We start from the raw sequence: 57,671 nt of genomic DNA on the forward strand, positions 1-57,671 counted from the left end.
GGTGGCCCGGGCGCTGCTGCGCTACGAGCAGCAGCGGGCCGACCGGCCCGGCGGGCCCTGGGCTGAAGCCGAAACTGATCTGGTGGCCGAGCTGTCCCGACTGGCGAGTGAGCTCGGGCTGCCACCGGGCAGATGGCAGGTGCCGGTGGCGGAGTGGCTCGGCCGGCACCATAAGTGCGCACCTGCCGCAGGGGACAGTGAAGGCAGCGGCCGGCGTCGTGACAGGCGGCCGGTCACGGCATTGATCCATCACGGCGACAAGAATCCGGCGTCACTCGACCACAGCTGCCTGCCCTGGGACTGGAGCGATCCGTTCACCGCCGTATGAAGTCCCGCACGGGCGACACCTCCCTTGATTCGCACACACATCCGCGCGTTTCCCCGATCGGAGGGCGGAGACGCAAGCCGCTGCGGACATCTCCTCGTTGCCCGGATGCTGGAGCAGGGACACGCACGGCTGCGGCCCGCAGCACCGGCGGACGTAAGGGGCGGACATGCTGGGGATCCCGGTCAGCGCGGGCGATATCGCCGTCCTTTATGTAGACCGGTTCGGGCGTCGGCGTGAGGTTGCGGTGACCTGGGCCGCCGAGGTGCCGTTCGAACAGCTGGCCCCGTTGGATCGGCCGATCCCCTACCCGGGACGACAGTCGTTCGTCACCAACGCATGGGCATCGGCCACCGACCAGTTGCTGGCGTGCGGCTCGCTGCGTCAGCAGCACTGCGCCATCCTCCTGGACCGCGATCCCGCGGTGGGACTGCGCAGCGCGGGGCCGATGGAGTTGCGCTGGAGCGGCCAGGGGCGCCGTCACAGCGTGCGGCCGGCATTCGTCGCCTCTCGGGCAGGACAGCGCGAAGTGATCTGCGTACAGCCGGAGGAAGTCACCGACCAGTGGCGGTACGAGCAGGAGGTGCTGACCGTGGCGGCGGCAGCCGCCGGCTGGCAGATCCGCGTGCTGGTGCCACCCGCTGGTGTGGAGCTGGACAATCTCCAACTCCTCTATGCCGCCCGCAGTCCACGGTGGCTCACGGCGGGGCAGGACCAGGTGCTGGCCGAGCAGTTCACCTCGCCGCGCACGATCCGCTCCGGGGTGCGTGCCGCCGCTCTGCCCCTGCTGTTGGGGCTGGATCTCGCCTATCACCTGATCTGGATGCGGCGTCTGCACACCGACACGAGCATCCCGCTCACACCGTCGTCGACGGCATGGGCTTGCGCTGGAGAGGTCGCGTGACCGCAGTTCCCCGGCACGCCGCCGACGCGGCAGCGCCGGCTGCTGCTGACACCATCGCGCTGGGGGATACCATCCACTTCCGTGGTGCCGACTGGGTGGTCACCGCCTTCCACGGGTCTCGTCTGTTCCTTGACGTCGCGGAGCCGGTGGAACCCGGGGAACCGGCAGAGCCACTGATCATCCTACAGACGGCGGTGACCTCAGCTCCCGACTTCGCCGTGCTGAACCGGGCGGCCCCGCGCAGTACGCTGCCCGGCCGCATCGGCGAGTTCCATGCCCTGCCCCGCGACGTACGCAAGGCCGCTGAGAAGTGGGAGCGGCACGTCAAGGAGGTACTGCACCAGCAGGCCCCGAACGTTCCCGCCACCACCCCACCCAAACCGGCCTTCGACCCGAAGAGCCGTACCCTCCGCCAGCGGTACCAGGCCAAGGCCGACCAGCTCACCCAGGCCGGAGCGCCGGTGTCCGCGGCCACCGTGGAACGCAAGTGCGCGGCCTGGCGCAAGGAAGGCCTGATGGGCCTGGTCGACAAACGGCACCTGCGCACCGCGACCTCGCACGGACGCGTCGACGGGCGAGTGGTCGACATCGTGTGGGAGATCCTGGACGACGAACGTTCCAGGGGCCTGTCACCGGGAACGCTGTCCCGGTTGATCGACCGGGTGGAGCAGACGATTCAGGCCCGCTACTCACACCTGCTCGCCGACCCGAAAACCGCCCGGGGGCTGGTGAACAGTCCGGCGACGTTCTACCGGCTGCTGGAACGGCTGGGGATCACCGCGGAGAACGCACATACCGCCGCGGCCCGGCATGCGGCGGGCTCCGCGATCTCGTCGGCGCGGCCCGGGGCCCGGCGGGCGATCTGGGCCCGCTGGCCCGGGGAACTGGTGCAGATCGACACCACTGGGCTGGACGTCCTCGTCCTCGGGGACGACGGACGGGTTATCTCCGTGGAGCTCACGATCGCGATTTGTGTCGCGACCCGTAGCATCGTCGGCTCGCTGATCGTGCCCAAACGGATCGGCCGCACAGGCGGGACCGGACGGTGGCTCGGCGGGCGAGCCACCCGTTCCTTCGACACCATGCAGGTCGTTGCCCAGACCACAGCCCCGCTGCCAGCGCGGCCGGGCTGGGCGCCGGAGACGTTCGTGGAAGGCTCCGATCTGCCCTTCGAGGACCTCCTCGCCGCCGACCCCCGCTTCGCCGGCGCCGCCGCACGGCCCGTCATCAAGCCGGAAACAGTCGTCGTCGACCACGGCTCACCGTTCATCTCGGCGGATTTCACCCGCGCCTGCCACTCCCTGGGCATCGAGGTACGCGAGGCGCGCCTGCGCACCGCCGTCGACAAGGCGATCGTGGAGCGCGCCATGCGAGCGGTGAAGACCGGCTTCAGCCAGTATCTGGCCTCCTACACCCACCACCGCCTGGACCTGCGCGGCAAACGCGTCCGCAAGCAGCCGCTGTGGACGATCCCCCAGCTCCAGGAACTGTTCGAACAGTGGGTGGTCCTCCACTGGCAGCAAACCCCCCACGGAGCGCTCCGCTCCCCCTTCACCCCCGGGCTGCGTCTGACTCCGAACCAGATGTACGCGGCGCTGGTGTCCCTGCGCGGCTACCGGTCCACCGCTCTGGCCGAGCAGGAGAACCGCAAGCTGCTGCCGGCGGTGTGGGTGCGAGTCAGCCGCAAGGGTTTCCAGATCAACAACCGCACCTACAACCTCGGCCGGGGCAAGCTGGACCCCTGCCGCGGGTCCTCTGGGATCACAGCCCAGCAGGGCCGGTGGGAAGTCCACTACTCCCCCGACCACCCTGAGGTTGCCTGGCTGTTTAACCACCGGGCCGAACCGGGCACCGACCCGTGGATCGAGGTGCCCTTCATCCACCGTCGACTGCTCAATGACCGGTGGACCGAGGAGACCTGGGCCGAGGCCCTGAACATCCACCTCGCCGGCGGCGGCAGCCGCCGCGATGAGGCGGCCATCGCCCGGGCCACCGCGAAGCTGCTGCGCACCGCCGCTGCCGGCCCGCAGGCCGCCCCCGCGAGCAGCCCGACACCCCGCGCGGCTGTGCCGTCCCGTCCGGCGCTGCCGGCGCCGGCCGAGCCCTACGACGACGACATGCCGCCTCTGGACCCGGACTCCGTCCGTCCGTTCCGGTCCCTCGACCGCCCGGCCGGGGATCTCTTCGACACCTCCGAGCCTGGCCGGGGCGCGGGCCAGAGCCTTGAGGAATTCTTGGCCTCCCTGCCCGGCCTGCACCCACCCGGCCCCGGCGATCCCGGGACCCTGGGCAACGACAGCGCGAGGCCCGCCCCAGGCGACATCCCCAAAGCCGACACCCCCACCTCTCCCCCGCCCGGCAGTCTGCCCGGCGATGAACCGGACAGCTCACGGCAAGGAGACACCCAGTGAGAGCCCCCGTACGCGACGCCCAAAGCGCCCCGCCCCCCGCGCCGTCACCGGTCCTATCCCCCGGACCGCCGACCACCCTGCACGGCTGGCGGACACGCGTGCGCCACCAGCCCTCCCCTCCCCCGATCCCGTCGGCCGACGACTCCACACCCGACGAGGACGACCCCCGGGTGCGCTACCACGCCCAGCTCGGACTCGTCGAAACCACTGACATCGCCACAGGACTGAAGACCGCACGGCGACTGCTGCGGCTCAACGGCGAACGCCGCCACCCTTGCCAGCACGTCGCCATCGACAGCGACTGCCGCGGCACCGGCAAACGCACCCTGCTGCACCACATCGGGCTGGCCCACCAAGGACGCCGAGAGAAGCTTTACGGCATCGACGACAGCCGCATCCCGGTGGTCTGTGTCAACGCCCCTCCGGAGCAGGGCTCGCCCGCCGACTGGTCCGCGGCCCTGGCGGTGTTCATCGGCTGGGACCTGTACCGCTCCGACACCGAGCAGCGGCCCGTGCAGCGTATGAAGGACTTCACCGGCCCCGCCGTCCACGTCATGCGCCATGCCCGCACGGAAGTCTGCCTGGTCGACGGGATCGACCGGCTACGGCCCGAGGATCTACAGCCGACGTTCGACTTCTTCGACTACCTCGCCGACGAGCTGGAGCTGACCATCTTCTGGAGCGGCATCGGCTCCAGCGACATCCTGCGTGAAGCACGCGCTGCCCGCTTCCCCGCGCTGCGTCCGCCCACCGAGACCAGCGCCCCGATCCGGCAGCGCTCTGTCCCTACCCTCTGGGTCAACCGGCTGCCGCCCCGCTGCAAGGAACACCCCGACGAATGGGTCAGCACCCTGGCCACCCTCGACGGCCGTCTGAGGCTGCGGCAGCACAAGCCCGGCAGCCTCCTGGAACACGAAAAGGACATCTACCGCATCACCGACGGCCTCATGGAACACATCACCCCGCTGACCGGCATGGCCGCCCAACTCTCCATCCTCGATGGCACAGAGGCCATCACACGTGACGTCCTACACGACGCCGCCCGCTACCTCGACCTGCCCACAACAGACGAAAACGGCAAGGCGTGGTAACAGAGCCACACGCTTTGTTCCACAGGCGTGGCGAGGTTCATCGGTATGACATCGGCAGGGGCCTCAGCAAGGAGTCACAGAAACCCGAGCGCCCGACCGACTCCATCCAGTACGCCGCCCGGTGCGCCCGGCGCACCGGCGGCATCTCGCCCTACGAAGTCGGCGAACCCAAGGAGCTGTTCGCCATCCCCGAGCGGGCCGGCCTACTGCGCCCGCGCTTCCACACGATCATTCGCCCAGCCCGGCCTTCAAGCCGGCGCCACCATCAACGGCCAGCTCCTCATCGTGGAAGGGGACGTCCGCGACGCTAGCGCCAGCGACTTCACCGTTATTGCAGCTGGCAAGCACGGGGCGCGCTCCCGCGCCGTGTGGGCACCTCATTGCCGCCCCAGAGCGGCCGTCCCGTCCCAAGCGGGACCCGGCCCTGATCACGGGCTGGGTGCGGTAGGCCGACGGCAGCCTGCCGCACGGCGCCGACCAGTCGACGATGACGCGCATGACGGAGCATCCTGAGCCCACCGTGCGAGCCAGGGCGTGTCATCTGCGCTTGGCGTCCGGATTCGGATGTACTTCCCCGGGCTTTCTACGTGTTGGGAACGCTCACAGCCAGGGCGTTCCCAACCGTCACATCCCCACTGTCAGTCGTGGGTGAGGGTGAGAGTTCGTTGGTCGAGGTCGAGGTGGACGGTGCCCCCGGTCTGCTCACGGAGCTGTCGCCAGGCGGCATAGCCGGTGAGGATGGCGCGCTCCCAGTCGGCGGCGCGGCAGATGCTGACCTCGAGGTGGGCTGTCATGTGGCCGATGGTGGCGAGGAGTTCGTGGTCGATGTGTGTGATGTCGGCGAGGTAGCGATGGCGGGCGGCGTAGGAGAAGACGAGTGCTGAGATGCCTTCTTCGATGGCGATGGCGCGGCCGCCGTCTTCGGCCTCGTCGGTGCGGGGGTCGCTTTTGCGTTTGCGGCCCAGCAGGAAGCGGGTGACGGGGGACCAGCCGAGGACCGTGGCGTGTGCGAGGTGGAAGATGTCGTGGAAGCGGTAGTCGTCTTCGACGTGGGAGGCGCTGGTGAGAGGGTCGCCGCCGGGGGTTCCGTCTTCCCGGGTGAGGATGACGACGGTGCGGCCGTCGTCGGTCTTGGTGGGCGTGAAGGTGAGCGTGGTCTGCCGGGGTAGCTGTTCGTGGGTGGGATAGCCGGCGTCGAAGGGGGCGCGCTCCTCGTGGGGGGTGGGGCGCCAGCGGTCCTTGGTCTTCTCCAGGTTGGCGGCGGCCACGTCGTCGAGGTCGAGTCCGAGGCGGTGCGTGAGAGCGGCGATGTACCACAGGACGTCGCCGAGTTCTTCGCGTAACTGGTGCTTGCCCTGCTCGAAGGCGGGTCCGTCGCGCAGGAATTTCTTGTAGGCGGTGGTCAGGGATCCAACCTCGCCGGCGAGGCCGAGGAGGGGGACGATGACGGGGTCGGTGCCCTCGGCGGGGAGTTGGAGGGTTTTGACGGCCGCTTCCTGGTAGCGCTTGAAGTCCACACGCATGCCTGTCTGATCTTGGGACAGCCCCGTTGGCTTTCCCGACAGTATGTCGTATGCTACGACAGCGTCGTTGGAAATACAGACGATTGGGGAGAGTTGTCGAACACAGGCACACCGAGCATGGACGACATCACCTCGGTCGTCATCGACTTCCTCGCCGAGAACGAGGGCGTCTCGCCCGATGAGCTCCGCTCTGAACTGGAGCAGGGCGGTCGGGAGTTGCCCGTGGACTCTCTGCTGGTGGTCGAGATCCTCACGCGCATTGAGGAGCGTTACCAAGTAGCCATTCCCGCAGACCGGGAAGCGGCCCAGGCCACCCGGTCGGTGCGGGCATTCGCCGCAGCGGTACTGGACGCCATCGTTGAAAGGCAGCAGTCATGACCCCTCCCCCGGACAGCCGTGACCGTGATCCTGAGCTGGTGCGGCTCGGTGAACGGCTGAAGAAGACCCGTGACTACCTGAACATGTCCCAGCAGTTCGTCTCGGACTCGACCGGCATCCCCCGCTCGGCCATCAGCGACATCGAGCGCGGCGAGCGGCGGGTCGACAGCCTGGAGTTGAAGAAGCTGGCGCGCCTGTACCGGCAGCCAGTCGCCTATTTCTTGGCCGAGGAGAAGGACGCTGATGCCAGCGAGTACTCGCTCGCAGGTCTGCCGCGGGCTCTGGCCCAGCTCACCGACGGGGACGCCAAGACCGTCCTGGAGTTCGCCGAGTACCTCACACTCAGGCGTGCGGCAGAACGCGAGGAGCAGGGCGCCGGCGGCGGAAGTCCGACGGCGTGAACTGGGCATTAGCACACCGGATCGCGTCGATCGCCGCCGTCCAGGCGCACCGCGACCTCGGTGTCGACCGCACGCAGTACGTCCACGTGCACCGAGCACTGGGCGCCGCTGACGTGATCGGGATGGCTCAGCCGATGCCCCGGCTGTTCGGCGTGTACCTCTCCCCCGCCGACAAGGGGCCGGCCGTGCTGCTGAACGCCTCGCTGAACGCCATCACTCAGCGACACACGGCCGCGCACGAGCTCGGGCATCACCGGCTGGGCCATCGCACCGCGGCCGATGAGGAGCTCGATCCCGCGCTGCGCTGGGGCAACGGCAGCTGGCCCGAGGAGGAGAAGACGGCGGAGGCGTTCGCCGCGTGGTTCCTGATGCCCCTGCCGGCGGTGCGGGCGACCCTGGAGCGGATCTGCGGTGGCCGGCCGTCGCGACCCGAGCATGCCTACCGGGTGGCGCGCGAGCTGGGCACGTCGTACGCCGGGACCGTACGCCACCTGGTGAACCTCCGGCTGCTGGATGCCGGCCGGGCCGACCAGTGGTCCAAGATCTCTCCTGCCGGCCTGCGCAGCTCTCTGGCGGGCGGGGCCTCGCTGCCCGCGCAGGCCCAGGTGCACGTGATCACGGCAGCCTCCGCGGGGCAGACGGTGTACGCCGACGCGGGTGATGTGCTGGTGCTGCACCTGGACAACGCGGTCTTCGACGTCCTGCCCAAGGGGCTTGAGTCGTGGACCAGTGACGGCGCGACGCCACTGGCGAGCGCCGTGGTGACCGACGAACTCCCGCCGGGTGAGCAGGGCCCGGTCGAGGTCACTGCGCCCCTGTACGGCCATCCGCTGCGGCTGACAGTGGTGCGCGAAGCCCCGCGCGCCGGGGTCGACGAGATCTGGCCCGCCTGAGCGCAGGCCCCCGGTTCCACACACCGTATGTGTCAGGAGGACTGATGCACACCTTCACCGTGGCCGAACGCGACGTCACCCAGGCCTGGGTGGCCGCCTGCAACAAGCTGGACCGCAAGGACAATCCGGACCGGACCGGCCTGCACACGGTAGTGCGCATCGCCGATCCGACGAGCGACGACCAGGTATTCCGTGCCGAGTTGGACCGGCTGCGCACCGCCCACGGGCTCGAGCCGCTGGAGACCGTCGCCAGCACTCTCTTCCCGGCGGCTTTGGCCGCGCGGTGCGCCGGCCCGGGTGAACTTGCCGAGCGCTACCGGCGGATGTATCCGGTCCTGAAGCGCTATCCAGGTAATCGCCGCGGCACCTACTTCGGCCGTCTGGTGTCCTACCCGGCGGCATCGAAAGTCAGCGTCGACCAGCTCGGCACCGTCATCGACCGGCTGCGGTCCCAGGCCGCGGGCACCAAGATGGCTGCGGCCTACGAGATCGACATAGCCGACGCCGCGGATGAGACGGAGGAGACCGGCTCCGAACTCCTCGTGCACGCTGCGGGCAAGGACAACAGCTACCGCGGCTTCCCCTGCCTGAGCCACATCTCCTTCCAGCTGGACCGCGGCGGGCGGGTGCACGCTGCGGCCCTGTATCGCAGCCACTACATGTTCGAGCGCGCCTACGGCAACTACCTCGGTCTGGGCCGCCTGCTGGCCTACATCGCCGAGCAGGCCGAGCTGGCCTGCGGGACGCTGACCGTGGTGGCCGGCCACGCCCGTCTGGACGGCCCCCTCACACAGCTGCGCCCCCTGCTGACCGGCACCAGCCGTCTCGCGGCATGACGCCGTCCGCCGTATGGCGGGCGGCGTACGCGGCAACCTCAGTGTGTGTGCGAGCCGTTGAGCTGCCACTTGGGGGGGAACCAGGCTGGCATCGGATCGGCGTGCTGCCGGTAGGTCTGCTTGATGCGGCTGCGGCCGCTGATCCCGGCGATGTCCGGGTGGGCGACCCGCGCATACTTGTCGACCTCGCAGAACAGGTTCTGGCAATCGATCAGCTGTAGCGGGCGCCCGCGCAGTCCTGGGAAGACAAGGCCCAGGCGGGCGAAGTGCTCGTCCTGGGTGTCGGCCATGTAGCGGATGACGTCCGCCTCGATGCCGTCGGCCGCCGGCCCGAAGCACTTGCGGATCCCGTCGCGCGCGCCGGGCCCGGCGACGACGAAGTCCATTTCCGAAAACGGCATCTCGGCCGCGTAGTTGAGGTCGATTACGAACTGGTAGGCCAGGAACGGCCCGATCGCCGGGAAGCCCAGCAGAATCTGGTAGGCGGCCTGCAGCGTCGGCGCGGACAGCACACGCTGCGGCGCGTCTGCCTTCATCATCATTTCCAGCAGCCGCAGATGGTTCTGGTGCTTGCGCTGCTGGCCGAGCTGCGGCGGGGGCACGATGTAGGCGGCCGAGTACAACCGCTGTCCCGCGGTGAAGGCCTGTGAGAGTACCCGGTCGAAGGTCCGGTAGTCGTAGTCCCCCCACCGCACCTCTCCCAGCACACTGTTCAGCAGCCGCCACGTCGACGTCTTGTTGAAGATCTTGAACAGCAGGGTCCGGAAGAAGACTTCCTCCCACGCCTGGTCGCCCCGGTAGATCACACCGCCGATCAGGTCCTGGCTGACCCGGTCGGCGGCCCGAAAGCAGTTGGTGAAGCGGTATCGCTGCAGGATCGGATCGTCCGTGAACGGTCCCGCTCCCCCCGCAAGGCGTGCCTCGTAGACCTTCTGGCGCGCCGCCGCGAAGCGCCAGTAGGTGTCGAACACCGGCGTCAAGGTCAGCGTGCGGCCTGCCACACGGATCTTCCTCGCAGGGTCGCGGTCTAAGGCCCTCTGTCCTGTACGCTCTTGCAGCACCGTCACCATGGGCTCAATATATATTCAATGTAGATAGGCGTCAGCGAGGGGGACGTGTGGATTTGCTGTGGCAGCGTCCACGACGCAAGACGCTGGTCGACTGGCCGGAGGACGTGGACTCAAGACTGGACGTCCTGGTCCGTGCCGCGGCCGCGGCCGGGGAGCAGACGTCGCGTTCCCAGGTGTTGGCCGCACTCGTGACGGCGGTCGAGGTCCGTCCCGCCGTCATAGCCGAACTCCTCCATACCTACCGCCAGATGCCCGCCGACGCTCTCGAAGCGGACAAGACGCGCGAGGACCTGCCTTCCGTACGCTCTCCCGGACGCACCCGTGGCAGAAGGTGACACAGTAGGCAGTCACGGTTCATGCACGGGCGCTTCGGTGATCCGGTCAACGCCACGGATGACATAAGGTCACGGCTGCGCGTGCCGTTCCCTCGGCAGTCCGCCGATCCGACGTTCCACAGACCTGGACTGATTGCTCAACGTCCCAGCCACCGTCACTGGCCTGGCGTCTGGCCCCTATCACCGTCGATGAGAAACTGCACATGGTCATCCTCGGCTTCCACACCTTCGGCATGATCGGTTCCCCGGAGCGTACGACCGCCCCTGACACTGACATCGCGGGCAGCGTGCCCGTGGAGAGGTGACCGGACGGGTCGCTGGCAGACGGCCGCAAGGCGGGGATCACAACAGGCCCACTGCGGACAGAGCCGATGCGGTGTCCGGGGGTTGAGGCAGAACATGCCCGTGCTCGAGGCTCTTGAGTTGGACGCTGCCCTTGGGGACAAGATCGGCGTGGAAGGTCGACCAAGCTCGGCATACTCGGCAGACCTGGCCTGTCAGGAACGGTCGCAGCAAGTGTATTTCGTGCGAAGCATCCCGTAGGTAGAGGCTTCCGGGCTCCAGGTCGTTCCGCGAGGAGAGGACTGTCTTCGTCGGTACGACAGGGTGGTCCCCGGTCAGTTCGCGGTAGTGCACCTGGGCTGTCTGGGTGAGGCTGTCCCAGCGGGTCTCGGTGACGTGCCAGAGGGGGGAGTCGGCGAGGAATCGGGCCCGCTCTGCGAGCAGGGTTAGGTCCGTGAAGGCCTCGGCGATCGCGGGCGGCAGGTCGATGGGATCGAGGCGTCGAAGGTGGGCATCGTCGTTGCGGCGTTTGGACAGCCGCCAGCGAGCATCGGCAGCGTCTTGGCTGGCCAGCAGGGAGCGGATGCCGTGGATGGGGTGCTCGTGCGGCAGTCCGCGCAGTTGGCGGTTTCCGGCTGCTTCCTGCAGCACGGCGGCCCAGTCACCGAGCCCTGGGCCGCTGCGTCCGCCGGTGAGCTTCTCCTTGATTGCGGCTGTGGAGCCGAGGGGGATGCGGGCCTCCCAAGCGAGCGCCAGCGCGAGCAGTGCGGTGTAGCAGAGCAGAATCTCGGCGGTCTCCAGGATTGCGCTGTAGGCCGCCTGTTGGTCGCCGGCGCTCATGCGGGCTTCTGTCTCACGCCACCGGTAGGCGACGGGGAGGGGAAAGCGTGTGCGCACGGTGTGCCCAAGGTCGTCGAGCAGTGTTGCGGCCTCCACACGCTGACGCAGCCCGCGGCCCTGGTCGATGATCCGGTCGCGGGCTTGTGACGCGGTTTTCTGCGTGAAGGCGGACCCCAGGAGTGTCTCCGCCTCCTTGGCCCAGGTCTCAAGCCGTTGGCGGGCGGCGGCGAGGTCGTCAAGCGCCGTGGCCAGGGCGTCGTCCGGCTGGGGCACGGGAAGCTCCAGCAGCCGCTTGACCGTGATGTGGGCGCCGGATCTTCCGACGAGTCTGTCGGCCAGCGGCGTGCGCAAGAACTGGGCGACCAGGCGGATCTGTTGTGATGTGGTGCCAGCACGGGGACGGAGGGCGATGGTCATGTGAGAGGCCGCGGCCGGAAGGTTCTGCTCGGCGACCCCAGCAACGATGAGGCCAGGAGGGTCATGCGGCCCATGGATTTCGCGAAGGATGAGGTCGCCTGGTCGCAGGAGGTAGCGGGGCGGGGCCTTGACCCAATAGCTCTCGTCCGTGGCCAGCGAGATGGATCCGTCGCGCAGCACGTCCCGGCCTCCCAGGAGACGGACGGCGCCCGGCTGCTCCTCAGTGGTGATCCATTGGGCGTCTGCCGTCATGTTGATACGTGGGACGGCATCGTAGAGCGTGCCCAGGGTGGTGAGGCTGCCGAAGCCCGCCAGATCGGCTTGCTGTGACACGACATCCGGGTGGTGGCGGTCGAAGTCGAGGCTCTCCCCAGGTGGCGGGAGTTCGCGCACTACGTAGCCGTACCGGGTGCTTCCTCCCCCGCGCTGCAGAAGGACCTCGAAGTCCTTCTCGACGGACGCAACGTCGTCCGTGTGCGGCATCCGCATGACCTTCATCGGCGGCCTGTGTGCCTGCTTGGCCTTCAGAAAGACGGCCGCCACCATGTAGGACCGGTGAATCTGCGGGATCAGGCCCGTGCCGTAGAGCACGGCCAGGGTGTCCCAGTGCTCGGCCAGCGTCCTGCGCAGCTCCGCTGCGCGCGGTGAGTCCGAGACCCAAAGTTCGACGGGAGTCAGGACCGCCATGGCACTTCCAGCACCAGCGGGTCGGCACGCGCTCAGGACGTCGTCGTAGACGAAGCGGGCCCCAGCTCGGCCTCGCACCGACCGGGAGACAGCGTGACGCAGCCACGGCGGCACGAGGAGCAGCGGGCCCTGCCCGAGCAGCCGCGTTGCGCTGGCGGCAAGGCCCTCCCAGGACGGCTCCTCAACAGCATGCCATGACACCGGCGGCTCAAAGAGGGACTGGCCTTCTTCCGAGCGGGCGGTCAGCACCGTTACGGCGCCCGGAGCCAGATGCGCGAACCCCACGGCGAGCAGGCGCTCGAACACCGGACTCAATGCCCTGCTCTCTTCAGACATCCCGCGCCCCTCAGCCCCTCCGCTGCGGCCAGCAGACTATTGCGAACTCCCCCGCCCCGCGGCGGTGTACGAGGAGTGATCTTATGCCCGGCATGGACGCTGGCTCGGGTGCAAGCCCAGGTTCTGCCATGCCGGCGCGGTGGCCTCGTTCGCGGACCGCGTGCGGGTCGGCGTCCTTGCCCTGGCAGGTGTCGGAAGCACGCCACGATGACAGAGGCCAAGGAGCCCACCCGCCGGTGGTGACGCCTAGCACGGAAGGCCAGGCCGAACCATGGCACGGCGAGCGCCAACCATCGCAGGCAGCGTCGCCGAGCCGAGCCGCCCAGCGTTCGTGGACCGAGCCTCTGCGAGGACACCAGGGCCTCGACATACGAACAACCCAGAGACACCACACACGCATGGAAGTCCGCCCCGTTGCGCACCGCTTCGGTGAAGCCACACATGGACACGAGAACGGGGACGGACACCAGCGGCCAACCCTCCAGCGTCTCCTGATCTTGGACCGCGCGTCGGCATCGACCGGAACCTGCTGCTACTTGCTCACAAGGATGTTGGGAGGTGCAGCCGAGCATGAACGACACACCGGCTCATCCCGACCATCCACCCCCGCGCTGGTCGCTCACCACGTCCCGCAGGCCGCCCCAGCGCAGCACCTCAGTCAGGAACGCGTTCAATCTCCGTCAGGGCGCCGCCTCCTGGCCCCGGCGCGCACCGGTACAACCTGACAGGCGGCCATGAGCGGTGTTAGTCGGGCGGACACCGAGGAGCCGGATACGGCGTGTGCTGCCACCCCGCCGCGGCAGCCGGTCAGGCACCTCCCCAGCTGCTACCAGAACTCTCAATACAACTGCGGGATTCTCAGCAGACTTGCAGTACTCGAGGTCAAAGTCCTGATCGGCATGCAGGAACAGTCCGATACATCTCTCAGCCTTCTGCTGCTTCGCAGGTCAGAGCGATTTCTCTACCGCAACTTAGGTGAGAACTCACACGAGGCCCACCGTGTTTCGGGCCGGATCGGGAAGCCGTGGGCAGTCGTCCATGACAACCAGAAGATCCCGTCCCTGCGTCGCCTCTACATGACGGCCACGCCTCGGCTGTGGCAGCTCGGGGACGAGGACGAGGCCGGCGCACCCGGCGAGCTGGTCGCGAGCATGGAAGACGACCCCGAGGGCCCCTTCGGCAGCCGCTGCTTCACCCTGACCCTCTCGGACGCCATTGACAGGGGAATCTGTGCCCCCTACCAGGTCGTATGCGTGGATGTCACCGACACCGCTCTCCAGGCCGCGCAGCTCCTGGGCGCCGAAGGCCGCTCGGCAGAGGTGCGCGGGGCGCGGCTCGCGGCTCTGCAGACCGCTCTGGTGAAGGCGTCTGCGGAGGAGGGATTCCGTCGCACGCTGGTCTTCCACCACCAGGTCCGCGAGGCCGAAGCCTTTGCGGCCGGCCTTCCCAACGTCGCCGCGCAGCTGCACGCATCCGACCCCGAGCTGTACCCCAAGACGATCTGGGCGGACTGGCTCTGTGGCGACCACAAGCCGCTCCACCGGCGGCGCCTGCTGGGCGAGTTCGCCGAAGGGATCGCCACGGACGGCACCGTCGTGGAGAAGTGCTTCTTGTGCTCGGTGAAGGTCTTGGGTGAGGGGGTCGATACCAAAAAATGTGACTCCGTGTACTGGGCGGACGTACGCGGGTCGATGCCGGACCTGGTCCAGGCAGTGGGCCGGGCGCTGCGGATGCAGCCGGGCGAGGGCAAGGTAGCAAGCCTGGTGGTGCCGGTGCTGCTCGGGCCGGGCGAGACGGCGGACAACATGCTCACCTCCCGGGCCTTCGGCGGCCTGGCCAAGCTACTGGAGGCGCTGCGGGCGCACGACGCCCGGATCGTGGAGAGCCTCGCGGAGCAACAGGCCCCAAGCCGCTACAAGCCCCTCAGCAAAGACGACAGCGGCAAGAGCACCGGCGGGAGCGGGGAGGGCTCCGGAGGCGTCAGCGCCCCCGCCAAGGCCCTGCTGAAGTTCTCCACGCCCCGCGACCCGGCCGCCCTCGCCGCGTTCATCAACCTGCGCGTCCTCAACCCGGAACACGAGCACTGGCGGCGCGGCGTGGAGGCCGCCGTCATCTACGCCCGCGAGCACGGCGACCTCCGCGTGCCGTTCACGTTCCGCGTGCCCGCCGTCGACGGCCAGGAGGCGGAAGCCACCGGGTGGCCGGCCTCGCTCGCCGGGTTCCCCCTTGGGCAGTGGATCGCCGACGCCAGGCGGTTCTACGCCCGCGGAGACATGGACGCCGACCGCGTCGCACAGCTGGAGAAGCTCGGCATGATCTGGTCCCACTTCGACGTCGCGTGGGAGGAAGGCCTGTCCGCCACGCGCGGGTGGGCCGCCGAACACGGGCACCTCCTGGCCCCGCTGGACGCCACGTTCCAGGGCGCGAAGGTGGGCATCTTCCTGAAGAACGCGCGGGCCGCCGCCCGGAAGGCGCAAGAGATCGAACAGCGGCGTGCCGAGGGGCTGCCGGTTCAGTCGTCGGCCGGGGCGCTGCCGGAGGAACGGCGCGAGCAGCTCGAGGACATCGACCCCGCCTGGTGCCCCACCTGGCCAGTGGAGTGGCAGCGGTGCTTCCACCTCGTCCGGCTCCACCTGCAGGCCGGCCACCCGCTGCCGACCGAGCCCGGCGACGTCGTGCGCCAGGGTGAGGATCTGGGGCGGTGGGTGCGCTCGGTCCGGCTCGGCTGGCACAACCTGGCGACCGTGCAGCAGTGGATGTGCGAGCAAGTCCTCGGAATCGAGCCCGCCACCGAGGACGAGAAGCCGCCCCCGCGCCGCACGCAGGCCGACAAGTGGGCGATGAACTACGAAGCCGCCAAGCAGTTCTACGAGCGTGAGGGACATCTTCAGGTCCCGAGGAAGCACGTCGAGCGGATCGTCGGCCAGGACCAGGAAGAGCGGGAACACAAGCTGGGGGCCTGGATCGGCAACCAGCGGAGCAGGGCCGCGACGCTGACGCCAGAGCGGATGGAACAGCTGTCCGCGATCGGGATGCGGTGGTCGTAGCTGCGCGCATCTGGCGAGATGCAGAGGCGGGATAGTTGTCGGTTCCTGCCCTTACCGTTGCGGCATGGTCGAAGTGCCTTGGGAAGAGTTGGCGAAGAAGCCGAAGGTCTGCGAGTCCCTGGTGACGATGCTGCTCCTTCGTCTGTATCCACGTGCGCAGGCGGTTGACGGAACAGGTGGTGACGGTGGACGTGACCTGTTCGAGTACACCGCGGTCAACGAACTGATCAATTACGAGGTGAAGTCCTTCACCGGCCGCATGGCCAAGAGTCGTCGAGACCAGGTCCAGCAATCTTTGGTGTCGACGGCTCGGTCTCAGCCAGATCATTGGGATCTTGTGGTGCCCATCGATCCGAATCCCACGGAGCAGCTCTGGTTCGATGGCCTGCGTTCCGAGTTCCCCTTCGTACGCCAGTGGTGCGGGCGCAGTTGGCTCGATGCTCACTTCGCTGCACACGATGATCTTGTGCGGTATGCCTTGCACAACAGCGACGCCCGCATCCTGGACAGGATCGCGGAAGCCCGTGCCGAGCGGGACTGCTTGCTGCGGGGGATCCCTGACCTGATTGAGCGGTACGAGATGCTGTCCCGTCGTGCCCAGGAGCTTTCACCGCACTACCGAGTACGCGTCTCCGATGGCCCCGAGGGGGCGACACTTGTTGAACTGGTGCCCAAGCCCGTGCCTGACAGTGCCGAAGCAGCGATCCAGTTCACCGGGCAAGTGGCATTCCAGCTGAACGATCCCGAGGACCAGGCGCGGCAGCAACAGTTCGTGGAAGCGATGCAATTCGGCGGCGAGATCACACTGTCCGCGGCCAACCTGGGACCGATGACGGTCAGTGCTCCAGCCGAGCTAAGGGCTGTCTCGTAACTCGATGAGTTGGTTGGCGTTGAGCTGGTCGTGCAGGTGCTCTCCGCTCAACGGACTGTGTTCATCGAGGTGTTTACCGGGCTACGTCCGGCCCAGTTCCGCCGCCTGGTGCAGGCGGTACGGATCAAGGGCGGACGCGCCCTGGCACCCTCCCGGCCGGGGCGGCCGTGGGCACTGGACCTGGAGGACCGGGTCCTGCTGGTGGCGATGTACTACCGCACCAACCTCACGATGCGGCAGCTGGCGCCCCTGTTCGGGATCTCTCCGGCAGCGGTCGGCCGGATCATCGACCGGCACAGCCCGCTGCTCGCCCTGGCCCGGGCCCGCCGCAAACCGAAGGCGGACGAGGTCGTCATCGTCGACGGCACCCTCGTACCTACCCGCGACCGCACCGTGGCCGCCTCCTCCAAGAACTATCGGTACTCGGCGAACCTGCAGGTCCTCGTGCACGCCGACACCCGCCTGGTGCTGGCCGTCGGCCGTCCGCTGCCGGGCAACCGCAACGACTGCACCGCCTTCCGCGAGTCCGGCATCGACGCTGCCTGCGGCAAAGCGACCGTCCTTGCCGACGGCGGCTACCAGGGCACCGGTGTCCTCATCCCGCATCGCCGCAAGGCCGGCCAGGACCGGCTCGAGGACTGGAAAGACGACCACAACGCCTCCCATCGCCGAGTACGTGCCCGCGTCGAGCACGCCTTCGCCCGCATGAAGAACTGGAAGATCCTCCGAGACTGCCGCCGCCGTGGTGACGGCGTCTACTGGGCGGCCAGCGGCATCGCCCGCATGCACAACCTGGCCCTCGGCCAGTAATGAGCACCAAGCCCGCGGCGAAGCAACAACCTCACTCAACCGCCCCAGACGCAATTACGAGACAGCCTTTAGGCATCAACGGGACGATCAGGCCGAGTGCGATACGCATCGCTTCGCACCAGGAGGACATCGAACCACCGGTTCCGGGACAGCTAGTCGTTATGCATTCCGGCTCCGGATTGCCGCTGATGTCTCTCCCCGTACGCTTCGACAAGCGTGTCTACGGGACCGACGGCGGCACGCTGTTCGGTCAAGACCTCCTCGGTTGCATCCGGGTGCAGGTGCGGTACGACATGCGTCAACAGCTTGGACGCATGCAGCTGACGGTCAGACCACCGGAGAACTTCCTGCCGCAGACGGTTGTCCCAGCGCTGCGGCTAATCGCAGCGGCTACACCAGGGCGCACGCTGGAGCTTGTGCTGTCCGGTGCAGAAGAGCACCGCATGGGCACTGTCATCACTAACCAACTCGTGCCGGACGACTGGAACGAGGGTGAGGCCGCAGCATGGGCAGACGCCTTTACCGACCTGGCCACGCTTCAGGAGCGTACCGGCCAGTTCTTCCCGGTTCCTGAGGACTTCACCCTGCGTGACGCCCGGGACGTCAAAGAGATCCTGGCGCTGATGCGCGGTGAAGAAGTCGTTCTACGTGGCACCGTGGAAGCCGTCGTAGGCGGTGCCCTGCCAGTGCCGCTGGGTCAGTTCGGCCAGCTGCGCGATGACGGTGTTGGGGTTGCGCGGGCCGACGCGGTTGAAGACGAGCAGCAGCGGCGGGTGCGGCTCATCGGCGTGCCGTCCGTCGGGCACCCACCAGAGGGTGCGCCACATCGGCCGCTCCTTGCCGTCGACGTCCTTCACCTTCCGCTGGCCAAACCGCATGTACTTGTCGATCTTCGCGGCGAGGACCTGCGCGGACTCAAAGCAGTTGTCGATCTCCACGAACAGCAGCGGCACCCCGTCCTCGGGCGCGGTGATGACGATGTCCGCCTGGGCGCCGCCCCTGCCCGGGTTGGCACAGGTGCCCGTCGCGGGCAGCGCCACCTCAGTCGCGTAGGAGGCGATGATGCCCAACCCGTCCGGCGCGTCGACCGCGGCCTGCGCGGCGGCGAGGACGTCAGCCGGCTCCTTGGCGAGCTGGGTGAGGTCTGGCTTCGGACGCAGCAGGGCGAGCACGGCCTCGTTGACCGTCATCGGGTGCAAGGCGCCCGTGCGGCCCGCGCCGCGGGCCGGGTCGCCCATCTCCCCCACCGGCCGCCCCAGTTGGAGAGCCGGTGCACGATCGGCGCGCTACTCACGCCTCCCAGCGTGCCCCGAGCCGGGCTGGTGGGCGAGTCGGCCCGGGACGGTCAGGGAGTGTCGCCGGTCCAGTCCCAGCGGTCCGGGCCCCCGGGGGCGCGGGTCGTACAGGGCACGGCAGGAGAAGGGGGCTTCTGTGGCCGTACCCATACGCAATCCGGCCTGACTCGAAAGCTGTGCGCGGTCAGCAGCACACAGGGCCCGTTATCCGCGGGGAGCCCGCGGCAGGTCGCAGAGGGTTCGGGCGGTTCACCGCTTCTCAGCGCAGGCCCCGCAGTTCGCGCAGCCCATAGTCGGGCGGCAGCCATCCCCGCTTTCTGCGGTCGATGGTCTTCTGGGTGTGCGGTGGGGGGTAGGGGCAGCCTTGCATCAGGTCCGGCATCGCACTGGCCCAGGAGAGCCGGTAGTGCGCGGCGCACACGGGCCAGAGGGCGTTTGCGGGTTCCTTCGGGCGCGGGGCCGGGCCACGTTTGGTTCGGCGTCGCTTGGGGCGGGGCGGTTGGGGTGGGCGCAGTTTGCGGCTCTCGGCGAAGTCTGTCAGGGATGGCAGTCCTGTACTGCCCAACGGATCGCTGAACAGAGGCCCGTCGGTGCCGGTCTCGATGCTCCAGGCGAGTGCGGCAGCCCTCAGCAGGGGGCGGGCCCAGTCGGGGACCGGGTGGGTCATGCAGCCCTGGCGGAGGCCGTGGTCGTGGAGCGTGATGGTCGAGGTGTCCGGGCCCAGGTCGCGGGCACGCGCGGTGTTGAGTTGGGTGGTGGAAGCCGCGGTGAACGTCGCTGTGGCGAGCTGGGCTGCCAGATGGGGGTGGGCTGAGCCGCGGTGGAGGCGCCAGGCGACTTCCGCTTCGGTGACCGGCGGCATCACTGGTGGGAAGAAGTCCCGGTCCGTTGCCGTCGGTGCTGCGCAGCGGCACGGGCCGGTGGCCTCGTCGAAGGCTTTGAGCGTGGTCAGGGCGGGCAGGCTGATCCATCGGTTCGCCAGCGGCCGCGCTGCGGGGAGCGGGGACAGGGGGGCCGGTTCGGTCTCGGGGAGCAGGGCGGATGCCTCGGCGATGCGGTGTTCCACCTGCCGCAGTTCGCATTCCAGGAAAGGCCTCATCTTCCGGCGGTGGCAGACAAGGGTCAGGCGGATGCCGGTGCGCCGACGCAGGGTGAGGAGGTCTTCGAAGCGGTGCGGAGTGAGGAGGTGGGCGCGCAGCAGGGTCAGGTGAGTGATGGGGGCGGCGAGGATCCAGGCGGCGGCGAGCGACCAGGCCGGGGCCGGATCGCCAGGTCGGTAACCCGTCAGGGGGACGGGCTTGCCAAGGGCAGCGAGGATGTCGTAGGCGAGTGCGAGGGCGGCGTCCACGCCGGGAGTGGGGTGGACGGTGAGGCGCCCGTGATGTGGGGCGTGGGAGGCAAGGGCCGCCCGGGTGTGGACCACGTCGTCGTGGGGGTCGATGATCACCGTGACCGGTGGCGGGTTCGGGCAGTCCAGCATCAGGCCGCCCGGCGGTGGCTCAGCTTGCTGTAGGCCCAGCGCAGCAGTTCCTCATCCACGCAGGCCCGTCCGGTCTCTTTCATCCCCACGGTGAGGTGGTGGGTGATCTTCGCCCAGGCCCGGAAGTTCCCGTGGGCCGCTTCCCGGTCGCACAAGGCGACCAATTCAGGGTCCGCGTCCATCCAAGCAGGGTGGAAGGCCGGGACGACGGCCAAGACCTCGTCCAGCGGCATGCGGTCGATCTCCTGCCACGTGTAGACGCGGGACTCCAGCATCGGCTCGCTCTGCAGCATCTCGAAGCAGCCGTTCCCGCCGGTGAAGATGATGGTGAGGTCGGAGTCGGAGTCGTCCCACAGGTAGCGCAGGTACTCGAAGCAGAGTTTCGACAGCCACTGAGCTTCGTCGCAGACCAGGACATGCGGTTCTTGAAGGGCGCCGCGCAGCGTACGGTCGAACTCGATCGGCTGCGCCGGCGGTCGGCCCTGCAGGCCGAGGGCATGGAACAGTTCGTGCCTCAGGTCGCGGGTGGAGGGCCGGGCCCGGAACTGGATCCGGCGTGTGAGCTTCGGTGCGAGCTCGCGCAGGCAGGCGTTGACCGCGAAGGACTTGCCGTTGCCTGCCTGGCCGTAGATGCAGATCATCGCCTTGGCCTCGATCGCGGCCCGGATGTTCTCCCGGGCGGCGAGCAGGGCGCGGGTGGAGACGACCTGCGCGCCTGGCAGGCGCATGTAGTGGTCTTCCCGTTCCGCGGGCAGGCGACCTCTGCGGGGCGAGGTGGGCATGCTGGTCACTCCTTGCTGCCTGGTGCGGGCCTGGCGCCGGGGGGTTCTTCCGGCGGGGCGATGTCGGCTGGGTCTGTCACCGCCGGCGCGGTGGTGTCAGGGCGGGGACGGGGCCGGGCCCAGCCCGGCGGAGGATCGCGGGGTGGGATCAGGTCCGGCAGTGCGCGGGCCGCGAGGTCCACCGCCCGGGCGCGGCTGATCTCCTCCTAGGCCTGCTGCTCGGTGACCGACCGCCGCGGATGGGGCGCGGCAGGGGTGGTCGTTGCGGTGTAACGGGTCCGGCTCAGCTTCTCCGCTGCTTTGAGATCCGCTTTGAGAGCGCGGGCCTTGCTCTCACGGACCTTGGACAGCGCGCGGCGCTGCGCCGGTGTCGCGGCCTCGGCAAGGTAGGCGCTGCCCAGGTGCCGGACAGGCCCGTCGGCGGTGAAGACCTCGATCGTTGCGTCGAAATGCGGCAGATAGCGCAGCCGTACCCTGGTGCCGACATGACCGGCCATCCAGTCCGCGATGTAGGCGCGGCGCCGCCACGCGACCCCGTTCGTGGTGATCCTCCGGATACGGCCGTCGTCCTCCATCGCGAAGAACGCCAACTGCTCCTCAGGTACGTCCTCGATCGGTGTTGGATCCGCCTCCCACGCCTCGCTCGGGGTCATCCCGTCCGGGACACCGGACGGGCGGTGCTCGGTGTTCCACCAGGCCACCCAGTCCAGCAGGACCCTGACGAAGTCCGGGTAGGACAGCAGTTCCTCCACTGGATCCGGCCGCTGTGCCTGCGCAAGACGGGCGCGCCGCGTGTAGCCCGGCAGGGAGACCAGCAGCATCTGTTCCACCGCGCTGTTCAGGGCCTCCACAGTGCCCTTCCGGTAGGGCTTGTAGGCCGGCAGGTCGTGAACGGGGACCGCGAAGCCGCCCAGCGCCCTCGCAACCGCCCCCGAAAGGAAGTCCTTGCCCCGGTCCACCCGAACCCGGCCTGGTAGGCCACCGAACGGCCCGTACGGGGCGGCCCGGCTGATCCCCGAACGCAGCGCGGCCAGGACGGCGTCCCGGGCCGGCTGGTGCGGTGTAACCGCTACCCCCACGATCACCTTGGACGCCACATCGATGAACCACGTCACCCACGGACACACCGCGGCCCCGTCCAGGGCGACACGGACCGGGATACGTTTGTGATCACCCTCCCAGCAGGCGTTGCGGTGCGTGGGCGGCCGTTTGCCGTAGACGTCGTAACGACGACGTGCTGCTTCGCCGCCCTTCAGCCCGGCCCGCTCCCCCGCCGACAAGTCCCGGCGTACCGCGCGTTGCAGGGTCCGAAGAGAAGGCACCGCGCCCGGGTCACCAGCCGCGGCCGCTTCCGCGAGCAGCTCGCGGTGGACCGCTGAAACGTTCCCACCCCACATCGCCAGACGGACACGCACATCTGGCGTCACACCGGCCCGTGACGGAGTCCGTGCGGACAGCCGCCCCTCGCGCCGGGCCGCCGCCACCCAGTTCCAGACTGTGCGTAGTGACACACCAAGAGACCCAGCGACTGCCCGCGCGTGCTCGGTGGCCAACTCGCCCCGGGAATCAAGGGCCATCAAGCGCGCCACCGCGCCCTCACGCCCGCCAGCGGGCCAGCGCTGCGGCATGTCCTCGCCACCAGGAACCCGATCGGACACTCCTCACCCCCGGCTGCACCTTGTGCAGGTGGTGACTGTCCGCCGTGGCCTCATCCATCCCGACACGCCGATCAGGCACACGAACGGATGAAGCAGGCCCCGAGCCCTCATGGGGCACCGGGGCGCGGTTATGGGCGATTCCGATTACGTGCGAGGCGTCGGCTCGATGAGCAGTGCGTCCATGGGCTTGGTCCGATGGGGACGCAGCACTTCCAGCCAGGTCACTCCGCTGTCCAGGAGACGCCCCATAGATCCGAAGCCGTTCCATCCCAGATCGACGAAGCAGCGTTCAGCCGGCTGGTCCCGGCCGAACAGCCGCTGGCCGTGCAACGTCACCTCGCTGAGGTCAACGCCTCGCTGCTCTAATGCGGCCAGGGCGCACGTCGCCGCGCGGCGCAACGGGCTCGTCTCCACCCAGCGCCTCCGTACATGCCAGGCGGCTTCAGAGTCCTCGATGTCTCCGTCCAACAGCCTCAGCGGCGTGATGCTGATCCTGCCCTTCGCGTGCCGGCCGAACAGCTCGATCCGCGCTGGCCGCGGCACCATGCTCTCCAGCCCCTCGAACTCTGTGAGCATGTGGTCCCTGGGCGCCGGCCCGGCTGCCGGGTCCGCTGTCAAGGAGGCAAGGCGCTCGCGAGCCAGGGAGAACGGCTCACCCTTCCGCCAGAGCAAGAACAGTTCGAAGCCCTCGTCCAGCAGACTGCTGCGACCACGGAACTGGAAGGAGATCCCCCGGGTCCGACCCCGCAGGGCCTGCCTCATCCCCACATACGAGTCACGCCCGTTGATCGATGCATCCAGCGACTCGCCCAGCCAGCGCTTGTCCGTGCCGTGCTCGATGACGACGTCGACATCGTTGGGCTCCAACGCCCCACGCGCGTACGACCCGAAGACGTACACCTCGTCAACCAGGCCCAGCGGCCAACCACCAACCTCAAGCCGCGTGATCATGTCCGCCAGCAGCCGCGTCGCCCGCTCGCGCTTCACCCGGTCACGCCCTCGGCATACGCGGCACGGAACTCCTGTGCCACCACGAAAACAGAACCCGGGACCGCACGCGGCTTCCCGTCCTCAAACGTCCGTCCGATCAACTCCGCCGCGGCCCTCCCCCGCTGCAGCTCATACTCCTCAACCGCGGCGGCGAACTCTGCAGGCACCTCCCGCCGGTCCACCACACCCGCCACAGCAACCTGCGGGAAGGAACCACCAAACGTCTGCAGCTTCACCCACCCCAGGGACCGGCCAGCCTTACGCATCGCCGAGCGAATCAGAGCAACCCCGCCAAGCTCCTCCGCCTCATCAACACCGAGCCGGAGCTCATACGACCCTCCGAACCCGCCACCGCCCCGCGGACACGACCGACGCAACAACGGCACCAGGACACCGACAAGACGCTCATGACGCGGATCACCCGCAAACGACGGCATCCACCGAGCGTAGCCAGACACGACACGGCCCCACCCAGCGTTTCGCCACACCCACCCACAGGAGCGACAAGCCCCCCACCCACCGAACGACACCAGCCTTCACCGGCAAAACGACACCCTGGCACCGGCATCACCCCAGCCCAACACCAGTGAAAACCTATGACGCACACCCAATGCACACCACACGACGCCCATCAGCGGGGTGGGCGTCGCCGTCCTGGACGACGTGGACGCGGCCCAGGAGCGGGCTGCTCTGGGGGGTGGGGTCGACTATCGGGGCGAGCTGCTGCCACATGCCGGCGCTGACCCGGGCGAGGATGATGGTAAAGAACTGCTCGCGGGCGCCGGCGATGAGGCGACCGCTGACGGTGGCGGGTCCGTCGTAGATGACGTGGATGCGGGCCTCGCGCCCCGCGTACAGGACGGCCTCGAGGGCGGCGGGGGCCGGCGAGCGCTGCGGGTCGTCCTTCTGCCGGAAGGTGTCCCAGTAGCGGGTGAGGTGCCGCAGGGTGGCGTCGGCTCGGTCGATCACGACCATCAGCCGCGGCACACCGTCGAGGTCGCCATCGAGGGCGATGCGGCGCTCGAGCTCGGAGCCGAGGCCGACCAGGGCGTCGTGGATGCCGGCGACGTTGCCGCGGTGCGTGACCGTGGGCAGGTCCTTCGCCCACAGGTGGGCGATGCGGGTGTGGTCGAGGACCAGGGCGTGGACGCCCTGGTGGAGGAACTGGGCGGTGAGGGTGCGCAGGATGGTCGTGCTGCCGCCGCCGGTGCCGCTGCAGACCAGGACGTGCGCGGCGGCGTCGATGTCGACGGCGATGGCCCGTCCAGTCGGTGCTGAGGCCGATCAGCGCCGCCGAGTCGGGCAGCGCCTCCAGCTGCTCGCGCAGGCCGGGGTCGGTGAGGCGCAGCAGCTTGGGGAGCGCGGTCGTGGTCGTCATGGTGCGGTGTTCCTTCTCTGTGCTGTTCCTGGTGAACCGGGTGTTCACCAGTGCTGGGGGGACCGTGTCGGCCGGACCGGACAGGTCGCGGTTCACGGGCTGCTGGGCGGCCCGGGGCGGTTACGAGTTGGTGCGTGATAGCGGGTGAGGTGTCGTACCGGGTGGATGGCATGATCCCGCTGTGGCGATCATGGTCAATCGGGTGGTGCTGGCGCATCGACTGTTCACGGGGCTCTCTCAGCATCACCTTGCGTGCCTGGTCGACGAGTTGGCGGAGCCGTGGCAGGCCGGGGTCGAGGGTCGTCGCCATGTTGCGCGAGGCGGGGTCCGCAAGCGGGCCGAAGGTGCCGGCGCCCGCCATCAGCTGGTGTTCGTCGATCGGCTGGTGGCCACCCTGATCCATCTGCGGCACGACCTGCCGCACTCGGTGCTGGGGTTGCTGTTCGGTGTCGACCGTTCCACCATCACCCGGGCGATCGGGGAGGTGCGCACGCTCCTGGCGGAACGGGGGTGCGCGGTTCCCGGCCGTCCCGGACTGCGGCTTCGGACGCTGAGGGATGTCTTTGCCTATGCCCAGGCCGAAGGCGTCGAGCTGCGTTTGGACGCCACCGAGATCCAGGTTCGTCGTCCGCCGGCTGGACGTGGTGGCCGGCGAGCGTTCGTCTCGGGCAAGAAGAAACAGAACACCATGAAGGCCACCGTCATCGCTGACGATCAAGGCCGCACGTTATGGACCGATGCCCTGCGACCTGGGCGTATGCACGACGCCACGGCTGCCCGCAACGAAGGCATCACCGTCTGCTTCCAGCACTTCCCCGACGTCGAGGTCCTCCTGGACGACGGCTATCTCGGCCTGAGCCGCGACCACCACGGGCAAGCCATCACACCGCCGAGAAAGCCCCGGCCGGGAGCACTGCCCGGCAGAGTCGAACAATGGGAACGCGACCGCCACGGCCACTCGTCCGACCGCATCACGGTCGAACACGCCCTCGCTGATCACAAACGCTGGAAGCAACTGACCCGCTGGACCCACCGTCGCGACCGCCTGCCCGACACCTACCGCGCCATCGCCGGCCTCGTCTCCGACCGCACGGCCAACATCTGAATACGGCCGTGAGCAGAGCAAACACACCTCACCCGCTATCACGCACCAACTCGTAAGGAGCCGCCAAGCAGCCCCACCTCGGCCGTCACCCCTTCCGGGCGCGGCCCACTCGGCAGGGCGAGGGCGAGCAGCACAAGGGGCGCGGCGGCGAGAGCAAGTACCCAGGGCGCCCGGTGACCAGTGCGGCGGCCAGTGCGACGACGGCCAACATGCCCAGCCGCAGGGCGCGTTCACCGGCGCGACGCTGGAGCGGGCCGTCGCCGGCGGCCTGCCCCCGGGGGCAGCCACCGCGCTCACCGCTCTGTTCCGCGAGGCCCGCTACTCCACGCACCCGATGGACGGAAACCACCGCGACCGGGCCGCGGCCGCGCTCGCCGAGATCGCCGACGGCCTGCGCCGTCTCAGCAGACGTGCCAACACCTTCCGCCATTACGACGAAGACGACGTCCGCCGAGGCCAAGGCTGCCTGCGATGCCCGTATGAAGGCGGCGCGCAACGCCGGGGGCGCCCGCCCACGGCCTTAAGACAGCTGTCGGCGAACCGTGCTCCTCAAGCCGGGAAAGACGGTTTGGAGTCCTCGACCACCTGTCACCTGCAGTTCAACGCCCCTTCGCCCGCTTCCTGACTCTGTCGATCAACTTGGAGTCGAAGTACGCGAACCGATCGCGGTCGGTGTCCACCGCGTCAAGGATCATCCGAGCCATCGACGCACGGCCGGTCGCATACTCCTGATAGAGCGTCCAGATCCCTTCGCGCGCCGCGATCTGGCAGTCGGTCTCGAGTTCCGGAGCACCCGCCTCGACCTCGCTCCAGTGAGACTCTCCTCCGACGCAGGAAATGAGCTCATCGAGTAGACGGATGTGCACCGCCTCCGATGTCTCCTCGCCAAGCGCCGCCACGATCATCGATGTCACCGGCACCGCCACTTCAAAAAGGAGCGACTGAATGTAGACGTGACCTTCCAGGGATGCGTCTGCCAACTCCTGCGGGGTACTGGCCATGAGCAGACTCGCGAAGGTCTCAGGGATATGCGCGCCCGTATTGCCGCATCCACAGCGCAACGAAGCCCAGTCCACACGCTGAGCCTGGATCAACGACGGCCTGACGGTCATGCCTGCACCTCTCGTGCTTTCTGCTCGCTGCTCAGGAACACCGTACAGACGCGTCATCTGTTGTCCCACTCACCAGGGTGCATGTACCAAGCGCCCGGCTCGACGTCCTCTGGAGTCAGGTAGGTCTGACAGATCCGGCAGATAGGCATCTCATCCCAGATCTCCTCTCCTCGGTCCCAGAAGAGGGCCCGCGTGAGCATCACGGGATTCGCATCACCGCCAAGGGCGTTGATGACGTTACCCTCTGCGCAGTATCCGCAGCCGGACGAAGCGACGGCTATCTCGCCGGTTTCGGCGTTGTAGCCCGCGGTCCAGGTCTTTTTGGCGAGTGCGGCGCTGGCCACTACGCCGTCTCCGTCCGGGAAGAGTGTGCGTTGTGCAACCCGGTCGCGCATGTTCCGGGCTCCTGCGAGTCCGTGCTCGATGTGTGTTCCACGCGGTAGGCGGCTCTTGTGGACGACCGCCGCGGACGAGGCCTTCGACCCGGGTTCGCCCTTGCGGACGGGCGCGCGAGAGTCCCGTGCCGTCAGCTTCGTCCCCGAGGCCCCCGTCTGCGGAGCACTCGGCTTGGCCGCCCCGGCCTCCGCCTCTTCCGCTCGCGCCTGTGCGTTTGCCCGCTTCAGTGCGGTCAGATCCGCGGCGTCCGAGGCCGCCTCGTCGACAGCCTTGGCGCCCGCGCCTGCTACCGCGGCCGCATCGCCTTCGGCCATGCCCTCGGCCGCGCCCGCGACGTCCCTCACCGCACCGCGTTCCGCCACCCCGGCGGCTCCGCCTTCGAGGCCGCCACCCGAAACGACTGCGCCGGCGCTCTCGCAGGATGCGTCATGTTCCGGGCCGCTTCCGCTGAGCCAGAACTCGCAGTTGGCCAGGTCGAAGACCGTCCGGACGATGCTGAAGGCGATGTCGTTGACGAGATTGTGTGGCCCGGGCGGGTAAGGCCCGGGAGTCGGGGGCGCTCCCGGCGAGGGGGAAGGAGTGGGTGAACCTCCGGTATTGCCGCTGGACGTGTTGGTGCTGGTGTTGCCGGAGCCTCCAGAGTCTCCGGAGCTCACGTCCCCAGGACCGCACTTGGACCAGCCACCACTGCACTGTGTGCCGTCAGGGTTGACCCTGATGGTGCCCGTCGGGTCGCTGCCCGTCGCCGGATTGTCCCCGGCGTATGTATACCCGCCCATCTGGTTCGGGTCGCCCGCCTCGAACAGCGGGTCCGCTGTCAGGAACCTCCCCAGCACCGGGTCGTAGTTCCGCGCCCCCAGCAGGTCGAGGCCGGTCACCGAGTCCGTCGGCTTACCCAGGAATCCATGGTTCTCGTCCGCCGACACCCAGGTCGACGGCTTCGCACCCCGCGGGTTCCCGTACGGGTCGTAGTACCGGCGCGTGACGGCGAGATCGTCCGCGGCGACCGAAGTCGTCGCCGTTCCCTGAGAGGTGGAGACCTGGTACGTCACCTCCCCTGAGCTCGACCGCGTCACTCGCGTCCCGTCCGGGCCCGAGTAGTACCGCAGCGCCGTGCACGTCTTCGCCGCGACATCCAGCGTCACCTGCTCGGCCCCGCCGAAGAGATACAGGATCCGCGTCTTATCCGTGCCGCCGACCGCTGCCGTCTGCTCGAGCAGGTTGCCGTCCGCGTCGTACAGGTACTTGCTCGTACGACTCGTCGTGCCGGACGGCGTCGAAACCGTCGCCGTCCGGCCTTCCGCGTCGTACGTGAATGTCTGCGTCTGGCCGGCCGGCAGCGCGCCCGCCGTGATCGTCGACCACGTCTGGCCCTTGGCGCCGCAGGTGGCCAGTGTCAGTTGGGTGCCCTTGGTGACGCTGGCGCTAGGGTCGGTGAGGCACAGGGTGCTCTTGTCCGCGTTGACCAGCGTTCCGGTCGACGTGACGCGCCACTTCTGGGTGGCGTCGGAGGAGCAGGTGTCGGCCACCAGACCCGTGCCGGACGCGGTCGCGTTGCCCGCGGTGTCCAGGCAGAAGCCGCCCGCCTTCACCGTGCCGTCGGTACCGATCGCCCATTTCTGGGCCGTGGCGGACGAACTGCATGCGTTGACCTCGACCTTGGCGCCGGAGCCCGTCTCCTCGACACACAGTTTGCCGCCGCCGGAGAGGGTGAAGCCGGTGGCCAAAGGCCCCGTCGTCTTCGTGGCGCGGCTGACCGTGTTGCCCGCGTTCTTGCCAGCGGTGTCCGTGTAGGACGGGGTCTGCGTCGCCGTACCTGTGCCGGGGTTGCTGGTCGTAGTCGCACCGGCCTGATCGGGGTGAGCGACAGCAGTGGTCGCGTCCGCACCCGGGTACGAGGTTGCCTGGGTCGTGTCGGCTGCCGCGTTGCCGGTCGGGTCGTGGTCGACCATGCCCGTGCGGTCGCCGAGCAGGTCGTAGGTGTACGTCTGCCAGTACGGCGCCGGGCCGCCGACCGTCTTCGTCTTCACAGGTGCCGCGCTGGTCTGCACGGACGCCGTGGTGCAGCCACCGACCGCGCCCACCGGCGCGGTGCCGGTGTCGGTGATGCCGGCGGTGTCCGTCCAGGCGGCGGTCAGCCGCTGGAAGGAGTCGTAGGCGAAGCACTGGGTGTCGTGGGTGGTGTTGTTCTGGAGGTCGTCGGTCGCGGTGAGCTCGCCCGCTGGGTTGTAGCGGTAGTTGGCGACATCCATGGCCGTGGTCGACGTCTGCGCCATGCTGCTGGTCTGCGTGGTGCGGCCGGTCGTCGCGTCGTACTGCGCGAAGGTCGCCAACTCCTTGCCGACGGGCCCGTAGTTGGCCTGCAGCACCCGGCCGAAGGGGTCGTGGACCGTGCCGTCGAGGTACGAGGGTGTGTTGGCGGCGTTGATGTAGCCGCCGAAGCCGTCCAGCGCACCTTGCAGCGTGTAGCCGAAGCCGATGCGCTCCGAGGGAAGGCCGCCGTCTGCCTGGTATTGGGTCGTCGCCAGCAGGCCGGTGTTCGGCGTGTAGGTCGACGACAGCGTGTACGTGACGGTGCCGCTGTCCTTGCCTGCCGTGCCTGGGAAACCGTCGGCGGCGGGGATCGTCAGCGTCGAGCCCAGCGGCTGGTACGCCGTGTTGTAGCCGGTGACTGCCTCGGTGTACGCGCTGCCGGTGGCCCCGCCCACATAGCGCGTCGAGGAGGTCGGGTAGCCCTTGGCCAGGGTGTCGTACACCCGCGAGACCTGCTGTTTGGCTGGGTCGGGAGTGGCGGACCAGGGGGCCGCGTACTCCGCGGTGATGCGGTTGTTCCAGTCATAGGTGTACGACAGGGCCTGACCGCGCGGGTCGGTGGTCTGCAGGAGGTTGCCGAGGACGTCGTACTTGTCGAAGGTGGTGGTGCCCGTGTTGGGATCGGTCTGAGAGGTCTTTTCGCCGAGCAGGTCGTACTTGTACGACCAGGAGTTGCCGGCACTGTCGCTCACCGAGTCGAGCTGTCCGGCGGGTGTGTATGTGTAGCGGGTGGTGGCGTCGGCGGCCGGGACCGCGCCCGCCGTGCCTTGCTTCCAGGGCGTGGTGCTGCCGTCGCTCGCGACGACGGCGAGCGTGGAGTCGTTGCGGATCTGCAGGGTGGCGCCCGTGGTCGCCGTCAGGCCGGTGCTCCACTTGGACGTGCCGGTGGAGGTGTACACGGTGAGGTTGCCGTCGGTGCCGAACTGGGCGTAGGCGCCCGTGTTCCCGCTCGTGCCGCTGGACCACAGGGTCTTGCCGCTGGCGATCGCGGTGAGCACCAGGTTTCCGTCGGCCTGCATGGTCAGGCGCACGCTGGCTGAGGTCAGCGAGGTGCCGGACGGGATGATGCTGCCGCTCTTGAGGGTGATGGTGGCGCCGGTGTTCTTCACCAGCGACTTCACGGTCTGGCCGAGGGCGTTCGTGAAGCTCGCGGTGGACGAGCCGCCGGCCGGCGGGGTCGTGTCGGTCTCGTCGGCGCCCGGGTAGGCGGTGCTGGTGCTCCACTGCTTGACGGCCTGGTGCCACAGGGTGCTCGTGGTGGCGCGGCCCTGGCCGTCGTACGTGGTCGTTGTCTCGGCGGGGATCTCGTTCTCGTTGGCGGCGTAGAGGGTGGTCGATGGAGCGTGGTCCGGCTCCGAGTACGCGGCGTACGAGGCGCTCGGCCAGCCGTGGGAGTCGTAGAACGTGTCGGAGATGAGCCGGCCGGAGTCGGAGTCGCCCTCGGCGGTGGTCTGGGCCTGGCGGGGCTGGAGCATCCCGTCGTAGATGCTGACCGTCGTCGAGTATGTGCCGTCCTCGCGCAACGTGCGCGTGGTGACGGAGGACGGGTTGCCGGGATGGGTGATCGTGCCGCCCGGGGCCGGGACCGCACCAGGATTCACGGAGTACGCGAACGTCATGTTTGCGCTCTGCGTCCCCTTGTCGCGGCCGGGCAGCCAGACGGCGGTGCGGCGGCCGAGTGCGTCGTAGGTGATGTCAGTGACGCGGCCGTTGACGTCGACGTTCTCCAGCGGCAGGCCGCGCAGCGGGTCGAGGGTGGAGGTGACCTTCCACGTCTGATGCTCGATGGAGGTGATCTTCGTGGGGTTGGTGTTGTTGCCCGAACCGGTCCACGCGGGCGTGTAGTCGGTGTGCGTGGCGTTGCCCGCGGCGTCGAGGGCGTCGGTGACGCGGCCTGCGGTGTCGTAGGAAATACCGCTGGTGGTGCGCCAGTTCTCGGTGCCGTCGGCGGCGAAGCCGGTGGCGATCTGGGTGCCGGTGATGCGCGGGCGGGTGACGCTGCCGTATGTGCCGAGGTCGGTGACGGAGCCGTCACCGTCGTAGTAGATCTTCTTGTCGGAGAGCAGGGTGTCGGTGCCGGGCTTGGTGCCGCAGGGGCCGGAGACCGTGGTGATGCGGTCTGGGTAGGCGAGCAGCATGGTGTTGCCGGCCGAGGAGGGTGCGGTGGCGTAGTCGGTCGTGGCGCACTTCTCCTGCGCTGCCACGGAAACGTCTCCGTGTGCGTCCACCGACTGCACGCGGCCCTGGTCGTCGTAGGCGGTGTCGTTGCGGGTGTGCCGCCAACTGCCGTCTGTCAGCAGGGAGTAGCCGTGCGTCTGGGTCGACTTGATCCGGCGGGCGGTGAGGTCGGGCAGGGTTGCCTTGTCCGGCTTCGTCTCGCCGGGGTGGTCGTCCTGGGTCCAGGCCGTCCACGAGGTGCGGTCCGTGTGCGTGGTGGTGGTGAAGTCGAACGGGCCGTTGACCGTGGAGGCGTTCACCGTGCCACCGGAGGCGGTGTACGTGTCCGACTGTAGTGCCGTGCCCGCGAGCTGGTCTGCGTCGGTGACCGTCTCGACGGTCTTGCCGCCGACGGTGGCGTCCAGGCTGACCGAGCGGCGGCTGCCGTCGGCTTTGTAGTCGCCGTCCATGCCCTGGAGGTAGGTGGTCGTCTGCTGGGTGACCGGCTCGGGCGCCTTGCCGGTGCGCACGGTGACGTGGCGGAAACCGCGGAACTGGTCCCAGGTGCGGTACTGGTCGTCGGTCAGGTCGGAGTCGTCGCGATGCCAGGCCGCGCCCGTGTAGGCGTAGCTGAAGACATGTGCTTCGGAGCCGGCCGGGATCTTGGAGGCGTCGGGGTTGTACTGCGCAGCGACCGTGAGGTCGGCGACGGTGACGCTGTGAACCGTCGTCTTGTTGAACCAGTCGGCGATCGGCTTGGTGGCGCCGGGTACCGTCCAGTACACGGGATAGCAGGAGTTGGTGTTGGCGTCGGCCGACTTGATGTTGAGCGACTTGCCCGCGCACGGAGCCTGGTTGTATTCGACGGTGATCGACTCACCGGTCTCCGTCTGTACGTTGGAGATGCGCGGCCGGTACAGCGGCGGCGCGGAAGGTGAGTCCTCGTCCACCCGGTTGTCGATCTCGGTGCCGGTGAAGGAGACCTGGTTGAGGGCTATGTCGTCGCTGCCACCCGCGTAGGTGTCCTTGCCGGTGTGGCGGATGGACTGGAGCCACATCACGGCCTGGAGCGAACCGGCGTCCTTGGGGTCGACGGTGGTGCCGGTGACCGGGTCGACCGTTCCGCCCGCGTCGGAGTACACCTGCCCGAGGGCGTAGGAGTCGACCGGGACCAGCTTGTCGGTGTCACCGTCCTTGACATGCACCTTGGTCGTGATGGTGTCCAGCCGGGTGGTGGACCAGAACGTCGGTGCCGAGGTGACGCAAACGTCCGTGGGCACCTTTGTGGCGTCGTCCGGCAGCTTGGTCTTGTCGGTCGAGTCACAGTGCAGGTCCCAGGGCACGTCCGGCCAGTGCGGTGCCGTGTTGTCGTCGAGGTTCCCGGCCGAGCAGTCGGTGAACGAGGACGTCGTCTGGCAGCGCTGCTTGGACGCGAAGGCCACCTGTGCGGACGGGGTACGTCCGGCCTGCTCGTCGTCGAGGGTGTAGCCGTACGAGATCGAGGTGAGCGTGCCGCCGCGGGTGTACGAGGTGAGGGTGCCCGTGTCGTCCTTGTCGTCGGTCACGGCCGCCGAACCGCCGCCGAGGTTGTAGTAGCCAGTCTCGCTCGCGTAGTCGAAGCGCTGTACGAAGCCACTCGGTGAGACGACGAAGTCCAGGTTCCAGCGCCAGCCCTCGGGCTTGTCACAGCGGGACTTCTTGCCGTCGGCGTCGCTGTGGCACGGGTCGGAGGAGCGCGGGTGCAGCACCGGAAGGCCCCAGGCTGCGTGCGTGGAGTCGTCGCCGGAGTCGGACGAGGCCGCTCCCTTGGTGCCGGGGCCGGTTGGTGAGTGGTCGGCGCCGAAGTAGGCGGCGGTGCCGTCGGTGGTCAGCACCCGGAAGTAGGTGCCGTCGTGCAGGCCGTTGGCGGCTCCGGACAGCTCCTGTACGACGGTGCCGTCGTCGCCCTGGAGCCGGTACTCCCGGATCTCGCCCGGCGCTTTGGAGGACGCGGTCGGGACCAGTAGTCCGGAGTGCGAGCCGAAGGACACGGTCGCGTTGGCGCCGCCCCAGCACTGGTCGCCCGAGCCCTTGACGATCTTCTTGCCGTCGGAGTCGAGGAGCGAGCCGCAGGAGCGGTACTGCCGCTGCACGAAGCCCGGCTGGTAGCTCCAGCCGTCACCGATCCATGAGGCCTGCGAGTTGCGGGCCGATGTCTCGCCGTCCACGGACTGGGAGTCGTACGACAGCGCCACCGAGGGGCCGGTGTCCCCGACGCCCGCCGGCATGTGGATGGGGTACGAGTACGTGTAGGCGCCTGTGCCTGTGGCCTGCCAAGTCCCCTCCGGGGTCAGCGAGGTGGCGGCGTAGTCGCCCTGCGAGCCCCGGCTCCCGGAAGTGACGGCGATCGCGGAGTCCGCGGTGGCCGTGGCAGTGAGCTGGTTGGCAGTGGCGCGGTTGACGGTCTTCAAGGGTGTGCGCGTACGGCAGTCGGCACGCTCGGGCGTCGTCAGAGCGCAGGCGGGGAGGCGGGTGAGGGTGAGACGGGACCCGTAGCCGCCGCCATAGGCCTTGGCGACGGAGGAGTAGTCGATGACCACGCTGACCTTGGCGGCTGGGGACTTGGCACCGCCCAGCCCGATCAGGAGGCCAGTGTCGGCTCCGGCCTGTAACGCCTTGGTGTGGGTGGCGAGTTGGACTCGGATCTGCTGCGGTTTTGCTCTGCCGGACGACGCCACCCACACCGGCAGAGCGCCCGCCCTGGCCGGTTTGCCCTTGAGGGAGACCGTATGGGCACCGGCGTGTGGCCAGGCGGGTTTCGCCGCCGTGTAGCGGTGCAGCGGTCGGTAGCCGTGGGGGCGCAGGGTCTTCGGGCGGCTCAGGTCGTGATCGCCCACTGCGGGGGTCTCCGGCAGCGGCTTGGGCCTCCAGATCTCGCCGTGGAAGACGTATGGCCCGACACCCGTCTGCGCGACGGCACCGGTCACCAGCAGCGTCATCGCCGCAACCAGGGCGGAGACGAGCGTCAGCATTCTTCGCACAGCCACGTGAGAAGTACCCCCGTATGACACGGACTTGACGGCCCGTTGACTGAAAGGTCACGTGGTCGGCGTGATCCAGTAGGGGAGGTTAAGAACGGCATTGACTGGACTTCAAGACTCTTTGCCAAGGCCATGACAATCTTGTGATCGCCTTTGGCATTTCCTGTGTACGTTTTGTGTTCGGGGGAGCGAACATCACCGCCACATGCCGTCGCCAACGACCTGACCCGTCGTGCGGTGAGGCGCTCACGGGCGCGGATGGTCGCAGATCTCGCGTCTGCCCTGTCCGTTGCGCGAAGGAGTTGTCCGTGCTGCCGTCATCCATCACCCGCAGACCGGCGCTGTTATCCGCGCTCGCCGCGCTGCTGCTGACCGCACTCACCGTGCCGGCCGGCGCGGTCGCGGCCGACGAACCCGCCGACGTCGCAGACCCGTTGCTCGCCGCCCAGGCGAAGGCTGTCGCCGACGGTATCTCCGTACCGGTCGACGCTCTGACCAGCGGAACCGACACCGTGACCGCCGAGGCGGACGGTTCCTTCACAACGACCTCGTCGGTGCTGCCGGTGCGGGTGCGGCAAGGCGGCGACTGGGTGCCGGTGGACGCCACGCTCGTCGTCGGCGCGGACGGCGCCTACTCCCCCAGGGCGACGCCCAGCGGGGTACGCCTGTCCGGCGGCGGCAGTGGCCCGCTGGCCACGCTCACCGACCCGGCCGGGCACCGCATGAGCCTGACCATGCCGTTCGCGCTGCCCGCACCGCAGGTCAGCGGCGACACGGCGCTGTACGCGTCCGTGCTGCCCGGCGTCGACCTGTCGGTGACGGTGACCGACCAGGGCGGGTTCAGCGACGTGCTGATCATCCATGACGCGAAGGCCGCGGCCGATCCACGAGTCCGCAGGCTTGCGGTGGCCACCGACACCGACGGGCTGGGCCTGGCGGCCACTACGGCCGGCGGTATGACGGCGACCGCGCCCGACGGCTCGGTGTCGTACACAAGCCCGCCGCCGTTGATGTGGGACTCCAGTACGACGGGCACCACAGACAGGGGGGCGGCCATCAAACCGGCGTCCTTCACCCGAGGGGCCGACAGCGACCCGGCACCCGCCAGTGAATCCTCCTCCGCGGCCGGCCCCGGCCCCGGCGCCCAGGTCGGCCAGGTGCCGATGACGACCACCCCCGACGCCCTCACCCTGGCCCCGGACACCTCCGTGCTCGACGGCCCGGACACGCACTACCCCGTCTACATCGACCCCTTCGAAAACCCAGTGACCAGCAAGTCCGGCGCCTTCGACGAGGTGTACTCCAGCCCGGCCTGCTCCGACGCACCGCAGTACAACAAGCCCCAGACCAACGGCGAGGGCGTCGGCTACCAGCAGTGGGGCGGCGCCTGCGGGATCGGCCTGGAGAGGTCGTACTACGCGGTCAACACGGCCGGGCTCGACCCGTCCATGACCGTCATCAAGGCCGAGGTGAAGGTCAGCACCACCTATGCTGCCAGCGTCGACTGCTCCCACGACCAGCCGATCACCCTGCACACCACCGGCACCATCAACGAGAACACGGACTGGAAGCACCAGCCCGATACCCTCGATGACAACGGCTACCCGGCGGTGAAGACCACCGTCCCGAGCGGGGCCAACGGCAACAGCAACTGCTCCAACAGCACCGCCTCCTTCCGCGTCGACGACCAGATCCAGAAGATCGCCGACGGCAACAAGGGCACTTGGACCATCGGCCTGTTCGGCAACGAGTCGAAATCCAGCTCCAACCTCGACTACCTGCGTATGTCGCAGGTCCTCACGCTGACCACGAACTTCGACATCCCGCCGGCCGTCCCCACCAAGCTGCACACCACGCCCAAGCCGCTCGGCGCGGACGGCGACTGCGTGAGTGGCAGCACGGCGATCGGCTGGATCGGAGCGACGACCTACAGCAACGCGGGCAGCAATATCCAACTGCACGCCACCGTCACCACCCACATCTCCGGCGAGCACGCCGAGGCGCACTATCACGTCTGGGACCGCACCGACCTTGATGCCGACGGCAACGCGGCGGACAAGGGCACCCCGGACAGCGGCATGGTGGCCTCCGGTCAGGACGCCGACGCGCCGATCGGCTTCACGCTCAAGGACGGCCACGAGTACGTCTGGGACGTCTACGCCCAGGACAACTCCTCCATCAAACTGAAGTCCGCGGTCACCAACCACTGCTGGTTCGGCACCGACTTCACCCCGCCACAGACCCCGACGGTCGCCGACAACCCGCACTTCCCGCCGGTCGGCAGCGGCACTGGTGACACCTACGCCGGCAGCGGCGTCACCGCGAACTTCCTTGTCTCCGCTGCCGACAACACCCCGGCCGACACCTGCGACCCGGCGGGCTGCAAGTCCAGCGGTATCGACCATTTCCTCTGGCAGCTCGACAGCCAGCCCACCGCCACCACGGGGCGCACCACCAAAGTGACGTCCACCAGCGGCGCCACCGCCTCCGGCACCGTCACGATCCCCGTCACCGACTGGGGCGTGCACACCCTCTACGTCGCCGCGGTCGACCGAGCCGGCAACCTCTCGCAGAATCCGGACAGCTACACCTTCACCGCACCCTGGAACCCGAAAACCAAGATTGCTCCCGGTGACGTGACCGGCGACGGCAGCCCCGACCTGCTCGCCACCACCAGCACCGGCGACCTGGAACTCGTCCCCGGCGACCGCGACCCCGCCCAGGCCCCCCTACCGGCGCAGGACGGCCCGGTCGACGGCACCCCGCCCGCGATCACCGGCCCCGTCATCGTCTCGACCGCGAAGGGCGCGCCCACTGGAACCTGGAAGGACTACCTGATCGCCCACCGCGGCAACCTGCATGGCGACACCCACGACGACCTGTTCGCGTACAACACCAAGACCCAGCAGCTGTACGTGGTGAAGAACGACCTCGACCCGAAGGACGACGGCGCCTTCCCGCACACGCCCTACTCAACGTTCCCCGGCTTCGTCGGCCGCCGATACGACGTCGTCACCAAGGACACCTGCGAGGCCACCGACACCGTCCCCGCCGCCCGCTGCGCCGACGCCGGCTACGACCCTGCGAAGCCCTGGAGCATCTCCCAGCTGGTCGCCGACGGAGACGTGTACGGCAACGCCGACCACCCCGCCGTGCTCACGGTGGAGAACAACAAGCTCTGGCTGTACCAGTCGTACAGCGTCAACCACCTGGGCCACCCGCTACTGCTGGGCGACGGCGACTGGTCAGGCCTGACCCTGATCGCTCCCGGCCGAGTCGGCGGCACCTTCTCGGTCGACGACGACGGAAACGGCAAGGTAACCGGCGGCACACCCACGCTGTGGGCCCGCGACGACTCCTCGGGCACCGTCTACACCTTCCCGATCGACGTCGACAGCGGCACCCAACTGCCCAAGCTCCTGCACGCTCCGGTCCGCACCGCGCTCATCTCCGCGGTGAAGACGTCCTCCGGCGGCACGATCTGCCTGGACGACGCGAACGCCCACACCACCGACCACACCAAGATCCAGATCTACACCTGCAACGGCAGCGCGGCCCAGCAGTGGGTCCTGCACGACGACGGCTCCCTGCGCGTGCTGGGCAAGTGCCTCGATGCCACCGACGGCGACACGGACAACGGCACCCTGCTCCAGCTCTACAAGTGCAATGGCACCGGCTCCCAGAAGTGGACGACAGGCACCTCCGGCAGCCTGGTCAACCCACAGTCCGGGAAGTGCCTCGACGACCCGGGCGCCAGCACGACGAACGGCACCCAGGTCCGCCTCTACACCTGCAACAACTCAGCCGCCCAAAAGTGGACGAGCAGCGCCACCGCGGACTGGAGCGCGCACCCCGCCACTGCCCTGTCCGTGGTGCTGCGCAAACACGACTACCCGACGGTCGCCTCGCCGGGCGATGTCAACAGCACCACAAGCGGCCCAGACGGCAAACCCGATCTGTACGCCACTGACACCGCCGGCCAGCTGATGGAGTATCCGGGCGCCGCTCCCACCGGTACGACCGCCACCTTCGCCGCCCCCGTGTCCCTTGGCACCGTCGCCGACACCGCCGCACACCGCTGGAATCTGGACGACGCCAGCGGCGCCACGGCGGCCGACTCCACCGGCAACGCCCCTGCCACCCTGGCCGGCGGAGCCTCCTGGACCACCGACACCGACCGCGGCCCGGCCCTGAACCTGAACGGCAGCAGCGCCTACGCTGCCACGACGGGCCCCGGCGTCGATACCAGCGGTAGCTTCACCGTCTCGGCCTGGGTGTGGCTCAGCTCCCTGTCGGGCGCCAACTCAACCTTCGTGTCCCAATCGGACACCCCGTCCGTCGGCACGGCCAACGGCCTCCAGCTCTACTACTCCTCCAAAGCCCAGGTCTGGGCCTTCGGCCGCCACAACGACGACACCACCAGCACCGCCTTCACCGCTGCCTACGGCGCCAAGGCCGTGGCGGGCAAGTGGACCCACCTCGTCGGGGTCTACGACGCCGACGCCGACCAACTGCTCCTCTACGTGAACGGTCACCTGTCCGCCACCAAGGCCTACACCGGTACGACCTGGAACGCGTCCGGCCCCGTGCAATTCGGCCGCCGCCTCTCTCAGGGTACGTACGGCGAATACGCCAACGGACGCCTCAGCGACGTCCGCCTGTACGCCACACCCCTACCCCCCGCAGACGCGGCAGCGCCCGGCGGCACCATCACCCTCACCCAGCTCGGCTGAGAGAACTACCAGGTAGAGACCGTTTCCTTTGGTGTTCGTGGGTCGTTGAAAGGTCCATGGCGGATCTGGTTGAGCGGTTGGCGCCGGACGAGTTGTGGGAACTGTTCCGGAGGGTAGTCCCACCGGTGGCGGTCGCACGCCCGCAAGGCGGCGGCCGTCGGCGGGCAGGCGACCGTGAGACGCTGGCGGCGATCATCTTCGTGCTCACGTCGGACTGCACCTGGCGGCAGCTTCCACTGGTGTTCGGGCCGTGCTGGCAGACGGTCTACCGGCGGTTCGCCCAGTGGAGCCTCGACCGGGTATGGGCCCGGCTCCACCGCGTCGTCCTCGACGAGCTCGGCACCCGCGGCGAGTTGGGCTGGTCGCGGTGTGCGATCGACTCGTTCAGCGTTCGGGCGGCAAAAGGGCGCCGCTGACGGGACCGAATCCGACCGACCGCGGCAAGTTGGGTTCGAAGATCCACCAGATCACTGAGCTTCTTCGAGCGGGCCACCGATCGGGTGACGGTCCGTGAAGCGCAACGAGCGAGGCCCCCGGGCAGTTGATCGAGATGTCTGACGTCTCAACCACGCTGCTCAGGGGCCTCGTTGGTCATCTATCCTGCCGCACTCGACCTGCCACATGCGCTCGTGGAGTGGGTCACCATGCTCATCGTCACCCGTGAGGGTGACCGTCGCTGCAAGCTCCGTCCGTCCCAGCGCGCGATCGTGGCACTGGTGTACCTGCGCGAGCACACCACCCTGGCGAAGGTCGCTGCCGGGTTCGGGATCAGCGAGTCCACCGCCCACGCCTACACCAGCGCGGTCATCGACCTCCTCGCCGACCGTGCACCGGGCCTGCTGAAGGTCCTACGCGAGCAGGATCCGGACTTCGTCCTCCTGGACGGCACGCTCGCCGAGTGCGACCGGGTCGGCGACGGACGGGCCGACTACTCCCACAAGCACCGCCGGCACGGGGTGAACGTGCAGGTAATCACCGATCCGGACGGCCGGCTGCTGTGGCTCTCGCCCGCGCTGCCGGGCCGCTCCCACGACCTGACCGCCGCCCGCACCCACCGGATCATCCGCATCTGCGAGCGCCAGGGCGTCCCCATCCTGGCCGATCTCGCCTACCAGGGCGGTGGCCCCTGGCTGACCACGGGCATCAAACGCAGGCCCTTGCGGGAACTCGCCCCTACCGAGAAGACCGTCAACCGGGCTCTGGCCGCGGCACGGGCACCGGTTGAGCGCGGCGTGGCCTGCCTGAAGTCCTGGCGGATCTTCCGCAGGTCCCGCTGCAGCCCCAACCGCATGACGTCAATCGCCAAAGCCATTCTCACCCTGGAGCGGCAACGCTGAAGAAGCTCATTGATTGGTTCTGTGGTGTCCAAGCAAGCGGTTCTCGCCACCTCACCTGGCCTCGCCCCTCGAAGACCGGGCAACCAGGACTGCTGCCGCGGCGCCGCTCGCTCCGGCCGGACGCTGCACGCGGATAGTCAATCTGTGTCCATGACCTGCTTGCCGCAGTCCCTGTCTATGAGTGATGGTGGGCCCCAGAACACGAGAGGCCGGTGCTCCCGGCCTGCGAACGTCCTTGAACTGCTACTGGCTGCAGCCAACGCTGACAGGGACACCGGCAGATCCACGTTGGCGCGTGATCTGCCCGCACGACGCCGGCACCCGCCACTTGGCGGTGCCGGTTTCGTCGTCTCCAAGCCCCGTTGGCCCACATGGCGGACTGCATGGTCCGAATGACGTAACCACAGACAGTGTCAGTGTCACTTTGACTCATTCGTCATGGCGAAATCGGCATGCTTGCAGCCATGAGTTCAGATTTGGCACGTGCCCAGACGCGCCCCGCAACGAAGCTCAGGCAGAGGTTTGGTGCAACGGCGGCAGTCGTTGTGGCGGTCGCCCTCTTCCCCGGTTCTGGAACCGCTCACGCCCAGGACGGCCCGGGGCTTCTCTCTCTCCTGGATAGCCCTTCGATCACCCTCATCTGCCTCCCCATGGGGCAGGCCGGGCAGGGCAACAAGTTCGCTGGCACACAGAACATCAACTGCAGTCAGAGCGCTACCCAGACGCCCCCCGGCAGTGGCGGAGGCAGCTTCGCCACACAGGTCGTCACCGTGCAGCAAACGCTGCCGGCGCATAGCACACAGATCATCGAAGCCCCCTGCCCTCCCGGCACCACGCTCACGGGCGGCGGATTCGGGAGGGAAACCAATGACATTGAGATCGAGAATTCGGATTCCTTCAGCCCAAACACCTGGCGAGTCATCGCGACCAACTATGGAGATCTAGAGCGAAATGTCACCGCACAGGCCGTCTGCGCGACGCACACGGCGTGACCTGAACTAAGAGGGTGTCTCACGTGGCAAGTTTCGCGAGCTTTTTGTAGCAGGTCAGGGCAGCAGCCAGGCCGAGGAAGGCACGGAAGTGCGAGCCCTTTCGTTCGTACCGGACGGTCAGGCGGCGGTAGCCGAAGATCCAAGCGATCGACCGCTCGATCTTCCAGCGGTGCCGACCCAGGCGTTCGCCTGACTCGACGCCTGGCCGCGCGATGCGCGCGACGAGCCCACGCTCGCGCAGCCAGGCCAGGTGTTCGGCGGAAAAGTACGCCTTATCCGCGCGGAGTTTGACGGGGCGGCGTCGCCGTGGCCCCCGGCGGGACCGGATGGCGGGGATACCGAGGATGAGCGGCTTGAGGGCCAGGCTGTCGTGCATGTTCGCGCCGGACACGGCGACGGTGAGCGGGACGCCCTGGGCATCGGACCGTACGTGCAGCTTGCTGCCCTTCTTGTCGCGATCGACCGGGTTCGGCCCGGTCAGTGATCCCCCCTTTCGGCGCGAACGGAGGCCGCGTCGACGATCGCCGACGTCCAGTCCACCTCTCCCCGTGCCCCGAGTTCGTCCAGCACCGCCCGGTGGAGTCGACGCCATAGGCTGGCCTCGGTCCATATCGTGAAGCGGCGATGCGCGGTGGCGGAGGACGTGCCGAACGTCGGCGGCGGGTGCCGCCAGGCACAGCCGCTAATCGGCACGTACACCACTGCCGTGAACACGGCCCGTTCGTCACACGGAGCGGTCGAACGCCTCCAGTGCGGCCACGGCCCACGGGAAGCGCTCCGCGGCCGCCAGGACGTCCTTCGCGTCCAGCTCCCCGGCCAGGACCGGGGCCGGGTCTTGCTCCGGGACCTCTGCCGGGCGGGGGAGTGCGGCTGCTGGAGGTGGGCGAGGAGCAAGGCGCTGAAAGCGGCCCGGCCCCGCCCCTCATTTGGCGAGTCGGCGGTAGCAGATGAGGGTGCACAGGCGAGGCTGGTGAAGGCAAGGAAGTGTTGGGCTTTGCGTTCGTAGCGGCGGTGGAGTCGGCGAGCCAGGCCATGGCTCGTTCGATGGTCCAGCGATGTCGACCGAGTCGCTGTGAGTTATCGATGCCCTTGTGCGCGATGCGGTGCTGGATGCCTCGCTGTGCAGCCATTGCCGAAGGTGACGGTAGTCGTCTCCCTTGTCGCCGTGGAGTTTGGTGGGCCGTCGCCGACGGGGGCCGCGGCGGGAGCGGATCGGCGGTATGCCCCTCACGAGCGGGACCAGGGCCTGGCTGTCGTGGACGTTGGCGCCGGAGATCCTGACGGACAGGGGCAGACCGGTCCGCTCGGTGATCAGATGGATCTTCGAGCCGTACTTGCCCCGGTCGACAGGATTCGGACCTGTCAGGTCCCCCTTGCCGCCTTGAGTGTGTCTGTGGGCGCCGATCGCCCCTCGCCGGTGTTCCGGTGTCGGATGGGGATGATCGGTGCTCACGGCGTCGTACGGGCCGTCTGGCAGCGGCCTTGGCGGCGGCCACCTGACGGGCCCGTTCTTCCAGCTCGCGTACCGGAGCGAATCCGCGGTGAGGGGGCAGGGAGCGGAGCAGTGTCCTCAGGTGCTGGTCGCCCCGGGTGGATGACAGGGTGACGGGCCCGTCGAGGAACTGGTGCCAGGTGGCGCAGGCGGCATCGATGTGGCGCATGCTCATCTGCCGGTCGGCGATGACGCCGAGGCAGTGCAGGCGGCCCTGACGCTCCAGCGGGGAGCGATGGCCGTTGGAGCGGCGCAGGGCGGCGATGGATCCCTCTCGGTCTCCGAGGTGCCAGCGCACCTGCCCCTCGTGGAAGGCCAGTGCGGCCCGGTCGTAGCCGCCTACCGCGTCGCGTCGGTCGTCGGCGCGGGACAGTGCGGCCTCGGCCTGGTGGGGCCCTTGACTACTCCTCAGGGGCGGAAGTTGCGGCGGTAGGTGTCGGGTGAGACGCCGACGCTGCGGTGGAAGTGGCGGCGCAGGGTGGTGGCGGTGCCCATGCCGGTGGCCACGGCGATGGTGTCCACGGTGGCGTTGGTGGTCTCCAGCAGTTCCTGAGCGTGGTGGATGCGCTGGGTGTGGAGCCACTGCAGAGGCGTGGTGCCGGTGAGGTGCTTGAAGTGGCGGCCGAGGTTGCGTGAGCTCATGCGGGCCTGGCGGGCCAGATCCTCTACAGTGAGCGGCTGGTCCAGTCGCTCCAGCGCCCAGGGGAAGAGCTCGCCCAGAGGGTGGTGCCCCGGGGTGGGTACCGGGGTTGCGATGAACTGGGCCTGGCCGCCGTCGCGGTGTGGCGGGATGACGAGACGGCGGGCGATCTTGTTGGCGATGGCCGAGCCGTGGTCGAGGCGGACCAGATGCAGGCACAGGTCCATGGCGGCGGCCTTGCCCGCGGAGGTGAGGACGTCGCCGTTGTCGACGTAGAGGACGTCTGGATCGACGGTGGCCGCTGGGTGGCGCCGGGCCAGTTCCCGAGTGTGGGCCCAGTGTGTGGTGACGCGCCTGCCGTCGAGTAGTCCTGCCGCGCCCAGGACGAAGGCGCCTGTGCAGAGTGAGGCCAGGCGGGCGCCGGCCGCGTGAGCGGCGCGCACTGCCTTGACCAGTTCGGCGGGCGGTTCACGATCCGTGTCGGCCCAGCCGGGGACGATGACCGTGTCCGCGTGCGTGAGGTGGTCGAGTCCCCGGTCGGGTTCCAGACCGAAGCGGCCGATGCGCACCGGACCGTTTCCGCAGAGGGAGAAGTCGTACCAGGGGTCCACGATGTGGGTCAGGTCGGCCCCGAAGACTTCGACGGCCACGGAGAGTTCGTAGTGGAGCATGCCGTCGGTGACGGCCAGCGCGACAGTGGGCATGTCCGAAACTGTACGTCGCATGTCGTTTCCGACGCTCGTGCGGAGTGCTGCCACGAGGACAGGATGTGGTTGTCAGGCCGCAGCGGATCGACATCGCAGCGGGCGTTCACGGGCACGGGAGCGGTCTCATGGGGTCAGGTCAGCTGGTGGCGGTGTTCGGTGCGTACGGTCACACCGGGCGGTTCGTGGTGGCGGAGCTGGCCGCGCGGGGGTTCGTCCCGGTGCCGTGCGGGCGCAACGCGCAGGCTCTGGAGGAACTGGCCGGCGAGTACCGGCTGGAGGCCCGGGTGGCGTCGGTCGAGGACGTGGCCTCCCTGGACCGGGCCCTTGCGGGAACGGCGGCGGTCATCAACTGCGCCGGTCCCTTCGCCTCGACCACCGGCCCCGTGATCGAGACTGCACTGCGCGCGGGCATCCCGTACCTGGACGTCGCCGCCGAACTCGAGGCTAACTTGGACACCTTCGCCCGCTACCGCGAGCGGGCCCGGGACGCAGGAGCGGTGATCGTCCCGGCCATGGCCTTCTTCGGCGGTCTCGGCGACCTGCTCACCACCGCGGCGATGGGCGACTGGACCCAAGCTGACGAGGCACACATCGCCTACGCGCTCAGCAGCTGGCACCCCACCGCCGGAACCCGGCTCTCGGGCGCGGTCTCCCGCGAGCGGCGCGGCGCCAACCGCCTGCGCTACAGAGGCGGAGCGTGGGAACGTCGCACCGACGACGCGCCCACCCTGGAGTGGAGCTTCCCGGATCCGATGGGACCGCGTCCGGTGATCGGGGAGTTCACGATGGCGGACGTCGTCACTGTTTCCCAGCACCTGTCCATCCCCGACGTGACCACCTACATGACCACCGAGGCGGTCCGCGACGTCGCCGCCCCCAACACACCGGCCCCGACCGCCGCCGACAAGAGCGGGCGCTCCGACCAGACCTTCCTCGTCGACGTCGTCGTGCGCTCGGACAGAGCCCAACGCCGGGCCACGGCCAGCGGCCAGGACATTTACGCCGTCACCGCACCCCTTGTCGCCGAGGCCCTCGAGCGCGTCCTGACCGGCCGCATCAAGACCCCTGGCGTGGCCTCCGCCGGCGAGATCTTCGACGCCTCAGATTTCCTGCAGGCGCTCGCACCGCACATCGCACTCGACCTGAACCCGCAGAAGCAGACTGCCTGACATCAGCCGTCCGCCCGGCTGTCGGGGTGCGCCTCAGCGAACGACGACATAGGCGCCGGCGTTCCTCGTTGGATTCCCTCACCTTCCGGGGCGCTGTCCGACGCGCTGAACAACCGCTGCCAAAAAACGGGTTCTGGCTCAGGTTCTGTGACGGGGCCACGCTGAGTGCCGGCTGAGCTTCTCCGGGCAGTGCGTGAAGTCGCCCGAAAATCAGCCGTGGTCAAGACATCTGCTGACAGTTCGGGTCCGTGGAAGAGATCGTGCCCCGGTTGAAGGAGCTGTTGTTCCCGTCGATCGCGGACGTCGCGGTGCTGTCGGTGGACGTGAGCATCGCGATGGTGCGGGTCGACGCGGAATGCACTGCGAACGGTGCCGCCTGCCCAGCGTGCCGGGTCCGGTCGAACCGGGTTCATGGTTCCTACCTGCGGTTTCCCGCTGATGTGCCCAGCGCCGGACGAAGCGTTGTTCTTCAGCTGAGGGTCCGCCGGTTCGCCTGCCGGAACTCGGAATGCACCCGCCGCACCTTCGTCGAGCAGATACCCGGTCTGACCCGTCGGCACGGTCAGCGAACCGAGCGGCTGCGCGCGACGCTGGCCGCGGTCGGTCTCGCCCTGGCGGGCCGTGCCGGCGCCCGCCTGAGCTCCGCGCTCGGGGTCTGCGTCAGCCGGAGCACCGTCCGGCGCCTGGTCGACGCCCTTCCCGAGCCGGAAGTGCCCGCCCCGCGTGTGGTCGGCGTTGACGAGTACGCCACCCGCAAGGGCCGCCACTACGGCACCGTTCTCGTAGACGTCGAGACCCGCCGCCCTGTCGACCTGCTGCCCGACCGGGAGGCATCGAGCCTGGCGGCCTGGCTCGCCGATCCCCATGAGGGGTGCGGCACGCCACAGGATGGTTCGGTGCTCACGGCAGCCCTTCACGCCCCGTGCGCACTCCTCGCCCTCCGCCGCGTCGGACGGTGTTGATCACGTCCGTGCCCCACGCCCGTGCCGCACAACCAGCTCCGCGGTCCCCCTCCCGCCGCTGAGTGCGCCACGGCACCGAAAGTGCTTCGCTTCTGCTTCCGCTCCGGCCCGCCGCCCTTGGTGGCTCGGTCCAGCGCGCGGACGCCCTCGTCGGCAGGCACGGCGGTCAATGCCGCAGTCCGGCTACCCGGGCGGGGCGGCGCGCGCGGGGATGCGGGCGGTGAACGCGCGTCCCGCCGAGCCCACCACTGCCTGCCCGCGTACGGCCACGGCGGTGGGTTTGGGAGGATGTCCGGCGGCCATCCGTACCGGGGTCCGCCGCATCGCGCGGGTCCGGGATTCCGCGGGCGGCGAGAGGTGAGACGCGGAAGACAGGAGCGGAGTGCGATTCGTGCCGGAGTACCCGGAGTACGTCGCCGCGGCAGTGTTAGCCGTGGGCGGGATCATCAGCGCTCTGCCGGCACCGCACAGGTTTTCCACTGCCGTGCTGTTCTGCCTCGCGGTGACCTCCACCGGGCTCGGCGTGGCCGCCCGGAGTACGGAAAGCCACGGCACCCTCGACGTGGTGCTCGCCGTCGCCGCCCTGCTCGTGGCGCTGGTGCTGGGCCTGCTGCTGCTGGCCGACGGCGTCCTCCTGGTCCGGCGGTACGGGCCGCAGCCAGTCCCGCTGGCAAGTGGGACCGCCGGCTGCGCGGTGCTGGCGGTGCTCGGACTCGACGCGGTCTTCCACGCGGTCGGCGGTGAGGTGCTGCGTGCCCTCGTGGTGGCGGTGAACGCGACCGCGGGATACCTGACCCTGCTCTTCCTCGTCTTCACGGGTCACGTGATCGTCCGGGGCCGCAGAGCCCCGCTACCGGGGACCACCCATGTCGTCGTCCTGGGAGCCGGGCTCGACAGAGACCGGCCCGGCCCGCTGTTGGCCCGGAGGCTGGACAGTGCCTTGGCAGTCGACGCCCCGGGCGCACCGGGCACCCAAGGGGTGGTGTTCGTCGTCTCGGGCGGCCAGGGCGGCGACGAGGTCCGCTCTGAAGCGGACGCCATGGCCGACTACCTGGGCGACCGCGGCGTGGCCGCCGACCGGATCGTGCGCGAGAACCGCTCCGTCAACACCGGGCAGAACCTCCGCTTCAGCGTGGCCCTGATGGAGCACAGCGATCCCGGCCACCGTGCCACGGTGGTCACCAGCAACTTCCACGTCTACCGCACGGCCCTGCTCGCCTCACGTCTTGGCGTCCCCGTGCGCGTGGTGGGTGCGCCGACCTCCCCGGCCTACTGGCTTGCCGCGACCCTGCGCGAGTTCGCTGCCGTCCTGTGGCTGGACCGGCTTCCCCTGGTCGGACTCAGCCTGCTGCTGGCCGTGCCCGTGGTCACGGCGATCTTCTGGCGCTGAGGCGCCCGGGAGGGCCGGAGGGCGTTGCAGAGGGCTCGGTGGCGGGCATTTCCGGCCGTGATGTCTTACGCCGGCCGAGCGGGTGCTGCTGGTGGCCGTCCACCAGCGAACGAACCTCACGTCGTCCCCGATCGAGGCGGCCCGGCAGGTCGCGCCACCGCCTCCGCCGCTCCCGGACGACCCGGCCGCACGCGCGCTCGCCGAGACCGTCCGAACCTCCGGTGACGCGCTGGACGGCGTCGCCTCGACCCTCGATCCCGCCGTGCCGTCCGCCGCGGCGGACGTGTTCCACGCGGCGCCACGGGTCGTCGTGGCGGCGCCCGGCCTGTCCACCGCCGTCGCCCTCGACGCGGCCTACCGCCTGCGCGCCCTCGGATGCGTAGTCGGCGCTCCAGCCGACCCGCTCACCGCACAACTCGCCGCCGCCCAACTCCCCCCGGGACGGAGTCTGCCTCGCGGTCAGCCATACGGGAGCGACGCGCACCACCGTCGACACCGCCCGCCGGGCCGGGGCCGCCGTGGTGGCCCTCACCAGCTACGCCCGCTCATCACTCAGCGACACCAGCACCCATGTCCTCGTCGCCGGCGGTCAGGACATCGTCTTCGCCGCGGTCGACGCCCTCACCCACACCCTGATGGCTCTGCGCCCCACAGCGGCCCGGCGCCACCTCGACTTCTCCGCCGACATCACCGCCGACCACGCCTACTGAGACCGTCGTACGGGCCGTCCGGTGCACCCGGGGGCACCCGGGAGTCCGGGCGGGGGCGGTCCGGTGCCGCGCAGGGTGATCGCGTCAGCCGTCGGTGCGGGACTCCCGCAGTGCCCGCAGCGCGTCGCCTGCTGTCGGCCGGCCCCTGCTCCTGAACGTCGCGCCCGGGGTCGCCTGCCTCAGGCGCGAGCAGACGCTCGGGCATCGCCGCCTGCTGGAGCCGGACGACGACGTACGCGGGGGCCCGCCCGCTCTGGGAGAGACTGCGGCTCGGGCACAATCAGCAGACATATCCACTCCTCCCGATCCTGTTGTCGTGTACCCCGGCGTCGCAGCCTTCGGCAGCCTCGCCGCAGCGCTCCGGGCCGAGGTGGGAGGCCGCCTCGGCGTCGCCGTTGTCAGGTCTTCGGATTCCGCCCCGCTGCCCCACGCGACCGTCGCCAGCGTCCTGCCGTACCGCGAGCCATTGCGGATCAGCGCATGGCACTACGAGCAGCGGTGGTCCATCAGCGGCACCGAGTCGTCCGTGGGCGCGACCCTCATCGAGGGCACGACAGACGACTTGGCGGAGGTCGCGAAAGCCGCCTGGGCGTGGCACGACGGGGAGCCCCTGCGTGGCATCCGCCAGACGGCACCGTTCGTGCACCTGACCGGCAGGTTCGAGGTGCCAGATCATGACCCCGCACGCCTGGCCGAATCCGAATGGCAGTGCATGCGCCAGGAGGCGGCCGAACTGGAGGTCGACTGGCAGGAGGCGTACCAGGCGCTGATCGAGGCGGCCTACGCCGAGCCGTCGTTGCGTGCCCTCTTCCCGTTCCAGGAGCCACTGGGGACTGCGCTTCTCGACTACCACCCGCCCGACCGTGACCATCGTCGGACCATGCCTGACCGCGAACGATGACGGCACATACGGGGTGGGCAGAGGCTTCATCACTCCCGACCTCGGCCTGTTCGACAGCGTGCACGACGCCGTGGCAGTGGCCGTGCGGGAGTTGCCGTCCGGCCTCGGCCCGGTCACGCTCGGCTCCTTCCTCAACCGGCCGACTAGTACTGCAACGGTGCTTGCCGTGACTGTTGGCCAGTTCGGTCGTTGGTGTGGTTGTGGGTGGGGACCTTGCTGATGTCAGGTTGTGGGCGCGTGAACTGGACGCTGTGCATGAGCGGTTCGTGCACTGTTTCAGCAGGTCGGAGCCCCGGGATTCGGCACTTGCTTATATGCGGGGCCTGATCGCTCCGCTGCAGCGGAAGAACGGCTGGACCCTGGCGGAGGAAGCCGGCCACACGGGCCCGGACCGCATCCACCGGATGCTGAACCGGATCGAGTGGGATGCCGACGAGGTACTCGACGACGTGCGCCAGTACGTGGTCGACAACCTCGGCGACCCCGGCGCCGTCCTGGTCGTGGACGACACGGGCTTTCTGAAGAAGGGGACGCGGTCGGCCGGGGTGCAGCGGCAGTATTCCGGCACCGCCGGGCGGACGGAGAACTGCCAGGTCGGCGTCTTCCTCGCCTATGCCACCGACCGTGGGCGGACACTGATCGACCGGCGTCTATATCTGCCCGCCTCCTGGACCGACGACCGCGAAAGGTGCCGCCGGGCCGGCATCGACGACGAGGTCGGCTTCGAGACGAAGGTGGCTATGGCCAAGGCGATGGTCCGCCACGCCATCGCAGACAGGATCCCGTTTCGGTGGGTGACCGCGGATGCCGCCTACGGCTTCTCCAAGAGCTGGCGGTCCGAGCTGGAGCGGGCGGACGTCTTCCACGTCATGGCCACCACCCGGCACGACACCGTGGTCACCCGCTGGGCCATCGACCATCCCGTCCACGACCTGTTCAACGGCCTTGCCCGGCAGAAATGGAAGCGCCGTTCCTGCGGCACCGGGGCTCACGGCCAGCGGATCTACGACTGGGCCCGCGTCGAAGTGCGCCCCTGGCACCGCGACGACCGCCGCCACTGGGCCCTCGCCCGCCGCAGCGTCAGCAGGCCCGAGGAGATCTCCTACTACATCGCCTACTGCCCCGCCGACACCACCCTCGACGAGCTGATCCGCATCGCGGGCAGCCGGTGGGCCATCGAGGAATGCTTCCAGAGCGCGAAGCAGGAATGCGGCCTGGACGACTACCAGGTCCGCCGCTATCCCGGCTGGCACCGCCACATGACCCTCGCCATGGCCGCCCACGCCTGTCTGACAGTCTTGCGGGCCCGCGAGCTGGATGCCGAGAAAGCAGAAACGGATCCTCCCAGCTCATCCACCTCAGCCTCGCCGAGATACGACGGCTGATCATCCGCCTCACCGACCGCCGACCCACACCTGTCGAGCACATCCTGCACTGGTCGACCTGGCGCCGCCGACGACAGCACCAAGCCCGCATCAGTCACTACAAACGACGCGGACACAGCCCCTGACCTGGCCATCAGTCACGGCAAGCACCGTTGCAGTACTAGTGCAGCTGCGGGCGCCGCACCCAGAACTCATCGGTGATGAGGGGGACTTGAGCAGGGCGCTGGAAGTGGTGTGGGAACAGGCCGGGGCGCCGAGCCTTCGGGAGCTCAAGGAACGCTCGGGCAACCCGCTCGCGCTGCCGGTCAGCAGCGCGGCCCGGATCGTCAACCGCGACGCCATCCCGGCCGATGAGTAGTAGCTGCGGGCTTTCCTGACCTGCTGCGGCATCCCGTCCGAGCGACACACGCCGTGGCTGAGCGCCTTCGAGAAGATCACCCGGCACTCCCCCACGGCCGCAGGCAGCGAACTGCCCGGTGAGTGGCGCCGGCTTCGCAGCCAGGCCGCACTGCGGCGGCTGCAGCGTACGTCCTCCCGGCTGCTGACTGATCCGTCGACGGCGCAGTACAGGCACACCTGGGGATCAAGCGACCAGCAGTGGAGGCATGTCCTATCGCTTCTCGAGCCGGTGGTGCTGGAAGAGATCGTGGGCAGCGGGGCGCACAGCTACCTCGCCTCGCAGGCCGCGCGGAACGGCAAGGCTCCAGCGCAGCCGGTGTCCTGGCGGCCCGACTACCTGGTGCACCACAACGGCCAGCCCGGGGTGGTGGAGGTCAAGAGCACCTCCAAGCCGTCGGGTCGGCCTCCGGCGGGTGGAACGGCGGGCATCGCACCGCACACGCCGTCCGGCAGCGGGGGCAACCCCGCCGCGCGGGTGCTTCCCCTCCCGGCCGGGCCCCCGCCTGTTGTTGCGGCAGTCACCTGACCATGCCGCCCCGCCGTCGGCCTGCCCTCGGAGCCCTGGCCGAAGGCGCGGGCGTCATGACGCCGTGCACGCAACACCAGCAGAAGACCGAGGCCCGTCATGGTCCCTTTCCCGGGTACAGCAGCCCTCGCTTTGGGACGCAGGGGAGCCCTTCGTGTCGCTCCCCTGCCCCGCGAAAGCACGGTGTCTTTGATCAGCCGCATCGCCGACCGCTACGGGATGGAAGCGAAGGTGTTGCTGGCCTGCGGCCGGGGCAAGTCGCTGATCGAGGTGTACGTCTCCCGGCAGAGCTCCACCACCGCGATCCGCAGCCGCGTCGGCACGACACCCTTGGCCGACGGCACCCTGATCCAGTCCCGGCAGACACCACCCGGAACGGGCCCGGGCCCTGTGGTGGTCCGGCACCGGTGCCACCACGCAGGACGTCGACCGGTGCTGGCAGTCCTTCCTGAGGCGCTTCGACGTGGAGCACACCTTCCGGCTGCTCAAGCAGACCCTCGGCTGGACCCGGCCCAAGCTCCGGGACTCTCATGCCGTCGACCGCTGGACATGGCTCGTTCTGGCGGCACACGCTCAACTTCGTCTCGCCCGTCCGCTCGCCCATGACCTTCGTCGGCCGTGGGAACGGCCGACGGAACCGAACAGACTCACCCCGGCCCGAGTCCGCCGAGGGTTCAGGAACCTGCGCGCGAAGACCGGCACGCCAGCCGGTGCACCAAAACCCACCCGCCCCGGCCCCGCCCCTGGCCGCCCGCTCGGCTCAAAGAACCGACGGCCGGCCACCCGCCACGACGTCGGACGCGTCCTCGCCACCGGCGAAGCGTATGCCCGACCCGCCCACCACAAGACGGGCACCAGGCCCAGACGTGGCGGCGCGCCTGCTACCGAGCAGGCCCACCGGTCAGGCCCGGCCGCAGACTGATACGGTCCCTGGCCGTGACCGAACTTCCCGCCTTCCCCTATCACCCGGATCCCATTGGGACCGGTGCTGTCGTTCGCTCGGAAGCGGAGTGCGCCTCCTGCGGCCAGGCGCGGGGATACGTCTATGCGGGTCCAGTCTTCGCAGAGCTACAAGCCTTTGCCCGCCCCGGCCTGCACTGTCGCAGAGCACTACTGCACCGAGGAAGGCTGCCTGCTGTGCGCGGCGAAGGAGGCGATCACCAAGGGACAAGACGTCTACGCAGACCTCGAAAAGACGTGGTGATTTCATCGGGTCATACGAGAGCCACCGCTTCGGTGTGAACGATGTGAACGGCAGCCAGGTGTAGGCCCGTTCGTGATGGTTATGTACTCGGCCGTGGGCGGTGCTGCTGGACGACGTCACTCGGGGACCACCCCGGCGGGTGCGGGGAGCAGCAACACATGGGGCTCTGAACCCCAGGTGCTTGGGGACCATCCCCGCGGGCGCGGGGAGCAGAGGAGTGTGCAGGGGCGCGCGCCGGGGGCCGGATGGGACCATCCCCGGTCATCCAGCCCATTACCGGCTCCCGGGCGGCCTACCGGCGGCCGCTCGGGATGCTGCTGGTGGAACCGGGAAACGGCCCGGTTGATTCCCGGTCGATCGGCGTCCGGTGCGCGCCCGGTCGTCGCCCTCCGGGCGGCGGGTCAGACGGCTCCCGTTCCCGTGCCCGGAGTCGGCCCGGCGGCGATCGAGAAGGCGAGGACGAGGCCGTCGGCCGTGGCGTGTGCCGAGGTCAGCCTGACGCCGCGGGGCAGACCGGTGACCGGTACGGTCCGGGGCTCGAGTTGCCGCCGCAGCGCGGAGGCGGACGGCAGCGCGGCGAGGTCGTCGACCGCCACCTGCCGGCCGAGGACGTTCACGGTGGTGGGCGTGACGGTGAAGGAGTCCGCCGTCGTCGACACCTCGCACCGCACGGCGACCGGCAGCCCCAGGCGGCCGACGCTTCCGTCGAGGACGAGGTCGCCGTCCCGGCCCCTGGCCGTGAGGCCGTCGCCCGTCGAGCCGAGCCGCCGGGTCACCTGGTCGTACCCGATGGTGGCGGTCCCGCTGCCGCCGGCGCTGTCGCCGTCCGTCGTGACCCCCCTGAGGCGGAGGGTCACGTCCATCACGGCGTGCTGACGGCGTACGCCCCGGACCGTCACCTCCACGTCGCCGACGTCGCCGTCGAGGGTGCGCAGTCCCGCGAGCGGGGTGGTGAGGTCGGCGTGGACCGGCCCGTGCGGGTCGAGCCGTTGTGCCGCCCGGGCGGCGATCCGCCCCTCGGTCCGGTGCTCCACCAGGAGGTCGGTCGAGCACACCAGGGCGGCCAGGGCCGCGGCGAGCGAGACGAGGAGGCGTGTCTTGTTCCGGCGGTTGGATGTCACGTGGTCTTCGGCTCCGGATCGTCGGTACACGGGCGTCGGCGGGTGAGGCGGTGAGCGGGGCGGTCAGGCGTGCACGTGGGGCAGGAGGCGGTCGAGCCGTCGGGGCAGCCACCAGTTGGCCCGGCCCAGCAGGAACATGGCGGACGGCACCAGGATCAGACGGACCACCGTGGCGTCCAGGATCACGCTGACGGCCAGGCCCAGGGCGAGCATCTTCACCACCACTGTCGGTGAGGCGGTGAAGGACAGGAACACCGCGGTCATGATGAAGGCCGCGGCGGAGATGACGCGTGCGGTCGCGGACAGTCCCTCGCCGACGGCGAGCCGGTTGTCGGCGGTGCGGTGCCACGCTTCCGCGATCCGGGACAGCAGGAAGATCTCGTAGTCCATGGACAGCCCGAAGACGATGGCGAACATCATCATCGGGACGTACGACTCGATGGGCACCGGCTCCGACAGCCCCAGCAGTGTGCCGCCCCAGCCCCACTGGAACACGGCGACCAGGACGCCGTAGGAGGCTGCCGTGGTGAGGAGGTTGAGGACGACGGCCTTGAGGGGGATCAGCACGCTGCGGAAGACCGTCATGAGCAGCAGGAAGGCGAGGACCAGGACGACACCGATGACGATCGGCAGCCGGTCGCCGACCGTGTCCCGGAAGTCGGCCTGGCCTGCCACGCTGCCGGTGAGCCAGGCCCGGGCGCCCGTGCCGTCGAGGGCGCCGGGCAGGGTGCGGCCGGAGAGGGTGTGGAGCAGTGTGCCGGTCGCGGCGTCCTGCGGGCCGGTGGCCGGGGTGATCGTGGTGACCAGGACGCTGCCGTCGTCACTCGCCCGGACCGGGGTGAAGGACGCGATGCCGTGGGTGCCCTGGAGGGCCGCGGTCACGTCGTGCGCCACCCGGTCCGCGGAGGTCTGCGCCCCGCTCACGTCGACCACGGCGAGGACCGGGCCGTTGGCGCCCGCTCCGAAGCCCTCGCCCTCGGCGTGCGCGATCCAGTCGTACGCGGTGCGGGTGCTGCTGCCCGGCCGGTCGGCGCCGGCGTCGACGTGGCCGAGGCGCATCGACAGCAGGGGCACGGAGCAGACGCCGAGGACGGCGAGGCCGACGGCCAGGAAGGTCCACGGCCGCCGGGCGACGCGTTGTGCGTACCGGTGCCAGCCGTCCCGCGCTCCGGCGCTCTCGGCGACCGGTCGACGCACCCGCACGCGGTCCATGCGCCGGCCGACGAGGCCCAGGGCGGCGGGGACGAGGGTGAGGGCGGCACCGGCGGTCACGACGACGGCGAACGTCGCGGCCAGGCCGATCTTGCCGATGAACGTCAGTCCGCACGCGTACAAGCTGAGCATGGCCACCGCCACGGTCAGCGCGGCGATGAGGACCGCGCGTCCGCTGGTGTGCGCCGTGCGGGCCGCGGCCTCGACGGGGTCCCGGCCCTCGATCAGGTCCTGGCGGAAGCGCGTGGTCAGGAACAGGGCGTAGTCGATGCCGACACCCAGGCCGATCATGCCGGCCAGGGTCGTGGCGGAGGTCGCGAAGGAGAGGGTGGCGGCGACGACGCCCACGATGCCGAGGCCCACTCCGACGCTGATCAGCGCGGTGGCCAGGGGCAGCAGCGCGGCGAGGACACTGCCGAAGGCGAGCAGCAGGATGACGAGGGCGGTGACGACGCCCACGCCCTCGCTCGCCTTGTCGTCGGCCGGTTCCCGGACCACCTGGTCGAGGTCGCCGCCGTAGGCGACGCCCAGTCCCGCCGCCCGGGCGGGCTCCGTCGCCGCGTCGAGCCGCCCGGTGTAGTCGTGGCCGAGGCTCTTCAGCTGCCGGTCGAAGGAGACGGTGGTGTAGGCGGTGCGTCCGTCGTCGCTGGTCACGACCTGCGAGGCGGCGGTGGCGTGCGGCAGGTCGCGCAGCTTCGACAGGGTCCGGTCGAGTGCCGTCCGCTGGTCGGCCACGGTGCCGGTGGCGCTGTGGAAGACGACCTTGCCGTTGGGCCGTCCCACCGCGGGCATGGATCGCGCGAGGATGTCGGCGCCGGTGTGCGAGGCGGTGCCGGGCAGGCTGACCTCGTCGCTGAAGGTGGGTGCCGCGAGGTGCCGCCCGGTGAGCGCCGCTGCGAGGATCAGCAGCCAGGCGCCGATGACCACGACCGGGCGCCGGGCGCAGTGGGCGCCCAGACGGCCGAGCGCGCCGGGAGCGCGGGCCGCGCGCTTCGAGGGGTGCGGGCCGGTCGGCGCGAGCGGGGATCGGGGCACCGGTACCTCCAGAGAAAACTGTCACGAGTGACACAAACTCTAGAGACAAGTGGCATGCATGACAATTGGCAGTCATGACGCTTTGCTGGGGCGACGACACCGGGCACCCTCCGGCGAACCCGGCGAAGCCGGCACGGGTGTCAATTGACAGTCACGACACGATGCCGGAGGCTTCGGCCATGCCGAGTGAGATCGCCCCCGCCGGACTGCGCGAACGCAAGAAGGAGGAGACGCGACGCCTGCTGCTGGAAGGGGCCGCGCGCCTGTTCGAGGAGCGCGGCTTCGAGAGCACCACCGTCGCGGACATCGCCGCGTACGCGAACGTCTCGGTACGCACGTTCTTCCGCTACTTCGAGAGCAAGGAAGCGCTGCTGCTGCCGGACGGCGTCGAGATCTTCACCTTCGTCGAGAACGCCCTGGCCGCCCGTCCGGCGGACGAGGAGCCCCTGGACGCCGTGTGCAACGCCCTGTCGCAGGCGGCGGAACCGTTCGCCGCCTCCACCCTGACGGCTCTCGGCCACCCCTTGGACGACATCGAGAACGTCGTCACGGCCCGCCTCGTCCAGGCCTTCTCCGACTTCGAGGAGCGGCTGACGGTCCTGGTGCGCGACAG

Annotated in this window: 45 protein-coding genes and 4 pseudogenes (2 of these 49 cut by a window edge); 31 read left to right on the plus strand and 18 right to left on the minus strand. The window is 69.2% G+C overall.

Going from position 1 to position 57,671, the window contains the following annotated elements; genetic code table 11:
- The 4 genes from GT045_RS34840 to GT045_RS34855 all read left to right on the plus strand — a co-directional run.
- On the plus strand, nt 1-328 hold the 3' portion of the coding sequence (locus tag GT045_RS34840) for a hypothetical protein (RefSeq protein ID WP_161336656.1). Its footprint begins 749 nt before the window's first position; 328 of the gene's 1,077 nt are visible here — the last part of the coding sequence; its start codon lies beyond the left edge, outside the window; it ends in the stop codon at nt 326-328.
- Nucleotides 329-494: 166 nt separating this feature from the next.
- Nucleotides 495-1,229 carry a hypothetical protein gene (locus GT045_RS34845; RefSeq protein WP_161336657.1) on the plus strand — a complete coding sequence of 245 codons (735 nt, stop codon included), beginning with the start codon at nt 495-497 and terminating at the stop codon, nt 1,227-1,229.
- Nucleotides 1,226-3,640, plus strand: a complete 2,415-nt coding sequence (locus GT045_RS34850; RefSeq protein ID WP_161336658.1) for a DDE-type integrase/transposase/recombinase — start codon at nt 1,226-1,228, stop codon at nt 3,638-3,640. Before GT045_RS34845 ends, GT045_RS34850 begins: the two co-directional genes overlap by 4 nt.
- 98 nt (nt 3,641-3,738) lie before the next feature.
- On the plus strand, nt 3,739-4,731 hold the full coding sequence (locus GT045_RS34855) for a hypothetical protein (RefSeq protein ID WP_161336659.1): 993 nt from the start codon (nt 3,739-3,741) through the stop codon (nt 4,729-4,731).
- 638 nt (nt 4,732-5,369) lie between these two features.
- Here the strand turns inward: GT045_RS34855 and GT045_RS34860 are convergent.
- On the minus strand, nt 5,370-6,254 hold the full coding sequence (locus GT045_RS34860) for a nucleoside triphosphate pyrophosphohydrolase family protein (RefSeq protein WP_161336660.1): 885 nt from the start codon (nt 6,252-6,254) through the stop codon (nt 5,370-5,372).
- A 117-nt stretch (nt 6,255-6,371) separates the two neighbouring features.
- On the opposite strand from GT045_RS34860, the gene GT045_RS34865 reads away from it, so the two are divergent.
- From GT045_RS34865 to GT045_RS34880, 4 genes are read left to right on the plus strand one after another with little or no spacing between them, the layout of a single operon-like run.
- A complete protein-coding gene (locus GT045_RS34865; protein ID WP_161336661.1) occupies nt 6,372-6,632 on the plus strand; it encodes a phosphopantetheine-binding protein in 261 nt (86 codons plus the stop codon).
- Complete coding sequence (locus GT045_RS34870; protein ID WP_161336662.1) at nt 6,629-7,033, plus strand: helix-turn-helix transcriptional regulator; 405 nt, start codon at nt 6,629-6,631, stop codon at nt 7,031-7,033. Before GT045_RS34865 ends, GT045_RS34870 begins: the two co-directional genes overlap by 4 nt.
- Nucleotides 7,030-7,926, plus strand: a complete 897-nt coding sequence (locus tag GT045_RS34875; protein WP_161336663.1) for an ImmA/IrrE family metallo-endopeptidase — start codon at nt 7,030-7,032, stop codon at nt 7,924-7,926. Before GT045_RS34870 ends, GT045_RS34875 begins: the two co-directional genes overlap by 4 nt.
- A 44-nt stretch (nt 7,927-7,970) precedes the next feature.
- The gene (locus GT045_RS34880) at nt 7,971-8,762 is read left to right on the plus strand and encodes a hypothetical protein (RefSeq protein ID WP_202529302.1); all 792 of its coding nucleotides are present in this window, start codon (nt 7,971-7,973) and stop codon (nt 8,760-8,762) included.
- A gap of 38 nt (nt 8,763-8,800) precedes the next feature.
- Here the strand turns inward: GT045_RS34880 and GT045_RS34885 are convergent, their stop codons facing one another.
- Complete coding sequence (locus GT045_RS34885) at nt 8,801-9,763, minus strand: nucleotide kinase domain-containing protein (protein ID WP_161336665.1); 963 nt, start codon at nt 9,761-9,763, stop codon at nt 8,801-8,803.
- Nucleotides 9,764-9,879: 116 nt separating this feature from the next.
- On the opposite strand from GT045_RS34885, the gene GT045_RS34890 reads away from it, so the two are divergent.
- Nucleotides 9,880-10,167, plus strand: a complete 288-nt coding sequence (locus GT045_RS34890) for a hypothetical protein (RefSeq protein WP_161336666.1) — start codon at nt 9,880-9,882, stop codon at nt 10,165-10,167.
- A 342-nt stretch (nt 10,168-10,509) separates the two neighbouring features.
- Here the strand turns inward: GT045_RS34890 and GT045_RS34895 are convergent, their stop codons facing one another.
- Nucleotides 10,510-12,729, minus strand: a complete 2,220-nt coding sequence (locus GT045_RS34895) for a hypothetical protein (RefSeq protein WP_161336667.1) — start codon at nt 12,727-12,729, stop codon at nt 10,510-10,512.
- A gap of 1,076 nt (nt 12,730-13,805) precedes the next feature.
- On the opposite strand from GT045_RS34895, the gene GT045_RS34900 reads away from it, so the two are divergent.
- The 3 genes from GT045_RS34900 to GT045_RS34910 all read left to right on the plus strand — a co-directional run bounded on the left by GT045_RS34900 (nt 13,806) and on the right by GT045_RS34910 (nt 17,457).
- Nucleotides 13,806-15,776 carry a helicase associated domain-containing protein gene (locus GT045_RS34900; protein ID WP_237539111.1) on the plus strand — a complete coding sequence of 657 codons (1,971 nt, stop codon included), beginning with the start codon at nt 13,806-13,808 and terminating at the stop codon, nt 15,774-15,776.
- 64 nt (nt 15,777-15,840) lie between these two features.
- Nucleotides 15,841-16,647: a hypothetical protein gene (locus tag GT045_RS34905; RefSeq protein ID WP_161336668.1), complete on the plus strand. Its 807-nt coding sequence runs from the start codon at nt 15,841-15,843 to the stop codon at nt 16,645-16,647.
- Nucleotides 16,648-16,677: 30 nt separating this feature from the next.
- Entirely contained in the window at nt 16,678-17,457 is a 780-nt protein-coding gene (locus GT045_RS34910; RefSeq protein ID WP_161334486.1) for a transposase, read from the plus strand.
- Nucleotides 17,458-18,101: 644 nt separating this feature from the next.
- Here GT045_RS34910 and GT045_RS40265 read toward each other — a convergent pair.
- The 7 genes from GT045_RS40265 to GT045_RS34950 all read right to left on the minus strand — a co-directional run bounded on the left by GT045_RS40265 (nt 18,102) and on the right by GT045_RS34950 (nt 24,631).
- Nucleotides 18,102-18,695 carry a replication-relaxation family protein gene (locus GT045_RS40265; RefSeq protein WP_237539112.1) on the minus strand — a complete coding sequence of 198 codons (594 nt, stop codon included), beginning with the start codon at nt 18,693-18,695 and terminating at the stop codon, nt 18,102-18,104.
- A gap of 316 nt (nt 18,696-19,011) precedes the next feature.
- The gene (locus tag GT045_RS34925) at nt 19,012-20,100 is read right to left on the minus strand and encodes a hypothetical protein (RefSeq protein ID WP_161336670.1); all 1,089 of its coding nucleotides are present in this window, start codon (nt 20,098-20,100) and stop codon (nt 19,012-19,014) included.
- A 131-nt stretch (nt 20,101-20,231) separates the two neighbouring features.
- Nucleotides 20,232-21,014 (minus strand): ATP-binding protein, encoded by a 783-nt coding sequence (locus GT045_RS34930; protein ID WP_161336671.1) that lies wholly within the window; start codon nt 21,012-21,014, stop codon nt 20,232-20,234.
- Between the two features lie 206 nt (nt 21,015-21,220).
- Entirely contained in the window at nt 21,221-22,336 is a 1,116-nt protein-coding gene (locus GT045_RS40810) for a transposase family protein (RefSeq protein WP_345942850.1), read from the minus strand.
- Between the two features lie 480 nt (nt 22,337-22,816).
- A complete protein-coding gene (locus GT045_RS34940; RefSeq protein ID WP_161336672.1) occupies nt 22,817-23,659 on the minus strand; it encodes a nucleotidyltransferase domain-containing protein in 843 nt (280 codons plus the stop codon).
- Nucleotides 23,656-24,099, minus strand: coding sequence for a hypothetical protein (locus tag GT045_RS34945; protein ID WP_161336673.1), 444 nt, complete (start codon nt 24,097-24,099; stop codon nt 23,656-23,658). The genes GT045_RS34940 and GT045_RS34945 overlap by 4 nt, the downstream gene beginning before the upstream one ends.
- 157 nt (nt 24,100-24,256) lie before the next feature.
- Entirely contained in the window at nt 24,257-24,631 is a 375-nt protein-coding gene (locus GT045_RS34950) for a hypothetical protein (protein ID WP_161336674.1), read from the minus strand.
- Here GT045_RS34950 and GT045_RS34955 point away from each other — a divergent pair.
- The 3 genes from GT045_RS34955 (at nt 24,599) to GT045_RS40815 (ending at nt 26,770) form a co-directional block, all read left to right on the plus strand.
- Nucleotides 24,599-24,940, plus strand: coding sequence for a hypothetical protein (locus GT045_RS34955; RefSeq protein ID WP_161293377.1), 342 nt, complete (start codon nt 24,599-24,601; stop codon nt 24,938-24,940). The genes GT045_RS34950 and GT045_RS34955 overlap by 33 nt on opposite strands.
- Before the next feature lie 290 nt (nt 24,941-25,230).
- A complete protein-coding gene (locus GT045_RS34960) occupies nt 25,231-26,145 on the plus strand; it encodes a transposase family protein (protein WP_202529317.1) in 915 nt (304 codons plus the stop codon).
- A gap of 244 nt (nt 26,146-26,389) precedes the next feature.
- Nucleotides 26,390-26,770, plus strand: coding sequence for a DUF4129 domain-containing protein (locus GT045_RS40815; protein ID WP_345942855.1), 381 nt, complete (start codon nt 26,390-26,392; stop codon nt 26,768-26,770).
- On the opposite strand, the gene GT045_RS34965 is transcribed toward GT045_RS40815, so the two are convergent.
- Both GT045_RS34965 and GT045_RS40820 read right to left on the minus strand, forming a co-directional pair.
- A complete protein-coding gene (locus GT045_RS34965; RefSeq protein ID WP_161296475.1) occupies nt 26,745-27,257 on the minus strand; it encodes a hypothetical protein in 513 nt (170 codons plus the stop codon). The two genes, GT045_RS40815 and GT045_RS34965, sit on opposite strands and share 26 nt — an antisense overlap.
- Before the next feature lie 53 nt (nt 27,258-27,310).
- Nucleotides 27,311-35,149, minus strand: a complete 7,839-nt coding sequence (locus GT045_RS40820) for a ricin-type beta-trefoil lectin domain protein (RefSeq protein WP_161336675.1) — start codon at nt 35,147-35,149, stop codon at nt 27,311-27,313.
- Nucleotides 35,150-35,451: 302 nt separating this feature from the next.
- Between GT045_RS40820 and GT045_RS34975 the strand changes: the two genes are divergently transcribed.
- The 4 genes and pseudogenes from GT045_RS34975 to GT045_RS34990 all read left to right on the plus strand — a co-directional run bounded on the left by GT045_RS34975 (nt 35,452) and on the right by GT045_RS34990 (nt 42,205).
- Nucleotides 35,452-39,876: a LamG domain-containing protein gene (locus GT045_RS34975; protein ID WP_161336676.1), complete on the plus strand. Its 4,425-nt coding sequence runs from the start codon at nt 35,452-35,454 to the stop codon at nt 39,874-39,876.
- Nucleotides 39,877-39,932: 56 nt separating this feature from the next.
- Nucleotides 39,933-40,351: pseudogene (locus GT045_RS34980) on the plus strand (transposase); the annotation flags it as partial.
- A 112-nt stretch (nt 40,352-40,463) separates the two neighbouring features.
- Complete coding sequence (locus GT045_RS34985; protein WP_161287331.1) at nt 40,464-41,213, plus strand: transposase family protein; 750 nt, start codon at nt 40,464-40,466, stop codon at nt 41,211-41,213.
- A 464-nt stretch (nt 41,214-41,677) separates the two neighbouring features.
- Nucleotides 41,678-42,205, plus strand: coding sequence for a hypothetical protein (locus GT045_RS34990; protein WP_161336677.1), 528 nt, complete (start codon nt 41,678-41,680; stop codon nt 42,203-42,205).
- 19 nt (nt 42,206-42,224) lie between these two features.
- Here GT045_RS34990 and GT045_RS34995 read toward each other — a convergent pair whose 3' ends face one another.
- From GT045_RS34995 to GT045_RS35005, 3 genes and pseudogenes are all read right to left on the minus strand, one after another.
- On the minus strand, nt 42,225-42,815 hold the full coding sequence (locus GT045_RS34995; RefSeq protein WP_345942851.1) for a transposase: 591 nt from the start codon (nt 42,813-42,815) through the stop codon (nt 42,225-42,227).
- A 312-nt stretch (nt 42,816-43,127) separates the two neighbouring features.
- Nucleotides 43,128-43,580 (minus strand): annotated as a pseudogene (locus GT045_RS35000) (IS5 family transposase); the annotation flags it as partial.
- A gap of 525 nt (nt 43,581-44,105) precedes the next feature.
- Nucleotides 44,106-45,041: a helix-turn-helix domain-containing protein gene (locus GT045_RS35005; RefSeq protein WP_161336679.1), complete on the minus strand. Its 936-nt coding sequence runs from the start codon at nt 45,039-45,041 to the stop codon at nt 44,106-44,108.
- A 128-nt stretch (nt 45,042-45,169) separates the two neighbouring features.
- Here GT045_RS35005 and GT045_RS35010 point away from each other — a divergent pair, with 128 nt between their 5' ends.
- From GT045_RS35010 to GT045_RS35045, 9 genes and pseudogenes are all read left to right on the plus strand, one after another.
- The gene (locus GT045_RS35010; RefSeq protein ID WP_202529306.1) at nt 45,170-46,213 is read left to right on the plus strand and encodes a saccharopine dehydrogenase NADP-binding domain-containing protein; all 1,044 of its coding nucleotides are present in this window, start codon (nt 45,170-45,172) and stop codon (nt 46,211-46,213) included.
- Nucleotides 46,214-46,461: 248 nt separating this feature from the next.
- Entirely contained in the window at nt 46,462-47,175 is a 714-nt protein-coding gene (locus tag GT045_RS35015; protein ID WP_345942852.1) for a transposase family protein, read from the plus strand.
- A 382-nt stretch (nt 47,176-47,557) separates the two neighbouring features.
- Nucleotides 47,558-48,565: a YdcF family protein gene (locus GT045_RS40825; protein ID WP_161336680.1), complete on the plus strand. Its 1,008-nt coding sequence runs from the start codon at nt 47,558-47,560 to the stop codon at nt 48,563-48,565.
- Between the two features lie 476 nt (nt 48,566-49,041).
- Nucleotides 49,042-49,275: pseudogene (locus GT045_RS39250) on the plus strand (MurR/RpiR family transcriptional regulator); the annotation flags it as partial.
- A gap of 316 nt (nt 49,276-49,591) precedes the next feature.
- Nucleotides 49,592-50,176: a DUF6193 family natural product biosynthesis protein gene (locus GT045_RS40830; RefSeq protein ID WP_345942853.1), complete on the plus strand. Its 585-nt coding sequence runs from the start codon at nt 49,592-49,594 to the stop codon at nt 50,174-50,176.
- Nucleotides 50,139-50,396, plus strand: coding sequence for a DUF6193 family natural product biosynthesis protein (locus GT045_RS40280; RefSeq protein ID WP_345942854.1), 258 nt, complete (start codon nt 50,139-50,141; stop codon nt 50,394-50,396). The genes GT045_RS40830 and GT045_RS40280 overlap by 38 nt, the downstream gene beginning before the upstream one ends.
- Nucleotides 50,377-51,561 (plus strand): IS701 family transposase, encoded by a 1,185-nt coding sequence (locus GT045_RS35035; protein ID WP_161336700.1) that lies wholly within the window; start codon nt 50,377-50,379, stop codon nt 51,559-51,561. Before GT045_RS40280 ends, GT045_RS35035 begins: the two co-directional genes overlap by 20 nt.
- Before the next feature lie 211 nt (nt 51,562-51,772).
- Complete coding sequence (locus tag GT045_RS35040; RefSeq protein ID WP_161336681.1) at nt 51,773-51,919, plus strand: hypothetical protein; 147 nt, start codon at nt 51,773-51,775, stop codon at nt 51,917-51,919.
- A gap of 270 nt (nt 51,920-52,189) precedes the next feature.
- Nucleotides 52,190-52,486 (plus strand): hypothetical protein, encoded by a 297-nt coding sequence (locus tag GT045_RS35045; RefSeq protein WP_161336682.1) that lies wholly within the window; start codon nt 52,190-52,192, stop codon nt 52,484-52,486.
- Nucleotides 52,487-52,698: 212 nt separating this feature from the next.
- Here GT045_RS35045 and GT045_RS40600 read toward each other — a convergent pair whose 3' ends face one another.
- On the minus strand, nt 52,699-52,830 hold the full coding sequence (locus GT045_RS40600) for a hypothetical protein (protein WP_272926936.1): 132 nt from the start codon (nt 52,828-52,830) through the stop codon (nt 52,699-52,701).
- Between the two features lie 47 nt (nt 52,831-52,877).
- Between GT045_RS40600 and GT045_RS40285 the strand changes: the two are divergent.
- Both GT045_RS40285 and GT045_RS35050 read left to right on the plus strand, forming a co-directional pair.
- Nucleotides 52,878-53,408, plus strand: a pseudogene (locus tag GT045_RS40285) (hypothetical protein); the annotation flags it as partial.
- A gap of 14 nt (nt 53,409-53,422) precedes the next feature.
- Nucleotides 53,423-53,728 (plus strand): CbrC family protein, encoded by a 306-nt coding sequence (locus GT045_RS35050; protein ID WP_161336683.1) that lies wholly within the window; start codon nt 53,423-53,425, stop codon nt 53,726-53,728.
- A 363-nt stretch (nt 53,729-54,091) separates the two neighbouring features.
- Here GT045_RS35050 and GT045_RS35055 read toward each other — a convergent pair whose 3' ends face one another.
- Entirely contained in the window at nt 54,092-54,811 is a 720-nt protein-coding gene (locus tag GT045_RS35055; RefSeq protein WP_161336684.1) for an LmeA family phospholipid-binding protein, read from the minus strand.
- Between the two features lie 63 nt (nt 54,812-54,874).
- On the minus strand, nt 54,875-57,058 hold the full coding sequence (locus tag GT045_RS35060; RefSeq protein WP_161336685.1) for an MMPL family transporter: 2,184 nt from the start codon (nt 57,056-57,058) through the stop codon (nt 54,875-54,877).
- A 179-nt stretch (nt 57,059-57,237) separates the two neighbouring features.
- On the opposite strand from GT045_RS35060, the gene GT045_RS35065 reads away from it, so the two are divergent.
- Nucleotides 57,238-57,671, plus strand: partial view of a TetR/AcrR family transcriptional regulator gene (locus tag GT045_RS35065; RefSeq protein ID WP_161297512.1) — the 5' portion only. 181 nt of this gene lie beyond the right edge of the window; the window shows 434 of its 615 coding nt (coding positions 1-434); it begins with the start codon at nt 57,238-57,240; the stop codon falls past the right edge of the window.

This window comes from Streptomyces sp. SID486, assembly GCF_009865385.1.
In the GTDB taxonomy this organism is placed as follows: domain Bacteria; phylum Actinomycetota; class Actinomycetes; order Streptomycetales; family Streptomycetaceae; genus Streptomyces.

Coding starts and splice junctions, on each gene's coding strand:
- GT045_RS35005 (WP_161336679.1), bottom strand. CDS start 45,041: ATGCCCACTGTCGCGCTGGCCGTCACCGACGGCATGCTCCACTACGAA.
- GT045_RS34865 (WP_161336661.1), top strand. CDS start 6,372: ATGGACGACATCACCTCGGTCGTCATCGACTTCCTCGCCGAGAACGAG.
- GT045_RS34930 (WP_161336671.1), bottom strand. CDS start 21,014: ATGCCCACCTCGCCCCGCAGAGGTCGCCTGCCCGCGGAACGGGAAGAC.
- GT045_RS34945 (WP_161336673.1), bottom strand. CDS start 24,099: ATGCCGTCGTTTGCGGGTGATCCGCGTCATGAGCGTCTTGTCGGTGTC.
- GT045_RS34860 (WP_161336660.1), bottom strand. CDS start 6,254: ATGCGTGTGGACTTCAAGCGCTACCAGGAAGCGGCCGTCAAAACCCTC.
- GT045_RS35010 (WP_202529306.1), top strand. CDS start 45,170: ATGGGGTCAGGTCAGCTGGTGGCGGTGTTCGGTGCGTACGGTCACACC.
- GT045_RS40265 (WP_237539112.1), bottom strand. CDS start 18,695: ATGGGCGACCCGGCCCGCGGCGCGGGCCGCACGGGCGCCTTGCACCCG.
- GT045_RS34990 (WP_161336677.1), top strand. CDS start 41,678: ATGAGTTCAGATTTGGCACGTGCCCAGACGCGCCCCGCAACGAAGCTC.
- GT045_RS34965 (WP_161296475.1), bottom strand. CDS start 27,257: ATGACCGTCAGGCCGTCGTTGATCCAGGCTCAGCGTGTGGACTGGGCT.
- GT045_RS34905 (WP_161336668.1), top strand. CDS start 15,841: ATGGTCGAAGTGCCTTGGGAAGAGTTGGCGAAGAAGCCGAAGGTCTGC.
- GT045_RS34880 (WP_202529302.1), top strand. CDS start 7,971: ATGCACACCTTCACCGTGGCCGAACGCGACGTCACCCAGGCCTGGGTG.
- GT045_RS34995 (WP_345942851.1), bottom strand. CDS start 42,815: ATGGACCGAGGCCAGCCTATGGCGTCGACTCCACCGGGCGGTGCTGGA.
- GT045_RS34870 (WP_161336662.1), top strand. CDS start 6,629: ATGACCCCTCCCCCGGACAGCCGTGACCGTGATCCTGAGCTGGTGCGG.
- GT045_RS34895 (WP_161336667.1), bottom strand. CDS start 12,729: ATGTCTGAAGAGAGCAGGGCATTGAGTCCGGTGTTCGAGCGCCTGCTC.
- GT045_RS34845 (WP_161336657.1), top strand. CDS start 495: ATGCTGGGGATCCCGGTCAGCGCGGGCGATATCGCCGTCCTTTATGTA.
- GT045_RS34900 (WP_237539111.1), top strand. CDS start 13,806: ATGACGGCCACGCCTCGGCTGTGGCAGCTCGGGGACGAGGACGAGGCC.
- GT045_RS34960 (WP_202529317.1), top strand. CDS start 25,231: ATGGTCAATCGGGTGGTGCTGGCGCATCGACTGTTCACGGGGCTCTCT.